Genomic DNA, 51,928 nt, shown 5'->3' on the forward strand with positions numbered 1-51,928 from the left:
AGCCACCGCGACGCGTGGGACGCACTCACCGCCAGAGAACAGGTGACGCAGATTCTGAACCGCGCGGCCGCCTACGACGCGGAGACGGTCGAGGTGCTTGAGTCCATCCCGTCCGACGCCGACCGCTCGCTGGCCGAGTCGCGCTTCGACGAGGCGCTCCGGCGCCGGCGCAACGCCGACGGGTTCCGGAACGCCGTCGCCGACGCCTACGCGTCGGGCCACGTCGACGACGACGCGCTGGTCGGTGCCGTCGAGGACGCGGGGTTCGAGACGGACACGATAGCCGAACGGGAGGAGAAACTGGAACTGGTCGCCGAGAAGCACGGCTTCGAGTTCAGACCCTACGGCGGGACGCTGCTGGACGAGGACCGCTATCAGACCGACTCGTCGGACTCGCCGACCTGGTGACCGTCGCCGCTCGCCGCGTCGCTCTCGACGTCGACCGTCTCGACGTCCTCCTCGGTGTCGAGTTCGCCCGCGAGCAGTCCCGTGAGGCCGGTGACGAGCATCCCGACGCCGGCGATACGCGTCGCCCGGACGTACCAGTCCTTCGGCTGGAGGTCGCCGGGGTTCTCGTAGCCGGCGAGGAGGAACTTCGCGTTCAGTCTGATGGCCTGCCGGGGGAGGAACACCGCGAGCAGTCCCTGGCCGACCATCCACGCGTAACTGAGTGGGAGGAGTCGTCGTATCATCGGTTCGACGTAGGACCCACACCCACGTCAAGCCTCGCCCCCACGAGGAGGGGCCGTTTTGTCCGTCGGCACCGTACACCGACCATGGCCGTCAGCACCGTCGACGACGTCTGGATAGCCGCACCCGTCGCGGAGGTGTTCGCGTTCATGGACGAACCGGCCAACCAGGCCGCCGTGACGCCGAGCCTCCGGACGGCCGACCGTATCGAACGCCGGCCCAACGGCGGCAACCGCGCCCGCTACGTCTACCGGTTGCTCGGGCGCTCGTTCGAGGGCGAGGTGGTGGCGACCACGTACGACCCGGACGAGTGCATCGTATACGAGATGCGCGGCGACCTGACGGGGACGATAACGTTGACCTTCGTGCCCGAGGACGACGGCACCAGACTGACCTACGCCGCCGAGTACGACGTGCCGGGGCCGCTACCCGGGTTCCTCCTCGCGCCCCTGGTCAGGTGGTACAACCGGCGAGAGGTCGCACGACTGCTGGCCGAGGCGCGGCGTCGACTGGAGGGGAACGGGAGCGGCGACCGGCGGGCCGAGCGGGCCTCGCCCTGACTACTCGCCCTCGGTCCAGAGCGCGTCCGAGAGGGTCCGCTGGACGGCCTCCTCGCCGACGGCGCGGGCGAGCGTCTCGAACCCGCCGCGTTCGACCGGGTCGTTCGCGTTGGCGACGAGTCTGGAGACGATGAACTCCGGCGTGGACTTCCCGACGGTGCCGAAGCGCGGCTGGTAGTCCACCAGCAGGTCGAGGTCCTGATTCAGCCCCTCGGCGAAGATGCCGTCGGTGCGGGCCTCCTCGGGCAGCGGTTCGAGGTCCGCCGCGAGGTGGGTGACGAACACGCCGAGCGCGTCCCGGTCGACGGTCAGCGTGACGAGGCCGTGCAGCAGGTCCGCCGCCGACCCCGGTTCCGTGATGGCCTCGAACTCGTCGACGAGCATCAGCGCCCGGTCGCCGCCGGTCAGCGGCGGGACGACCGAGCGGAGCGTCGACTCGAGGACGCCGGCGTTGAACGAGGCGTGCCGGCGGTGGAAGACGACGGTGTCGACCAGTCCGACCTCGGCGGCTTCGGCCGGGACGGGCAGCCCCATCTGCGCGAGCAACTGGACCTGACACAGCGTCTCGAGCAGGGTCGTCTTCCCGCCGGAGTTGGCCCCCGTGAGGACGGCCACTCGGTCGCCGCTCGGTGGGCCGTTCGCGGAGTGGACCTCCAGCGTGTGGTCGCCGACCGCGTAGGTGACCGGTTGGACCTCTGCCGTGTCCGCGAGCGCGAGGTTCCGGGCGTTGCGGACGGCGATGGTCTCGCGGTCGACGAAGGTCGGCCGGGTGAGGTCGTAGGCGATGGCGAACCGGGCCAGCGACACCGACAGCGCGATGTCGCCGACGGCGGTGACCGCGGCGTCGACGTCGGCCCGCGCCGCTTCAAGGTCGTCCTCCAGGCTGTCGGCGACGGCCCGCTCCCGCTCCTCGACGGCGGTCCGGAGCGACGAGCGCAGTTCCCGGAGGGCGGCGTCCACGAAGTCACGCGCGTCGGTCGCTCCGCCGGGCATCGCGTCCCGGACTCGCGTGCCGTCGACGCCCGTCTCGGCGGTGACGTGGCGGACCAGCGCGTCCTGGAACTCGTCCGGGCGACGGGCCCCTTCCTGCACCGCCTCGACCACCTCCGGCGTCGCAGCGGCGAGGTCCTCAATCTGACCGAGCTGGGTCCGCAGGCGGTCGAGTTGCTCGTCCGCGCCGTCGCCCACGCGGTCGCCCTCGCCCGCGAGGCCGGCGAGTGCCGCCCGGGCGTCGGCGAGCGCGTCCCCGTCGAGGGCAGCGACGGCCTCGAACACGCCCTCGGAGACGCCGGTCTCCCGTAGCGCGAGCGCCGTCTCGACGGCCGCACGCTCGCCGCCGGTCTCGTAGCGCTCGAACGCGTTGAGGACGGCCCGCTGGTCGGCCTCCGAGAGGGCGGCCCACGTGTCGCGGGCCGCCAGTACGTCGTCGAGTCGGTCCGTCATCGCCTCGCGGGTCGGGAGCGGCGTCAGGACGCGGATTCTGTCGGCCGCGTCGGGGGTGACGGCGTACTCTTCGGCGAGGTCCAGCAGCTCCTTGTACACGTCGCGGGTGTCCCGGGTGGCAAGCAGGTCCATCGACTCGGCGCCCGTGGCCCGCCGGAGGATGCGCGTCGCCCGCCCCCTGGAGAGGCCGGCCGCCGTGAGCGCACGCGTGTCCGCCGACTCGATGGCCTCGACGGCCCGTTCGACGCCCAGCTCCTCGCTCAGTAGGTCGGACGTCTTCGGACCGATACCCCAGTACTCCTCCAGTCGCATAGGCGGGCCGACGGACGGCCCGGATTTAGTCGTTTATCATGGCTCTCCGGCCCGTCTTCACCCCTCGGACTCGCCGGACTGGGTCTGGTTCGCCTCGAGGGCCTGCCACTCGACCGTGCCCTGTTCGACGACGTTCGACGGCTGGAGCGCCGGGTCGGTGAGCGTCACGCGAGCGAGACCGACCGGCCCTGCCCGCGGTTCGGCCAGGTTCTCGGGGTTCGACGTCTCGAAGGGCGCCTCGGTCACGTCGCCGACGACGACGCGCAACGCCATGCCGAACCCCTCGTGGGGAGAACACAGCATGTCGTACACGCCCGGCGTCTCGAAGGCCAGGAGCCACGTGTCCGGGACTGGTTCTGGGGGGCCGCCCGCTTCCCCCTCGCCGTCACCGTCACCACTGCCGCCCTCGCCGTCCGCCCCTTCGCCACCCGTCTCGGCCGGTGGCTCTATCTGGTCGTCCCCGATCGAGTCCGGCCGCCACCCGAGCAACGGCGAGGAGTACGCGGTTACGCCGGTTGGTACCCGCCGTCGCATCCCGAACGCGGGGTGGTAGGCGACGACGTTGTGGTCGGGCGCCGCGAAGACGAACTTCACCACGTCGCCGGGTTGCACGTGGAGGCCGGTCGGCTGGTAGAAGAAGTCGACCGGTCGGTCCGGGTTCGTCGGCGGTCCCCGGATGCGCGTCTGGACCTCGTGCACGCGGTTCTGCCCGTCGGCCGCCTGCACACCTCCGTCGTCCTCCTGCCCGTCGTCCGCCTGTGCCGTCGCCGTCCCGCCGATGCCGGACAGCAGCGCACCGCCACCGAGTGCCTTCATCACGTCTCGCCTCGAGGAGTCGGTCGGATACTGTCCCATAGTCGGTCGTCCACACTCCCTGTACTTTGTTACCAAGTCTATCGTGACTGGGGGCCGAGAACAAGGGCGTGTTACCCGTTCTCGTCGGTCCACCGCCGAATTCGAAAGCCGAAATTTGGGGCGGTAGGGGCAGCGTAGCCCGAGCCCAGCCACACCGGCGAGCGGGCTCGCCGACTGCTGTCGTTCGGTACCCGTGCCGGACCACTCAAGCCCCTCCCGTGGTAAGCGACCCGTATGGCCGACCGGTCCCAGGCCGACGACCCGACCTGTCCGGCGTGCGGGGCGACGCTCGAGGCGCCGACCGTCGAGTGTTCGTCCTGCGGCGAGCGCCTGCTCACGGAGGCGCAACTGGCCCGCCTCGACGAGCAGATGGCGGCCGCGTTCGCCCAGGAACGGGACGCGGCACCGGGCTGGGCGGTGGTCCTGACGGGACTGGCGCTCGGCGTCGCCATCGCGCCGCTGGTCGTCTACGCCGCCGTCATCGCGGTGGGCGGCCTCCCGCTCTCCGTCCTCGCCGTGCTCCTGCTCGCAGGCTGGCTCCTGCCCGCCGCCTACCTCGGCCGGTTCCCCTCGCCCAGTGCGGCGCTGGCCCGCGGCCTCTACCTCGTCGTCGCTGGCGTCGGGGCCGTCGTCGTCGCCATCGCCTACGACGCCGCCACCGGCGGGGCCTCGCTCGTCACGGGGCGAACCGGGCTCGTCGCGACACTGCTCGCCGTCCCCGCGGTCGCCGCCGTCCTGCTGGCGCGCCGCGTCGCGGCCCGCGCGGCGAGACAGGCCCGGGGCGAGCCGGGCCCGCTCCACGAGCGCGCCGGCATCGAGGCCGAGAACGAGGACGACCGGGACCGGTGACGGACACGAAGTTTATGCCAGAAGGCGACCCCACAGTCGAACGGCATGAGAGACGTGCTCTCCCGCATCGGAATTGGTTCCGCCCGTGTCGACACAGTCCTCCCTTCCAGTACGGTCCGCGCCGGCGACTCCGTCGACGCCGAGGTCCACGTCGAGGGCGGCTCGACCGACCAGGACGTCGACGCCATCTACTTCGCGCTGGAGACGGCGTACCGCACCGAGGAGGGGTACGCCGACGCCATCGTGGACAAGTGGCAACTCACAGAACCGTTCACCATCGAGTCCGGTGAGGAACGGCGCTTCCAGACGACCATCGACGTCCCGCGGCGGACGCCGGTGACCGTCGGGTCCGTCTCCGTCGAGATAGAGACGGGACTGGACATCTCGATGGCCGTCGACCCCGAGGACGAGGACCGCATCGAGGTACGGCCGACCGAGCGCCTGCAGGCCGTCTTCGACGCGCTGGAGAACCTCGGGTTCACCCTGCGCTCCTCGTCCTGCGAGGCCCGTCCCGGCGGCGTCTTCGCCACCTCGGCGAGCTTCGTCCAGGAGTTCGAGTTCCGCCCGCAGCGCGGCGAGTTCTCGGGCGAGGTGGACGAAGTCGAGCTGATACCGGTGTACGACGAGGGCGGTCTGACGGTCCACGTGGAGGTCGACCGTCGCGGCGGGCTGCTCTCGGAAGCCATGGACATGGACGAACGGCACACCTCCTTCACCGTCCGGAACGCCGACCCGTCGGCCGTCGAACCGTCGCTGACGCAGGCGATTCGGGACCTGAGCTGACCGCCTAGCCCCAGAACGACTGCGTTCTGGCGTACTCCCGTTCCTGCCGGAGGATGTCCCGGTAGAACTCGTCTTCGTCCTCCCGCAGGCGGTTGATGATGCGCGCGGCGTTGTGCGGGCCGACGCCCCGTGCGGCGAGGGCGACGACGGCCTGCTTGCCGTGCGTCTGGACGAGCGACCCGGCCCGATAGGCGCGCTCGGTCATCTGCTCCTGGTCCTCGTCCTTCTCGTCGGCCCGTACCGCGGAGACCACCTCGTCGGCCCATGGGTTCAGCGCGGCGACGCGCGTCGACCCGCACTTCGGGCACTCGGGTTGGTCCCGTACCCGGCCGACCTGCTGTTTCCGGTCCCACTCCTTGCAGTGCAGGCAGACGAGGAGGACCCGGTCGCTCTGGATGCGCTCCCTGACCGTCTGGATGACGCTCGCGTCGGCGTTCTCCGGCGAGAGCAGCTCCCGGCCCGAGGACCGACCGCCGAGGCCGACCGGCGTTCGCTCGGCGACCGTCTCCAGCGCCACCTCGCCGGACTGGAGTCGTTCGAGCAACGTCGCCGTCGCCTCGATGGCGAGGTCCTCGTGGCGCACCTCTCGGAGCGCCTCCTCGTACATCGGGGTGTCCTCCAGCGCGGCCAGCAGGCGGTCCCGGCCGAAGTCCGTCGACCCGCGGCCCCGCCAGCGCTTCAGCGAGCCGAACTTCGTCGCGACCTGCGCGAGCTTGAACTTCAGCGCGTCGGCGTTCTTCAGGCTCAACTCCACCAGCGCGGGGATGTGGTCGGGGTCGGTCTCCTCCAGCACCTCGACGACGTCGCCGGCGGTGATGCGCCGCGGCACCTCCAGTTCGATGCGGTAGGGGTCGACCTCCATCGCGACGGAGGACCCGGCCCGCTGTCCCAGTAGTGCAGAGAGTATCCGACCCAGCGTCTCGTTGACCGTGTGGCCGTGACACGAGTTGACGACGACTTCGCGGCCGTGGAACTCCACGAGGACGGTCTCGTCGTCGGGAATCGGCCCCTCGTGACCGTCCAGTTGCGAGAGGCCGTCGGCGACCGTCTCGTGGTCGGCGTCGTAGCGGGCGGCGACGTGTCCGGCGACGGAATCGACCGGCGCGCCGTCCTGCAGCTGGCGCCCGGCCACGCGGCGCAACTCGCCGACCTCCTGTGCGACGGCCTGTGGCACCGGAATCTCGGAGCCGGTCCACGACGGCACCTCGCCGGCGGGGTCCTCGATGGGCGAGACGGTCACGACCTCCTCTTCCTCGTCGATGTTGGTGATGCGCCACATCTCGCCGCGCTGGACGAACACCTCGCCGGGGGTCGCGAAGTTGACGACGAACCGCTCGTCCAGGGTCCCGACCTGCTTGCCGGAGGCCACGTCCTCCACCTCGTAGGTGGCCTCGTCGGGAATCATCGAGAGGTTCTGGTAGAAGTACTGCCAGGTCCCGCGGCGCTTCTCCAGCGTGTCGCGCTCCTCGTCCAGCCAGACGACGTTGTTTTCGGCCAGTTCCCGCACGACTTCCTTGAACTCGCCCTCCCCGAGGTCGCGGAACGGGTACGCGCGGGTGAGGACGTGGTAGGCCTCCATCGCGCGCACCTCACCGGTGTCCATCACGAGGCCGGCGATCTGGTTGGCGACGGTGTCGAGGCTCCCGTCGTGAATCTGTGCGGGTTCGACGTCGCCGTCCTGCGCCTGCCGGGCGATGGCCAGCGCCTCCAGCGTGTCGTCGGCGTGGGTCGTGACGACGGTGCCCGAGGACACCTCGTCCCGGCGGTGGCCGGCGCGGCCGACCCGTTGGACCAGTCGGGACACCTGCCGCGGGCTCCCGTACTGGACGACGTGGTCGACGTGGCCCACGTCGATACCCAGCTCCATCGAGGAGGTACACAGCAGGGCGTCGAGTTCGCCGGCCTTGAACCGGTCCTCGACGTCGATGCGGGCCTCCTTCGACAGGGACCCGTGGTGGACGCCGAGGTTCGTCCCGAGTTCCTTGAACCGCGACCCGAGCGCCTCGGCGGTCTGTCGCGTGTTGACGAACAGGAGCACTGACTCTTTCTGGGCTATCAGGTCGTCGATGTAGCGGACGTGGCTGGCCGTCTCGGCGTCGGTGACGAGTTCGCTGGAGAGGCGCTCGTCGCGGTCGGTCACCTGCGGGCGGACCACCTCGACGTCGAGGCGACTGCCGATGTCGACTTCGACGACGCTACAGGGACCGCCGCCCGTGAGGAACCGGCCGACTTCTCCGGGGTCGCCCACCGTCGCCGACAGCCCGATGCGCTGGAACCGCCCGGCGACCTCGCGCAGGCGCTCCATGCCGATAGTCAACTGCGCGCCGCGTTTGGCGGCGGCGAGTTCGTGGACCTCGTCGACGACGACGTGGTCGACGTCCTCCAGCGCGACGCGGAGCTTCGACCCGGTGAGCATCGCCTGCAGCGTCTCGGGGGTCGTCACCAGCACGTCCGGCGGGTCGTTCGCCTGCTTCTGCCGCTGGTAGTCGGTGGTGTCGCCGTGGCGCACGTCGACGTCGAGGCCGAGCGTCTCGCCCCACCACTCCAGCCGTTCGCGCATGTCTCGGTTCAGCGCCCGCAGCGGCGTGATGTACAGCGCGCCGATGCCGAACCGCTCCTCCTCGCCGACGAGTGCGTCGAGCACCGGGAGCATCGCCGTCTCCGTCTTCCCGGTGCCGGTAGGGGCGACGACGAGGGCGTCGTCGCCGCGGGCGAGCGTCGGGATGGCCTTCCGCTGTGGCTCCGTCGGCGTCGCGAACCCGCGCTCGGAGAGGGCGGCCCGAACGGCGTCGCCCAGCGCCGTGAACGCGTCCCGACCCTGTGTCGCCCCGTCGGTCATCGAGGCCGTCTAGCGACTACATCGGGTTAAACACGTTGTGACACGCACTGTCGCACACGTTGAAGACTCCGGGGCACGGACTACCGCGTATGTATCTCGCCGACGAGGCGTGGCCGGACCTCGAATCGTACTTCGAGTCGGAGTCGCTGGCGCTGGTGCCGCTGGGGTCGACCGAACAGCACGGGCCGCACCTGCCCGAGGCGACGGACCACCTCATCGCCGAGTCGTTCGCGCGGGCCGCCGCCGAGGACACCGGCTACCTCTGTACGCCGACCGTCAACGTCGGTGTCAGTCCGCACCACCGGCAGTTCCACGGGACGATGTGGGCCGACGCCCCCGCGTTCCGGGACTACGTCGAGAGCATCACCAGAAACCTCGCGTACCACGGCATCGACCGCGTCGTCTTCGTCAACGCCCACGGCGGGAACGTCGAACACCTCCGGGAGGTCGGGCGCCGACTGCGCGACGACGGCACGATGTACGCCATCGAGTGGATGTGGGACGAGAGCATCACCGACCGCATAGAGGCGGTGTTCGAGACGCCGGGGCCCCACGGCGGCCCGAAGGAGACGTCGCTCGTCCAGTACCTCGCGCCCGACCTGGTCCACGAGGACCGCATCGAGGACGCCCGGGACGGCGGCCTCCGGGAGTTCGACGAGTCGACCGGCCGCGTCCACGGCGCGCGCACCTTCTACGACGCCATCGACAACACCGAGAACGGCGTGCTCGGCGACCAGACCGACGCCTCCGCCGAGGTGGGCGAGGACCTGTTCGAGGCGGCCCTCTCGAACCTCTGTGGGCTCTGCGAGTGGCTCGACGACCAGCCCTTCGAGGACCTGTTACCGAGAGACCACGTGTAGGCTTATGTCGCTGCCGCGACGACGTAGAGACATGCCTATCGAACCCGCAGAGCGAGCGAAGGTGGCGAAATGAACACGCTCGACGCCATCGAGCGCGCGGTCAAGGACACGGCCCACTACGTCAGCAGCAACCTCGCGAACTACGCCGGGCGGTCCGGGACGGAGAACCCAAGCGGCGAGCAACAGATCGGGGGCGACGTCTGGGCCGACGACCTGTTCTTCGACGCCCTCTCGTACGTCGACGGTGTCGGCGGCTACGCCAGCGAGGAACGCGCGGACGTGGTCGACTGCGGCGAGGGGTACACCGTCGCTATCGACCCACTCGACGGCTCTGCGAACCTCGCGTCGAACAACTCCGTCGGGACCATCGTCGGCGTCTACGACGGCCCGCTCCCCGCGAGCGGCCGGGACATGGTCGCCTCGACGATGGTGCTGTACGGCCCGTACACGACGATGACCGTCGCTCGCGAGGACCGCGACGTCGTCCAGGAGTACCTCCTCCGGGACGGTCACAGCGAGCGCTGGGGCACCTTCACCCTGCCCGACGAGCCCGAGGTGGTCGGCATCGCCGGGAAGTACGACGAACGAAGCGGCCCGATGAACGCGTTCGCCCAGCAGCTCTCGCGAGAGCTCAAACTCCGGTACGGCGGCGCGACCGTCGCCGACCTCGCCCAGGTGCTGGAGTACGGCGGGCTGTTCGGCTACCCCGCGACGGAGAGCTACCCCGGCGGGAAGCTCCGCGTCCACTTCGAGGCCGCGCCGCTCGCGTACCTGGTCGAAGCGGCCGGTGGCGGGTCCACGGACGGCGAGCAGTCCTTACTCGACGTCGACCCCGACGGCCTCCACGCCCGGACGCCGACGTTCCTCGGGAACACGGGACTCATCGACCGGACGGAGGCGGCGCTCGGCGAGTAGGCCGCCTCAGACGCGGCGGTACCGCCCGAGCCGGGTCCCGTCGAGCAGGAACGCCTCCGTGTCGGTCATCCCCGCCGGGAGGAACGGTGCGAGGAAGGCCTGCCCCTCGACGTTGACCCACGTCCCGCCCGAGCGGTCGTTGAACGCCGGGAAGACCACGAGGTCCGCGCTCGTCTCGACGGCGACGCCGTAGTGGTCGGCGAACGGGTCGGCGACGAGCGACCCGCGGAGCCACGCCCGCTCCTTGCGAGCGCCGCCGACCTCGTCCTCCAACCGGACGACCGGGTGTTCGTGGCCCATACAGACCACCGCGGCGTTCAGCACGTCCGGCGCGGGCCAGGTGTGCCCGTGGACGAACCCCACGTCGCCGATGCGGGTGCCGTGGCCCGGGGTCACCTCGACGCCGGGGGCGACGTCGTCGAGGACGCCTTCGAGGTCGCCGTCGTGGTTCCCCTTCACGAGCGTCACGGGGACGTCGACCGCGTCGAACAGCGCCGCGAGTTCGTCGCGTTCGTCGTCGAACGGCGACCCGATGGCGTGGCCGAGGTCGCCGAGGACGACGAGGCGGTCCGCGCCAGAGCGGTCGAGCAGCGAGAGCAGGCGCTCGCGCCTGCTCGCGGCGGCCGACTGGAGTTCGACGCCGTCGTACCGGAGACCGGCCTCGATGCCGGCGTGGTAGTCGGCGACCGCCAGCAGTCGCTCCCCGTCGGTGTCGACGGTCGCTGCGGGGGCGTCCGGGAGCGGTTCGACGCGCATCGCTGTCGGGTTGGCGACGACGGGAGAAAAGCGGCCCGCCTTCCCGACCGGGTCAGATGGGAGTCAGCTTGCCGTCGTCGGGCTCGTAACAGCGCCCGCCCATCAGGGCGTCCTGGATGGCGTCCTCGACGGCGTCGGGGTCGGCGCCGTACCGCTCGGCGACGGTCGAGCGGACCGTCTCGCGGTCGGCGCCGCTCCCGTCGTTCAGTTCCGTCATCACGTCCATGACGGCGTCCTCGAGGTCGACGTCCTCGGCGTCGGCCGTCTCCGACGCGCCGGACGCGTCGGGGGTCGTCTCGTCGGCGCCCGCGTCAGTCGCCGTCTCGGCCGTCTCGACGGGCGCGTCGCCGGTGGCCGCGTCGGCGTCGGGGTCCACGGCCTCGTCGCCCGCCGGCGCACCGGCAGAGTCGGGTGCCGCCTCGGCGTCGGCGGCCCCGGCCGGAGCGCCCGCCTCGGCGGCGTCGGCCAGCTCCTCGGGGTCGGGCGTCTCGATGTCGGCCTCGCCGGCGTCGTCGACCTCCGTCCCGCTCTGGAAGTCGGTGCCGTACTCCTGTTCTATCTCCTCGCGCTCGTCCTCGTCCAGTTCGAACTCGGTGTCGAAGTCGCCGACCTCGTCGTCGGCGTCCACGTCGTCGGCCGCCGTCTCCGTCGGCGCCGTCTCCGAGGCAGCCTCGGTCGGTTCCACCGTCTCGCCCGCGTCGGCCGTCGCGTCGGCGGTGCCGACGCTCCCGGTGTCGGTCTCGAAGTCGCCGAGTTCGTCGTCCGCGCTCGCGTCGGCCGACGTCTCGGTACCGCTGGCGGTCGCCTCGACTGGCTCACTGGACGGCTCGGTGTCGGTACTCGACGGTTCGCTGGTCTGAGTCGTCGCCTCTGTTTCGGCCTCGGTGGTCGCCTCCGTCGAGTCGGTCTCCTCGCCGGCGGCCCCGTCGCTCGCCTCGGACGTCGCGTCGGCGCTCGTCTCCGGGGCGACGCTGGCGGCCTCCAGGTCCGTTTCCGCCAGCACCGGAATCGGGTCGTCGGTGCCGTCGCCGGGCGACAGCGACAGCGCCGCCGCCTCGTCGAGTTCGCCGGCGACGACCCGGGCCGCGTCCAGCGAGAGGTCCCGGACCGCCTCGAGGTAGTCGCCGGTCGTCCCGTAGTGGTCCAGCGCGAGCGTGATGCCGGCGGCCAGGCTCTCGTCGACGCCCGACTCGACCAGCGAGGCGTGGAGGTCGTCCCCCGAGCGCCCGGACCGCTTCGCGCTCGCCGTCGTCGCCACGCGGTCGATGGTCTGTTCGGCGGCCTGGACGACCCATCGGTCCCGCGTGTCCGCGTCCACCTCGCTGATGGACTCGGGCCGGATGGAGGTGAACACGCGGTCGCCGTCCTCCGGTTCGAACGTTCTGGCCTTCCCGGTGACGGCGACGAACATCGGCGGGGTCGCCGACTCGAGGAATGCCAGCGCGTCCGGCTGGTACTGGCCGGCGTAGACCACGAACGGGCCGGTCGGGTCGACGACGCGGGCGCGCAGGACCTCCTCGTTGACCTGCTCTATCTCGGTGAGGACGCCGACGACGAACAGGCGGTTGACCCGCGCGCCGGTCGGCGTGACGACGTAGTTCGGCGCGCGCTCCTCGTCGGACTCGGAGTACGAGAAGTCCGAATCGTCGAACTCCGCGGCGAACAGGCGGTGGGCCACCTCGCGGCGTCCGGGGCCACCGTCCTCGGACTCGCTCATGCCTCCACCTCCCTGAGGAGGGCGCTCGCACGCTCGGCGGGGTCGTCCTCGGACTCGGCGAACTCGCTGGCGTTGAGGTTGGCGCCGTACTCGTCGACCGAGAGCGAGCCACGGACGACGTACTCGAGGCCGACGACGCGGTCGGCGATGCGGTCCGCGACGACCTCCTTGTCCATCGCGTCGCGTGCGTGTTCCCGGGCGTCCTCCAGGTCACCGCCGTAGATTCTGGCGGTGAGTTCGTCGTCGAGGATGACGGTCACCGTGGCGGTGCCGTCGTCGAGTATCGCTTTGGTCCGGAGGTCGTCCTCGCCCTCGACGGCGCCGTGGGAGCGACACTGGCCGTTCTGGATGACGCGGCCACACTCCGGACAGCGCTCGATGAGGCCGGACCCGTCGCGTATCTCGATGACGTTGCCCGCGAGTTCGACGTCGAACTGGCCGCCGCTCTCGACGGCCTCGCGAATCGACATCCGCGGGGCGTCGTCGGCGACTGCGACCGGCTCGGACAGGGGCGTCACGGTCGAGAACTCGGAGACGTTGACCGACGGCGCGCCGCGGAACTCCCTGACGAACGTCTCCTCGATGCGGACCGACGCCCCTTCCTCGATGGCGTCGTGTGGCTCCCAGTCCGTGAAGGGGAGCCGGCCGGTCTCGTCGCCCAGCACGCCGCTGAGGATGGTCGTCTCGCCGTCGCGGCCGTCGATGACCTTCTCCTCGCACTCGAGGACCCGCACCTCGACGGTGATGCCGCGGTCGCCGGGTTCGAGCTCCCTGAGCGACGCCTCGCCGCCGACCTCGGCGTCGACGTCGAGCTGCTCGTCGACGACGCTCGTCTGCGTGCTGTCGCCGAGGTTGAGTTCGGGCTTGCCGTCCCACTCGCGGACGCCGGCGTTCCCGAACTGCATGGTCTGGCCGGGTTCGAGGTCGGCGTCGAAGCCGTCCCACGCCGTGTAGGAGATGGTGCCCGACTCGTCGGCGAGTTCGCCCTCGCGGATGACGTGCTGTTCGCCGTTGTACTGGATGGACCGGCGACCCGAGGTGAGCACCACGGCGGTGACCGTCACGTTCGAGTCGTCGGTGGAGACCTCGTTGATGGCCTTGCTCGACGGCGTGCCGTCGCTTCCGCCGCCACCGCCGTCACCGTACTTCCGTCGGAGGCTCTGCTTGGCCTCGTCCATCGGCACGGAGTACTCCACGAGGTTCTCCAGGTCGCGTTTGACCTCCTCTTTGTCGACGCCGAGGTCGGAGGCGAGTTCCTCGGCATGGTCTTCGAGAGACATCGAACGAGGGTTCGGCGGGGCCGTTGAAAAGGGTTTGTGGGCCGGCGCGGCCGTGCCAGTCGTGTCGGGCAGAAATCAGGTCGGCCGTTATTTTTATTGCTGATAATGCTCACCTCCTCGTGTATGTCTCGTATATGCCGCCTGCGTGGGCTGAAAGGCCACTCTACACGGTCTCCGTCCCAGTCGGCGGCGCCTATCGTCGAACGTGCGACCGCCGCTCGGGGGGTCCGTAGCGTGGGTGGTATCTTCGGGTCGAAGCCGTCCGACGCGCACGTGGTCTGGCGGAGCGGCCGGGACGACGACGGGACGAAACGGTTCGACTTCGAGTATCTGGAACTGTGGGCGGCCCACTTCGGCGTCGACTACGAGGAGTGGGAGCGGGTCGACCACGACCGCGGCGACGAGCCGCGGAAACAGCACGCCTGCGTGTTCCGCTGGGCCGAGAGCGGCGGACAGGAGGTCTCGCTGGGCGGGGAGACGTGGACGATGGGCGCCGCCGAGCGCCCGCGGACGTTCATCGAGATCGACGAGGCGGGGATGGTCCGTCTGAAGGGGTGGACGAGCGAGACCACCGTCGACGTCGACGAACTCGTCCTCGACGGGACGACGCTCCGACTGCGGACCGCGGACGGCGACCGGAAGGCCCTCGACGTCGAGAAACTGGCCACCAGACCCGACGCGAACACGACCTGACCCCTCGGGAACCGAAACCCGTTTCCTCTCTACACGTCTCCCGTGTCGTATGCACGTGGTCGTCAACGCCGCCATGAGCGCCGACGGGAAGCTTTCGACGCGGCGCCGGGAACAGATAGCCATCTCGGGCCCGGACGACTTCGACCGGGTCGACCAGCTCCGGGCCGACAGCGACGCGGTCATGGTCGGCGTCGGGACGGTTCTGGCCGACGACCCCTCGCTGACCGTCGACGACCCGGCCCGCCGCGAGGCCCGCACGGAGCGGGGCGACTCCCCGAACCCCGCTCGCGTCGTCGCCGACTCGCGCGTCCGCACCCCGCCGGACGCGAAGGTGCTCGACGGTGCGGCGGAGACGTACCTGCTCGTCAGCGAGGCCGCGCCGACGGACTTCGTCGAGGAGATGGAGGCGGCGGGAGCCTACGTCGTCGCCACCGGCGAGGACCGCGTGGACCTGACGACGGCGCTCGCGAAACTGGAGGGCGAGGGCGTCGACCAGCTGATGGTCGAGGGCGGCGGCGAGCTCATCTTCGGTCTGTTCGAGGAGGGGCTGGTCGACGAGCTCTCGGTCTTCGTCGGCCCGACGGTGCTCGGCGGACGGGACGCCCCGACGCTCGCAGACGGCGACGGGTTCGTCGAGCGGTTCCCGGAACTGGCTCTCACGGGCGTCGAACGGCTCGACGACGGCGTGCTGTTGACCTGGTCGGTCGACGGCCGCACCGAGTAGCCCGAGTCAGTGGTCGTGGCCGGTCATCTCGGCGAAGGAGGCGCCGAACCGCTCCTCGAAGAGGTCGAGGGTGAGCTCCTCCAGCGCGGCGATCTCCTCGTCGGGCTCGCCCTGACTGTGGTGGACGGCGCCGTGGATACGCTGAGCGAGGCCGAACATCGCGATGTCGCCGACGACCTCGGAGTCCGTCTCGTCGGCCTCCTCGCGGAGGAGGTCGAGGAGTCCGCTCGGGACGGTCAGTTCGTCGCTCGCGTCCTCGCCTTCGATAGTCAGCGTGACAGTGTCGGTTGCCATACCGTCGCGTTCGCCCACCCGACGGAAGGGTCTGTCGGGTTCGTGCCCGTCGGATGTCAGGCCGCGACGGGTCCCGTGTCGTCACCGGCGGGAGACGGCGAGGTGACGCCGGATTCGACGCGGCTCTTCAACGCCTCGTTCATCGCCTCGAAGCCAGCGCGGACGTCTGCCTCGTCGAGGAGGAGCCCGACGAGCAGGCCGGAGAAGGACTCGCTGTGGTGGAGGCGGGTGCGGCCGCCGTCGAGGGCCTCCAGCCGGAACTCGTGGCGGCCGTCGAAGAGGCCACGGACGCCCAGTCTGCCGAGCCACGCGAGGCGCTCGCCCGGAACGGCGGCCGTGACGCGGGGCCTGAAGCCCATGCCGCGGCCCTCTGGGGGGTCGATGCGGACGCTGAGTCGCTCACCCTCCGCGACGGTGCCCTCGATAGCTGTGACGAAGGGGTTCCACTCCGGGTAGGCGTCGAAATCGGTCAGCGTCGCCCACACGCGTTCGGGACTGGCGTCGACGTCGATGGTGGTCGTGACGGTCTTCATGCGCGGAGAGACGCCCGCTGAGGGAATAAAGACAGAGTGAGGCGTGTCTGCACGTACCCCGGCTGGAGAACTGGAGAGCGACGTCGGTCGGGGAGCGGTACGCCTCAGTCGTCCGCCGCCTCGGCGGCGGCCTCGGCCTCGCTCTCCGCGTCGGGCAGGTCCTCGAGGTAGTCGTCTGCGTCGATGGCGGCCTTACACCCCATCCCGGCGGCGGTGACGGCCTGCTGGTAGTGGTAGTCGACGACGTCGCCGGCCCCGAACAGACCGTCGACGTCGGTCGCGGTCTGGTTGCCGCCCTTCCCGCCCTGGGTCTGGATGTAGCCGGTCTCGTCGAGTTCGACGCCGGTGTCCTCGAGGTACTCCGTGTTCGGCGTGTGACCGATGGCGACGAAGACGGCGCCGACGTCGAAGTCGAACACCTCCGTCTCCTCGTCGTCCACCTTCTCGGAGGGGTAGCCCGACTCGTTGCGGGCGAGCGTGACGTGGTCGACGCCCGCCTCGGGGCTGCCGTGCATCTCCAGCACCTCGGTGTTGCGCATGATCTCGATCTCGCCCGCGTCGACCTTCTTCTGGACCTTGTCTATCCAGTAGTCCTCCGCGCGGAACTCCTCGCGGCGGTGGGCGATGTACACCTTGTTGGCGAACTTCGTGAGGAAGTGGGCCTCCTCCATGGCGGCGTCGCCGCCGCCGACGACCAGCATGTCCTCGCCCCGGAAGAACGCGCCGTCGCAGGTGGCACACGTCGAGACGCCGTAGCCCATCAGGTCGTCCTCGCCGGGGATACCCAGCGTGCGGGCGCTGGCCCCCGACGCGGCGATGAACGCGTCGCAGGTGTAGACGTCGCCGTTGGTGAGTTCGACGCGGAACGGGCGCTCGCTGTCGTCGACGCTCTCGACGACGCCGTGTCTCAGTTCGGAGCCGAACTGCTCGGCCTGTTCTTTCATCTCGTTGATGAGGTCCGGGCCGGAGATGCCCTCGGGGAAGCCGGGGTAGTTCTCGACCTCGCTCGTGAGCGTCAGCTGGCCGCCCGGTTCGTCCCCTTCGAGGACCAGGGGGTCGTTGTTGCTGCGGGCGGCGTAGATTGCTGCCGTCAGGCCGGCGATGCCGGTCCCGGCGACGACGAGTCGGCGGTGTTCCTCGGTGTCTGTCATTACCCGTGTTACTCCGTTGGACCGTATTTACCTTGCGCTGTCGTGGCGGGCGCGCACAGTCACGGCGACAGGCTTACACGCCCGCCGTCGCTCGCTCCGGCTATGGCCGCCGACATCGAGGAGAAGACCGACCGCTACGAGGGACTGCTCGCAGAGGCGCTCGACGCCGCCGAGATTGCACCGCCCGAGGGGACGCCGATGCACGACGCCGCGCTGGACTGCGAGGAGATGGCGTCGGCGTATCTCGACGACGGCAGGCACTTCCGCTCGGAGGACGACCTCGTGAACGCCCTGGCGTCGTTCTCCTACGGGCACGCGTGGCTGGACGCGGGCGCCCGCATCGGCCTGTTCGACGTGCCGACCGAGGGCCATCTTTTCACGCAGTGACCGGCCGGAAATGAAATTGGGTGAGTTTCTGGAAAGTATTTACCACGTATCAGACCTCCGACCCTGACTGGGTCACAGTATGAGGCCAACACGACGCCACGTCCTGCGGAGTATCGCGGCCGGAACTGCTGCAGTAGCGGTCGGTACTGGGGTCGCAGTTGCGGACGACGACGAGGCGGCAGACGGCGACGCGAAGGTGCGGGTCGCCCACGCGTCGCCGGACGCCCCGAACGTCGACGTGTTCGTGGGCGAGAACAAGGTCCTCGCCGACGTCCCGTTCACGGCCGTCAGCGGCTACCTCGAACTGCCGGCGGGCTCCTACGAGGTCACTATCGCGGCCGCCAGCGACGCCGAGGCACCCGACGAGGCCGAGACGGTGGCCTTCCGGGGCGAAGTCACTCTCGAAGGCGACGACTACACCGTCGCCGCCATCGGCGAACTGACGCCGGACGTGAGCAGCGAGTCGTTCCGCCCGGCCATTTTCGAAGACAAACTTGGTGTACTGGACGAGGGAGACGGTCGCGTCAGAATCGTCCACGCGTCGCCCGACGCACCCGCCGTCGACGTTCGAGTCGTCGACGACGACGGCAACACGGTGCTGACGCTGGCAGACGGCATCGAGTTCGGCGAGGCAAGTGCGAACGTCGAGGCACCGGCCGGAACCTACTCCGTCGCGGTGTTCCCCGCTGGCGCCGACGAGACCCTCGACAGCGCCGTCTACGGCCCCGTCGACGTCGAGGTGCGTGCTGGCGAGGTCCTGACGGTGTTCGCAGAGGGCTTCCTGACGGCCGACCCCGGATTCCAACCGGTGCTGGCCTACGAAGACGCGGCCCCGTTCGGTGGCGGACCGGGTGGCGACGGCGAAGCGGACGACGATGAAGAAGACGAAGACGAGGATGGCGACGACGACGAGGAGGAAGAAGATGAAGCGGACGACGAAGACGAGGTGGAAGACGAGGACGGCGAAAACGACGAGCAGGAAGCGGACGACGCCGGACGCGGGAAACCGGCCGATACCGGACGCGGGTACGGTCGGGACGACGACTGACCAGCCATCGGGAACTGCCAGAGCCCCCTCACACCGCTGGCGGTGACGTGACCGGCGTTTCTGCCCTTCACGGGCCGGTGGTTATACGTAGGCCCCAAGAGTTAGACCCGACGATGGAGGCCGTGTTGTGGTACGTCTTGACGAGTACGCGGGGCGGAGCGAACCGTATCCGCATCCTCCGCGCGCTCGACGAGCGGCCTCGGAACGCGAACAGGCTGGCAGAGACGCTCGACCTCGACTACAAGACGGTCCGGCACCACCTCGACGTTCTGGAGGAGAACGACATCGTCACCGACAGTGGCGACGACTACGGCGCGGTGTATCTGCCGACCGACCGCACACGCAAGTACTGGGACACGGTCGAGGAGATAATGGAGACCGCAGAGTGACTATGGCTGAAATTGGGAAAGAGTATATCAGCGGCAATCTGGAAGGGTGGAGCAATGGTCGGTTGGATTGACGTCGCACGCGTCGCGGTGGCCGTCAACATGCTGTTACTGGCGGGACTCGTCTACGTCTGGGGGCGCAACTACTACGAGCTCCGTTCGAAGCACACGCTCGGCCCCCTCGTTTTCGCCCTGTTCCTCCTCGGAGAGAACGCCTTCGCGCTGTACTTCTACCTGCTCGACCCGCTTCTGGCGGAGTGGTTCAGTACGGCGGTTCCCGACCCGGCGTGGCAGGCGATGGTGGTCCTACACGTACTGGAGGCCGTCGGACTCGCGGTGCTCACGTGGACGACCTGGGACTGAGAACCGAGCGGCCGCCGTCCTTTTATAAGCCAGTCCACCTACCCTATCTTCGACAGCGTGCAGCGTCGAGCCGGAAAAACGCCTCACGTGGGCGGGAGTGGGGTGCAAATTGGGTGACAGTCCGGTCGCAGTTAGGAAAATCCCTTTTTATACATCTCCGGTCTGACCGGGTATGCGGCAACGCATCCTGACCGCGCTGATAGCGCTCACCGTCCTGACGTCCGGTATCGCCGGGGTCGCGGCGGGCGAGACTGGCACCGATTCCGAACTGGCACAGGCCGCCAACGGGGCGAGCGTCACGTTCGCGAACCAGACGAGCGGCGGCGACACGGTCACCGTCGACTCGGTGACGCTACCCGAGGGCGGGTACGTCACCGTCCACGACGCCTCGCTGAACGACGGGGCGGTCCTCGGGAGCGTCGCCGGCACGTCGACGTACCTCGGCCCGGGCACGCACGAGAACGTCACCGTGGCGCTCACCGACGACGTGAGCGACGGGTCGTACGTCGCGATGGCCCACGAGGAGACCGACGGCGACCGGACCTACGAGTTCGTCGCCTCGAACGGCCAGACCGACGGGCCCTACACGACGGACGGCGACATCGTGCTGGACGGCGCGGACGTGACCGTCTCGGCCAGCGTCTCGATGAGCGACCAGCCGACGACCGGCGACAGCGTCGTCGTCGACCGGGTCGTCCTCTCCGACGGCGGGTTCGTGACGGTCCACGACGCGTCGGTCACGGAGGGCGCGGTGTTCGAGAGCATCCGCGGCACCTCGGCGTATCTGGAGCCGGGCGTCCACGAGGACGTTCGCGTCCGACTGGACGACCCGCTGACCGAGAACGCGACGCTGGTCCCGATGGCGCACATGGACACGAACGGCGACGAGACCTACACCTTCGAGGAGAGCGACGGGGAGGCAGACGGCCCCTACGCGACCGCTGACGGGAGCGCGGTCGTCGACACCGCGGCCGCGACGGTCACCGACACCGCGCGGACCACTCTCGACGCCCAGGCTACCGGCGGCCACGCCGTCGTCGTCGAGAGCGTCTTCGTCCCCGACGGTGGGTTCGTGACGATTCACGACGGCACCGTCGCGGAGGGCGCGGTGTTCGACAGCGTCCGCGGGACGTCGACGTACCTCGAACCGGGCTACCACACCGACGTGGTCGTCTCGCTCGACACGCCGGTCGAGAACGACACGACGCTGGTGGCGATGCCCCACCGAGACACCGACGACGACGAGACGTACGACTTCGTCGAGACGAGCGGCGAGGACGACGGACCCTACACGGACATGGGGAGTGCCGTCACCGACACCGGTGAGGTCACTGTCGCCGCGGCCGTGACGATAGCCGACCAGTCGAGCGACGGTACCACCGTCGTCGTCGACCGCGTCGACGTCTCGGCGGGTGGCTTCGTCGCCGTCCACGACGCGACGCTGTTCGACGGGGCCGTCTTCGACAGCGTCGTCGGCCACTCCGAGTACCTCGAGCCGGGCGTCCACGAGAACGTCACCGTGACGCTGGACGAACGACTCGCCAGCGGCCAGACGCTCGTCGCCATGCCCCACCGCGACAGCGACGGCGACGAGGCCTACACCTTCGTCGAGAGCGAGGGCGACGCGGACGGCCCGTACACCGCCGGCGGTGACGCCGTCGTGGACACGGCCGAGACGACCATCGAGGCCAGCCTCGCGTTCGAGTCCCAGACCACCGGCGGTGAGACGGTCACTGTCGACGCCGTGACGCTGCAGGACGGGGGCTTCGTGACGGTCCACGACGCGTCGGTCACGGAGGGCGCGGTGTTCGAGAGCATCCGCGGCACCTCGGCGTACCTCGGTCCGGGCACGCACGAGAACGTCACCGTGACGCTCTCGGACCCCGTCACCGAGAACGCGACGCTGGTCCCGATGGCCCACCGCGACACCGACGGCGACGAGGCCTACACCTTCGCCGAGAGCGAGGGGAGCACCGACGGGCCCTACGTCGCCGCCGGCAGTGCCGTCGTGGCCGTTGGCGACCTCTCGGTCGAGTCGGCGACGATGACCGAGGCGTCGACCACGGAGGACGCGATGACCGAGGCGTCGACGGAGACGGAGATGGAGGCGATGACCGAGATGGACGAGGCGTCCACGACCGGCGGGTCCGGCCCCGGGTTCACCGTCGCCGCTGCACTGGTGGCGCTGGTCGCGGCAGCGTTCGTCGCACGCCGGCAGAGTTAAGTACACGAACGCGCGGCCGTGACACGTGCTGCCACGCCGCTTTCGTGCGGTTAGGTGCCACGAGCGGCGAAAGGTTTTTATATCTGTCGAACTAACTATTGGTAAGAGAAACCCGGCAAGGGTTCTTCAGCATTACGCACCCGGCAGTCAGGGACATCCCAATCATGAGCGAAACAACGATACGAAATTCGACGGAGGAACAGGTACAGGAGCGAGAGTTCGAGGAGGAGACCACGGAGGCACAGGACGTCTGTCCCGAGTGTGGCGGGAACGTCACGACGGACACGGAACACGGCGAGACGGTCTGTCAGGACTGCGGCCTCGTCGTCGAGGAGGACAGCATCGACCGCGGCCCCGAGTGGCGCGCGTTCGACTCCTCGGAGCGGGACTCGAAGTCCCGCGTGGGCGCCCCGACGACGAACATGATGCACGACAAGGGCCTCTCGACCAACATCGGCTGGCAGAACAAGGACGCGTACGGCCGGTCGCTGTCGTCCAGCCAGCGCCAGAAGATGCAGCGGCTCCGCACGTGGAACGAGCGGTTCCGCACCCGCGACTCCAAGGAGCGCAACCTCAAGCAGGCGCTGGGCGAGATAGACCGGATGGCCTCCGCGCTCGGCCTCCCGCAGAACGTCCGGGAGACGGCGAGCGTCATCTACCGCCGCGCGCTGGACGAGGACCTCCTGCCCGGCCGCTCCATCGAGGGCGTCGCGACAGCGGCCCTGTACGCGTCGGCCCGCATGGCCGGGAGCCCCCGGTCGCTCGACGAGATGGCGGTCGTCTCCCGGGTCGACAAGATGGAGCTGACCCGGACCTACCGATACATCGTCCGCGAGCTCAACCTCGAGGTCCAGCCCGCCGACCCCGAGCAGTACCTCCCGCGGTTCGTCTCGGACCTCGACCTGAGTGACGAGACCGAGCGGCAGGCACGCGAACTCATCGAGCGCGCGCGCAACGCGGGCCTGCTCTCCGGGAAGTCGCCGGTCGGCCTCGCGGCCGCCGCCGTCTACGCCGCCGCGCTGCTGACCAACGAGAAGGTCACCCAGAGCGAGGTCGGTGACGTCGCGAACATCTCCGAGGTCACCATCCGCAACCGCTACAAGGAGCTGCTCGAAGCCGAGAGCGTCCCGGCGTAGACGGTCCGAGCGCGGGACCCTCGGTAGACCGAGCGAGGCCGAGGCAGAGGAGCGGGGAGACGCCAACCTTTTTCCACCCACAGCGTGTGTCAATACCACACATGGAGGAAGCGTACGTCCGGCTGCTCTGTCCCGAGTGTACGAAAGACTGGGAGTCGACGCCGAGCGAGTTGCCGACACACGACACGCTGTTTCACTGCCCGAACTGTCACGCGAGCCGGCGGCTCGCCGAATTCACACGGACCGACCGCGACCTGCAGACGCTGAAAGGCCTCCAGTAGTCAGCCGCTGGTGGCCGAGCGCGCACCGCACGCCTCACAACGCAACAGCAGCGCGTCCCCCTCCCGTTCGAGTCGCGTGTCCGGCAGGCCACACTCCGAACAGCGGACGAACTCCTCGACGTACTCGTCGACGGCCGTCCCCAGCCGGTCGGCGTCGAACGAGCCGGTGAGTCGCGCCCGGCCGCTCTCGTCGATGTGTGCGCTCGTCCCCACCTCCGTCTGGAGGAACTGCAGGACGTGGTCCGGGTCCCGTCCGAGCCGGTCACACAGCGACTGGAAGTTCTCCACGACGGAGGCGTTCCCCTCCTGTCGGACCTCCGGGGCAGGCACCTCGAACCGTTCTGACGACCCCTCTATGTCGGGCGTCTCGGACATCGCCCGGTCGAGCATATCGTCGTAGTCCATACGTCACAGTGGACGACCCGGCGTCAAAAATCTTTCAAACCCGCCGACTCCGGTACCGGGACGCCGCGATCCGGGACGGAGATTCGGCCGTCTGAGGGCCGTACCCTCACGTTTTATCATGGCGGGGTGGTGTGTTAACCCGAGTCAGAGTAGTACTATAACCCTCCGGTTTCTAGCAACGGGTGACCATGAAGAAGCAGGAGCTCATTCACCTTCACGGCCTGCTTGCACAAGTACAGAACCACTACGAACAGGACACCGGCTCGACGGTCGAACACGACGAGTACGCCGAACTCGGCGTGAAGCCGACATCGATCCACAAGTCGAAGACGGACCACAAGGCCGCCGTCTTCGCCATCGCCGACGGAATCACCTCGGAGATGACCTCCGAGGAGAAAGAGCCCGTTTCTGCCGCCGCCGACTGAATCTCCTACTTCCCCTCCAGCGACGCCCCTACTCGGTAGTCACATCGCTCGAAAGCGGACTGCGTAGGGCCCCGTCTACTCGTCGATGAGTTCCTCGAACTCGGGCAGTATCTCGTCGTCGTCCGTCTCCTCGTCCGCCTCTGTCTGCTCAGCGGCCTCGGTGTCGTCGTCCTCGTCCGGAATCTCCTCTATCTCGACGACGTCCAGTGGGATGTTCTCCAGTCGCTGACCGATCTCCTTGCGCGCGATGCGGGCGGCGTGTTCGTCCCGCTCGACGTTGAACACGGTCATCTCCAGTTCGAGCGCGACGAGGCTCTCGTCGGCGGCGATGAACGCGGGGTCCATCTCCTCGCCGCAGTGAGGACAGCTCCGCTCGCCCATGTTTATCTCGACGTAGTTGAGGTCCGGGTTGAGCATCTCGCCAGTCTTCGAGATGGCGATGCGGACCGCTTCGTCGGCTGTGGCCACGTCGTAGACGGGGACGGCTGCCTCAACGACAACTCTGCAGTCCATACAGGTATGTTTGCTAGCCTATATAATGAAGGTTAGCCCGGGTCTCTCAGTCGGACTCGAACCCGGTCGCATCCTCGCCGACACCGAGGGCGTCGGTCGAGACGGAGGCGTCCCGCGAGAGTCCGGTACCGAGTGCCGGCAGGGAGAGGGACTCGCTCCCCAGCACGACGAAGCCGGCGAAGACCGTCAGGAACCCGACGACGGTGAACTCGGAGATGGACTCGCCCAGCAGCGCCCACCCACCCAGCGTGGAGACGACGGGAACGACGTAGAACACGAGGTTCGCGTGGGTCGCCCCCGCGCTGTCGAGCAGGCCGAAGTAGGCCACGTAGGCGATGGCACCGGCGAAGACGCCGACGTAGAGGAGCGCGACGAGCGCCGCGGGCCCCCAGCTGACGGCGGCGACGGACTCGCCGGTCCCCCAGCTGAGGGTGTGACACAGACCCGCCGCGACGGGCAGGGCCCACGCCGTCCGGACGGTGCTGGAGAGGTCGCTGTCGCTCCAGCGGACGAGGACGCTCCCGAGCGCCCCGCTGACCGCGCCGCCGAACAGGAACAGCTTGCCGGCGCCGCCACCGAACAGCATCGCGGGGTCGGGGTTGACCACCAGCGCGACGCCGAGCAGGCCGATGAGCAGGCCGGTCGCCCCGCGCTTCGAGAGGCGCTCGTCGGCGAGCAGGAGCGCCGCGAACACGGGCGTCAGGATGGGGTTGAGGCTGAACACGATCGCGCCGACGGCGCTCGTGGCGTCCTGCTGGCCGACGAACAGGAACGCGTTCGTGAGTCCGAGTGCGAGCAGCCCCGTCGAGAGGACGCCCAGCGCGTCACCGCGGCTCGTCGGGAGGAGGTCGCCCCGAGAGCGGGTGAGCGTCACGTAGCCGAGCAGCGCCACGGCGGCGACGTCGAACCGGAGCGCGACGAACAGGAGCGGCGGGAAGTGGTCGAGGCCGGCCTTCGCCGCGACGAAGGTGCCGCCGAAGAGGACGCTGGCGGCCACGCCCAGGGCGAGGGTACGTCGTGACACCACGGTTACACCACCACCTCGACGACTGAACGACCAGGGGCCGAGACACGCAGAAGAATCGCACCGAGCGGCTGTATCATCTTACTATCGGGTACGAGAGGGAGGGTTATAGTCTCGTTCAGAAAATCTTACACGACGGGAAAACCGCCACGCGTCGTGGCGCTCTTTCACGGGTTGCAATCTTTTCACGTCGCGAAACCGATATCAGTGCGGCCAGGCAAACGCGGGTATGGACGCCACGCTCTCCGAGATCGAGTTCCTCGCGCTCTCGCCGAACCGGGTCGCGGTGCTGGAGCTCCTCGCCGACGACTGGCACACCCGGTCGGACCTCGCCGCCGAGACCGGCGCGTCACAGGCGACGCTGGGCCGCATCCTCGGTGACTTCGAGGACCGCAGGTGGGTCCGCCGGAGCGAGGGCGGTTACGAGGCGACGGCCACGGGCCGCCTCGTCGCCGAGGGGTTCCGGGACCTGCTGGACATCCTCGAGACGGAGCGGGACCTGCGGGACATCGTCGACTACCTGCCGACAGACGCGATGGACTTCGACCTGCGGCACCTCGCGGACGCCACGATAACGACGCCGACCCAGACGCGGCCGAATGCGCCGCTCCAGCGCCTCCTCTCGCTCATGCGCGGGGCGGACGCGGTGACCGCGTTCTCCCACGCGTTCAACGACCAGAGCCTCGCCGTCGCGGCCGACCGGGCGGGCGACCAGCAGTTCCGAGCCGTCCTGTCGCGCGACGCCGTCGACGCGCTCACCGGCGACGAGACGCTCCGCGACCGCCTCCGCGCCCTCCTCGAGACGGAGACGGCCTCAATCGGCGTCTACGACGGCGAGATACCGCTCGCGGTGACGATAGTCGACGACGTGGTGCACCTCCTCGTCCGGGACGAACGCGGGGTGTTGCAGGCGGCCGTCGACACCGACCATCCGGCGGTCCACTCGTGGGCCGAGGCCCGCTTCGAGTCGTACCGCGAGGCGTCGACGCCGCTCGCGTCGACCGACGTCTGACCCGCTCAGCGGACGCGCCAGACCTCGTCTCCTGGGAGGAACCGCCCGAGTTCAGCCTCCTGCCGGTAGTCGGTCGCCAGGAGGGCCCTGAGCGCGGCGACGAGTGCGCCCTCGTCCTCGTCGGTCCACTCGACGGGGTCCTTGATGGGGTAGACGAGCCACCCGCTCCCGCGAACCTCCGTCGCGTGGAGCGCCTCCATGTCCACCTCGTCGGCCGACTCGGCGGTCATGTTCGCGAAGACGTGCTTCGTCGCGCGTTCGCCGACCGGGAGCAGGACGTGGGAGGTGATGGCCCGGACCTCCGTATCGAACATCGGTTCGTGGTCCGCGTAGTCGTCCTCGTCCGGGACCCGGTCGCCACAGAGGAACAGGTACGAGAGGTACGTCTTGTCGACGGTCGGCGGCGTCCCGGCTTCCGTCAGGAGGCCCCCGTCGACGAGCGCACGCTGGAGTCGCTCGGCGGCTGGGGTCCCGGTGAAGGGGATGCCCGACTCGCTGCCGCCGTGGACGCCCGGGTGGTCGCCGATGACGTGGAAGTCCGCGTTCGCGTCGCCGTACCCCGGCACGAACGGCTCACACGGCGGCCGGAAGCCAAACGGGTTGTGCTGCGTTGCCGTGATGTTCTTCACGAGGGGTGGGACGTGGCAGGTCGGCAAAACTCCGACGGTCTCGGGCGGGCAACGCTTTTTTCCGATGCCCTCCACGGGACGGGTATGCTCAGGTCCGGGAGCCGTGATGTCGCGTGAGCCACGACGACCGCGTCGAGGACCTCCGCGAACGGAAGGCGGAGGCCGAACGTGGCGGTGGCGAAGAGCGCATCGAGGCCCAACACGAGAAGGGGAAACTCACCGCCCGCGAGCGCATCGACTACTTCCTCGACGACGACACCTTCGTCGAGATAGACGCCCTGCGGGAGCACCGCTCGACCAACTTCGACATGGACGAGAAGCACGTCCCCGGCGACGGCGTCGTCGTCGGCTACGGCGAGGTCAACGGCGAGCGCGTCTACGTCTTCGCCCACGACTTCACCGTCTTCGGCGGGTCGCTCGGCGAGGCGTTCGCCCAGAAGGTTTGTAAGGTGATGGACAAGGCCATCGAGAACGGCGCGCCAATCATCGGGCTGAACGACTCGGCGGGCGCGCGCATCCAGGAGGGTATCGACTCGCTGGCCGGCTACGCCGACATCTTCCATCGCAACCAGCAGGCCAGCGGCGTCGTCCCGCAGATTTCGGCCATCATGGGGCCGTGTGCCGGCGGCGCCGTCTACTCCCCGGCCATCACGGACTTCGTCTACATGGTCGAGGAGACGAGCCACATGTTCATCACCGGGCCGGACGTCATCGAGACGGTCACCGGCGAGGAGGTGGGGTTCGACGAACTGGGGGGCGCGAAGACCCACGCCACCGAGTCGGGTGTCGCCCACTTCACGGCCGCCGACGAGAAGGCGGCGATGGACGACATCCGCTACCTGCTCTCGTACCTGCCCCAGAACAACGTCGCGGACCCGCCGCGGGTCGACCCGTGGGACGACCCGGAGCGCCGCGACGAGACCCTCGTCGAGACGGTGCCCGACGAGCCACAGAAGCCCTACGACATGGTGGACGTGATAGACGGCGTCCTGGACGAGGGCTCCTTCTTCGAGGTGGCGGAGGGGTTCGCCCGCAACATCGTCACCGGGTTCGCCCGGCTCGACGGCCACTCGGTCGGCGTCGTCGGCAACCAACCCCGCGTGAACGCCGGGACGCTGGACATCGACGCCTCGCGGAAGGGCGCGCGGTTCGTCCGCTTTTGTGACGCCTTCAACATCCCCATCCTCACGTTCGTCGACGTGCCGGGGTTCATGCCCGGCAAGGACCAGGAGCGCAACGCCATCATCAACCACGGCGCGAAACTGCTGTACGCGTACAGCGAGGCGACGGTGCCCCTGCTGACGGTCATCACCCGGAAGGCCTACGGCGGCGCCTACGACGTGATGGCCTCGAAGCACATCGGCGCCGACGCCAACTACGCGTGGCCGACGGCCGAGATCGCCGTGATGGGGCCACAGGGCGCGGTGAACGTCCTCTACGACGACGAACTCGCCGACGCCGACGACGTGGAGGCCCGCCGGCAGGAGCTCATCGACGAGTACCGCGACGCCTTCGCGAACCCGTACACTGCGGCCGAGCGCGGCTTCGTCGACGACGTGCTGGAACCGCAGGACACGCGGCCCCGACTCGTCGAGGACCTCGACCTGCTCCGGGGCAAGCGCAGCGACCAACCGGACCGCAAACACGGGAACATCCCACTGTGACCATGGCTACCGACACCGCAGATACCGTCGACGGCGCGCTGGTGGCAGAGATAGCGGCTCAACTCCCTGACGCCTCGGTGGACGAGGCGGCGGCCATCGCCGTCGCCGTCGGGGCTCACCTCACCGACCGTCAGCGGGCCGCCGCCGCTGCTGCGGCCGCGGCCGCAGCCAGTGACGGTGAATCCTGGGACGGTGAGCAGTGGGCCTTCTCCGAACGCGTCGAGGGCACGCAGAAACGACACGTCAGAGTCCGCGACGAGGCGCCGACGGACCCGTGGAGCGCCGCCGGTCGCACCGACCGGATGTGACGGCGCTCACCCGCCCACTCTCGTCGGAGCGGTGACCGTTCCGGGGACTGTTCGCCCACACCGACGTGTCCGAGCGCCGCTCCGAAACGGGTCGGCGGCCGATTCGCCGCTCCGCATAGTTTTATGGGGCAACTCTCGGTATGGAGGATTATGTTCGACAAAGTACTCGTCGCCAACCGCGGGGAAATCGCGGTCCGGGTAATGCGTGCGTGCGAGGAGTTGGGCATCGGTACTGTTGCAGTCTACTCTGAGGCCGACAAGCACTCCGGCCACGTCCGCTACGCCGACGAGGCGTACAACGTCGGGCCGGCCCGGGCGGCCGACTCGTATCTGGACCAGGAGGCCATCGTGGACGCCGCCAAGCAGTCCGGCGCCGACGCCATCCACCCGGGCTACGGCTTCCTCGCCGAGAACGCCGACTTCGCACGCAAGGTCGAACAGACCGAGGGGGTGAAGTGGATCGGTCCGGCCGGCGACGCGATGGAGAAACTGGGCGAGAAGACGAAGGCCCGGAAGATAATGCAGTCCGCGGACGTGCCCATCGTCCCGGGGACGACCGACCCCGTCGACGACCCCGAGGAGGTCGCCGAGTTCGGGGAGGAACACGGCTTCCCGGTCGCCATCAAGGCGGAGGGCGGCGGTGGTGGCCGCGGGATGAAGATCGTCCGCGACCCCGACGAGATAGAGGAGCAGCTCGAGTCCGCCAAACGCGAGGGGGAGGCGTACTTCTCGAACGACTCCGTCTACCTCGAGCGGTTCCTCGAGAACCCCCGCCACATCGAGATCCAGATCATCGCGGACCACGAGGGGAACGTCCGCCACCTCGGCGAGCGTGACTGCTCGCTCCAGCGCCGCCACCAGAAGGTCATCGAGGAGGGGCCGTCGCCGGCGCTGTCCGACGAACTCCGCGAGAAGATCGGCGAGTCCGCCCGCCGCGGCGTCCGCGAAGCGGACTACTACAACGCCGGGACCGTCGAGTTCCTCGTCGAGGAGGACACCGACCGCGAACCCGGCGAGGTGCTGGGGCCCGACACGAACTTCTACTTCCTCGAAGTCAACACCCGGATTCAGGTCGAACACTGCGTCACCGAGGAGATAACGGGCATCGACATCGTCAAGTGGCAGATTCGGGTCGCACAGGACGAGGCACTCTCCTTCGAGCAGGACGACGTCGACATCGACGGCCACGCGATGGAGTTCCGCATCAACGCCGAGAACGCCGCGAAGGACTTCGCGCCCGCCAACAGCGGGTCGCTGGAGACGTACGACCCGCCAGGCGGCATCGGCGTCCGGATGGACGACGCGCTCCGGCAGGGCGACGACCTCGTCACCGACTACGACTCGATGATCGCGAAGCTCATCGTCTACGCGTCCGACCGGGACGAGGTCATCGAGCGCGGCAAGCGCGCGCTCGCCGAGTACGACATCGAGGGGTTCCCGACGGTCATCCCGTTCCACCGCCTGATGCTCACCGACGAGGAGTTCGTCGGCGGCACACACACGACGAAGTACCTCGACGAGACGCTGGAGAAGTCCCGCATCGAGGAGGCCCAGGAGCGCTGGGGCGGCGAGACCGAGGCCGCGGCCGACGAAGACGAGGAGGTCGTCGAGCGCGAGTTCACCGTCGAGGTCAACGGGAAGCGCTTCGAGGTCGACCTCGAGGAGCGCGGCGCGCCGCCCATCAACGTCGGCGACGTCGACGCCGCCGGGGGCGACGACCGACCACAGCGCCCGGGTGGCGGCGGCGACTCCGGCGGCGGTGGCGGCGGGTCCAGCGCCGAGGGACAGGAGGTGACCGCCGAGATGCAGGGGACCATCCTCGAGGTGACCGTCGACGAGGGCGACGAGGTGGAGTCGGGCGACGTGCTCTGCGTGCTGGAGGCGATGAAGATGGAGAACGACATCGTCGCCGAACGCGGCGGCGTCATCAACGACGTCGCCATCGGCGAGGGCGACTCCGTCGACATGGGCGACCTCCTGTTCGTCATCGGGTCCGAGTAACCGCACTCGTCGGCCCGTCGGCGACCCGCCCGAGTGACGCCTTTTTCTCGGTCGCCGTCGAAGCGACTGCATGAACGAGACACGACACCGGGTCCTCGACGCGCTCTCGGCGGGTCCCGTCTCGGGACCGGCGGTGGCCGAGGACCTCGGCATCTCGCGGTCCGCGGTGTGGAAACACGTCGAGGCGCTCCGGGAGGCGGGGTTCACGATCGACAGCGGCGACGCCGGGTACGAACTCGTCGAGATCCCCGAGTTCGGCGGGCCGGCCGTCGAGTACGGACTGGACGCCCCCTTCGACGTCGAGTACCACGACAGCATCCCGAGCACGAACGCTCGGGCGCGTGACCTCGCCGCCGACGGCGCTTCGGACGTGGTCGTCCTCGCCGACGAACAGACCGGTGGCCGTGGCCGGCTGGACCGGGAGTGGGCCTCGCCGAGCGGCGGTATCTGGCTCTCGCTCCTCTTCAGACCCGACGTCCCGATGGCCCACGCGCCGGTGTACACGCTGGCCGCCGCCGTCGCCGTGGCCCGCGCCGCACGGGAGGCCGGCGTCGAGGCGGGCATCAAGTGGCCCAACGACGTGCTCGTGGCGGTCGACGGCGAGGAGCGGAAACTCGTCGGCATCCTCACCGAGATGGAGGGCGAGGCCGACCGCGTCTCGTGGGTCGTCGTCGGCATCGGCGTCAACGCGAACGTCGACCCCGAGACGCTGCCGAGCGAGGCGACCCCGACGAGTCTGCAGGCGGTCCGCGGGGCGCCGGTCGACAGGCGCGTGTTCACCCAGCGACTCGTCGAGACGTTCGAGGAGTTGCGCAGGGACCGCGAGTCCGTACTGGACGCGTGGCGCGAGTACGCGACGACGCTCGGAAAGCGGGTCCGCATCGAGACGCCGGACGGCGTCGTCGAGGGGGAGGCCGTCGACGTCGAGTTCCCGGGGCGGCTGGTGGTCGAGACCGACGACGGGCGAGCGACGGTCTCCGCGGGCGACTGCGACCACCTCCGACCGGTGTAGGTGTCGGGGCCGAGGGACGGTCAGTTCGTGGCGCTGGCTTCGGGTTCGGTGTCGGCGCCGTCGGTGTCGGTGTCGCCGACCGGCACGGTCACCACCGGCACCGGCGACGACCGGACGACGCGCTCGGCGACGCTGCCGAGCAGGAGGCGGTCGAGGCCCCCGCGGCCGTGGGTCCCCATCACGACGGTGTCGCAGTCGTTCTCGCGGGCGTACTCGACGATGCGCTCGCTCGGGGCTCCCTCGTCGGTGGCCGTCACCACCTCGAGGTCGCCGGTCATGGCCTCGAGCGAGTCGAGCGCGAGTTCGCCCTCCTCCCGGAGCATCTCGGTGACGCCGTCCCACGTCGTCTCGACGGGGAGCGTGGCGTAGCTCCCCGTGTCGATGACGTAGAGGCCGTGTACCTCCGCCCCGTGGAACCGGGCCAGTTCGACCGCGTGGTCGACGACCCGGGACATCCCCTCGGACCCGTCTGTCGGTACCAGTATCCGGTCGTACATGCCCGGAGATACGGTAGCTGTGCGTTTAGTTATTTGCCAACTGGTACCACACGACACGTCAGTTCGGCTCGGACTCGCGCTCTGGGTCGCCGGCGGTGTCGTCGGTCGTCTCGTCCATCACCCGTTCGAGTTCGCGCTCCAGCTCCGCCTCGGTGAGCGCGCCGTCCCGGTACTCCTCTGTCAGTCGATCGACGGCGTCCTCGTCGGTAGTGATGCCGTACTCCGAGGTCTCGACCGACGCCGTCGTCTCCTCGCCGCCGAGGAGACTCGACCCGGCCCGGTAGAGCGCGTAGCCGACACCGACGACGAGGAGGGCAGTCACCAGCAGGGACAGGAGCGCCGCGAGCAGGTTCTGGAGGACGGCGAGCACTGCGGCGGCGACGCTGAGGGCGAACAGCAGCGCCACGCCGCCGAGCAGCACCCGACCGAGCGTCCCGAGGGCGCGGTCAGTTGTGGGGGACATCACCTCGCCCTTGCAGTCCGTGGCCGATAAACGTGGTCACGAGCCGGGGAGGACGACCTGCTCGACGTCGGCCGTCCCGGCGCGGCGGACGACCGCCCGGACGGGGTTCCGTGCCCCCGCGAGGTTGTCCGAGTCGCCGTCGAGGACGAGGAGGCTGGCCGGTCGGCCCGCCTCGACGAGCCCGCAGTCGAGACCGGCCAGCTCGGCCCCGTTGACCGTCGCCATCCGCAGGACGTCGCGCGCGGAGACGTCGTACAGCTTCGCGGTGAACTCCATCTCCCGGAACATCGACGGGCTGTTGAGGAAGACGTTGTCCGTCCCCAGCGCCACCGTCGTCCGCTCGGCCAGTTCCTCGACCGGCGGTTTGCCGACGCCGGTGACGAGGTTCGACCGGGGGCAGACGGCGACCGGGATCTCGCTGTCGGCGACGCGTTCGAGGTGGAGGCGCTTCGCGTGGACCATGTGGACGAGGAAGTCGGGGTCCAGGTCCAGCGCCGGGTTGATGTCCGAACTGTCCACCTCGCCGGCGTGGATGCCGAACAGCTTCCCGGCCTCGCGGGTCGCCCGGCGCTCCGACCCGAACTCTGCGTCGTTGGCACCGCTGGCACCGAACCCGTCGGCCATCTCCATCGCCTCGACCGTCTCCCGACCGAGGACGACGCTCCGGAGCGGCGAGTCGGCGAGCGCGGCGCGGATGGCCCGCACGCCCTCGACGCCGCCCTCGCGGAACTCGACGAACGCGCCGGTCCCGGACCCGTACATGTACGACAGCGACCGGACCATCCCCTCGACGAGCTCGGACCGGTCGGCCTGTCGGAGGAGGCGGTGTTTCAGGCCGTCCGGCGGCGCGACCAGTTCCTCGAGCGAGAGGCCCTCGCCCGCCTCCTTCGCGATGGAGTCCCCGATGTGGGTGTGGGCGTTGACGAACGCCGGGCAGACGATGGCGTCGCTGTCGACGCTTTCCTCCTCGAGAGCGGTTATCTCGCCGTCCTCGACGACGACCCGCCCCTCGACGGGTTCGAACGCGCGGCCGCGGAGAATCGTTCCTTCGATAATCATGGCTTACCCTCCACTCGACGCTCAGTTAAATTCGTCGAGGGTCGCGTGGATGCCGGGCCGGACGTCCCGCACCCGCGCCCCGTCCAGGTCGAGGCCGAGTTCCCGGATAGCGACGTCGCCGACGCGCTCGCTGTCGGACTCGGGCGCGTACACCCCCAGCCGCCACTGGTCTCGCTGGGCGGCCCGGATGGCGTTGACCAGCGTCGACTGCTCGCCGAGGCGGCGCACCTCGCCGTTGACGAGGACGCGGCTGCTCGACTCGGTCATCGACGGCTCGTCGGGGACGTCGAGGACCACCGAGTCGGGGTCGACGGCCGCGCTGTCGGCGATGGCGTGTTCCCACGCCCGGACGTCGCGGTGGTCGGCCCCGACCAGCTCGTCGGGGACGGCGGTCCGTTCGGCCCACACCGACCGCTTGTACAGGTCGCGCTCGCTCAGCCGACGGGCGTACTCGGCCGTCTCGTCGCACTGGCGCAGGCGGACGAGCAGGTCTGCGTCGTCCCAGCGACGCAGGTCCGAGGCCGTCACGTTGGTCGCGGTCAGGAGCCGTTCGGCTCCGCGGCGGAGCATCGACTTCGCGATGCGGGCGACGTGGTGGGCGTAGACGGTCGGGTTCATCAGGGCGCGGGCGAGCAACAGCGACTCGGCCGTCTGGACGTTCCCCTCGTCGAGGACGAGTTCGCCGTCGACGAAGCGCAACTCGCGGACCAGTCGCTCGTGGTCGATGGTGCCGTAGGGGACGCCGGTGTGGTGGGCGTCCCGGACGAGGTAGTCCATCCGGTCGACGTCGAGTTCCCCCGAGACCAGCTGGCCCAGTTCGCCGTCGCCGGCGACGAGGTCGGCCACGCGGTCCGGATTGAGTCCGTGGTCGGTGAGGACCCGGGCCACCTCGCCGCGGTCCAGCAGGTCGTGGACGTCGTCGTGGTACTTCCCCGTCTTGCGGTGGATGACCGACTCGACGTTGTGGCTGAACGGGGAGTGGCCAACGTCGTGGAGGAGGGCGGCGGCACGGACCCGCTCGGCCTGCTGGCCCTCGATACCGAGGTGCGAGAGCGCGCGGTCGGCCAGATGGTAGACGCCCAGCGAGTGCTCGAAGCGGGTGTGGTTGGCCGACGGGTAGACCAGCGTCACGGTCCCGAGCTGTTTGACGCCGCGGAGGCGCTGGACGGGCGGGGTCTCCAGCAGGTCGGCGGCGACGCCCTCGACCGCGATGTGGTCGTGGACGCTGTCCTTGATGGTGGTCATCGCTTGCGGGTTCGGGAGCCGCCGGCAAAACGGTACTGCCGGGGTCCGAGTGCGGTTCGCCCCGCAGAGCGGGTCAGCGTCGAGCGACCGACCCGAGCAGTTCGAGGAGCTCGTCCTCGGTGGCGTCGCCGTTTTCGACGGCGTCCATCGGGTCCCGACCCATCTGCTGGACCGTCTCGATGGCCCGTCTCGGCCCGTAGTCACGGTTGTAGACGAGCCACGCGGCCAGTACCTGTCCCGTCCGACCGATACCGGCGAGACAGTGGACGACGGTGCGGGCCTCGACGTCGATGGACTCCGCCAGGAACGGGATGACCTCCTCGTGGAGGGCGTCCGTCCCGACGAGTTGCTGGTCGGGGACGGGGACGTGGAGGACGTTCGACTCGCCGAACTCCCGGACGTACCGCGCGACGTTCGACCCGGGTTCGTCCAGTTGGTGCCCGGCGAGGAGACAGCAGACCCGTTCCACCTGGCAGTCACGGACCGACTGTATCCAGTCGGAGAGGGCCGCGTCGTGGCCGGCCGCACTGTGCCAACCGGGGGCGCAGGCACCGAAGACGTACTCCTCGTCGGGGGCAGCGGGGGCGAACCTGTGGGCGTGAAGCTTACGCATGACTGCAGTTGTCAGCCACCTCTCCGGCCACGAACTTCAGTGTCCCCCCTCGGTTCTCACGACTGATTCTCAGTCGGTTGATACGACTGGTCGGGTCGTCCGCCGCGCGCTCTCCGGGGCAGGGCCACGTTTATAGGCTCCCTCACCCCTACGTCGCCGTATGGTGACGTTCCTTGCCGGCGGGACGGGGACGCCGAAACTCCTCGCCGGCGCCGACGACGTGTTCGAACCTGCGGCCACGACGGTCGTCGCCAACACGGGCGACGACGTGGAGCTGGGCGGGCACCTCGTCTGCCCGGACCTCGACACGGTGCTCTTCCTCGACGGCGGCGAACTCGACCGGGAGACGTGGTGGGGCATCGCCGACGACACCGCCGAGACACACGACGAACTCCACCGTCTGGCCGAGGCCGCCGACCTCCCGACTGGGCCGCAGTACCTCCCCGCCGACGCACAGACGGCGGGCCGCGACGTCGCTCGCTGGCGCCGGTTCTCCGGCGTCGCGGAGTTCATGCACATCGGCGACCGGGACCGGGCGGTCCACGTCACGCGGACCTCGCTGCTGGACGCGGGCCACTCGCTGACGGAGGCGACGCGCGTCCTCGCCGACGCGTTCGGGCTCGACCGGACGCTCCTGCCGATGAGCGACGACCCGGTGGCGACCATCGTCCACACGCCGGGCGGCCCGATGCACTTCCAGGAGTGGTGGGTCGGGCGGAACGGCGAGCCGGGCGTCGAGGACGTGGAGTTCCGCGGCGGCGAGACGGCGACGGCCACCGACGCCGTCCTGACGGCGCTTTCGGAGCCGGTGGTGGTCGGGCCCTCGAACCCCGTGACCTCGCTCGGACCGATGCTCGCCGTCGACGGCATCCGTGAGGCACTCGCCGAGACGCCGGTGGTCGCCGTCTCGCCGTTCGTCGAGGACGAGGTGTTCTCCGGCCCCGCCGGGGACCTCATGGCAGGCGTCGGCCGCGACCCGAGTACGGCCGGCGTCGCCGAGAGCTACCCCTTCGCCGACGCGTTCGTCCTCGACACGGAGGACGGCACCGCCCTCGACAGGCCGGTGGTCCGTACGGACACGACCCTCGACGGCCCCGGCGACGCCGACCGGGTCGCCCGCGCCGTCGCGGACGCCCTCGCGGAGGTTCCCTGATGTTCCGACCGCGGGTCGCGCTGGCGAGTCTCAGCGGCGAGGCCGACGCCCCGTGGGCGCGCGCGGTGGAAGACATCGTCGGCTGTGCCTTCCTCGGCGGCATCGCGCTCGACCGACCCACCCGGGCGGCCGCCCGCGAGATGGTCGACCGGGACCGTTCCGAGTTCCTGCCGGACGACCCGATTGCGTTCGTCGACGCGCAACTCGCGGCGCTCTCTGACGCGCCGCTCCGCCCGGCGTTCAACGTCCGGAGTGCGTCGCCCAGCCCGATAGCGCGTGCGGCCCGCGTCTGCCGGACCCACGACGCCGTGCTCGAACTGAACGCTCACTGCCGACAGGACGAGATGTGTGCGACCGGTGCCGGCGAGTCGCTCCTCCGCGACATCGACCGACTCGCCGAACAGGTCGCCGCCGCCAGCGAGACGGGGGCCGCCGTCTCCGTGAAGGTCAGGACGGAGGTCGAGGGGGTCGACCTCGCCGAGGTGGCTCGCCGCGTCGAGGACGCAGGCGCAGACGCCGTCCACGTGGACGCGATGGACTCTGAGTCGGTCGTCGCCGAGGTGGCCGAGGCCACCGACTGCTTCGTCGTCGCGAACAACGGCGTCCGCGACCGCGCGACGGCCACGGAGTACTTCGAGTACGGGGCCGACGCCGTCAGCGTCGGGCGGGCGAGCGACGACCCAGCGGTGCTTCGCGACGTCCGTGGGGCGGCAACAGAGTGGTTCGGCCGCGAGGTGGTCCGATGAGCGAACGCTCGACGGCCCAGAACGCCGAGCTGGCGCTCCTGCTGGAGGTCAGCGGGACGCCGAAACCCGGCAACGTCGACCGGGAGCGGGAGTACGACGACCTGCGGTTCGAGCACTTCCTGGCCGGCGCGGTGGGCGCGCGGCCGGGCCTCGACCTCGCGGCCGACGGCGAGCGCGTGGGCCGCGCATTCGAGCGGGCGGTCGACGGGATGGCCGGCCAGTCGGGCGGGAACACCCAGTTCGGCGCACTGCTGGTGCTGACGCCGTTGGTCGCGGCCGCGAGCGAGGGCGCCCTGGCGCCGGCGGGGGTCGAGGGGGTGGTCCGTGACACGACAGTCGCCGACGCCGCCGACTTCTACCGTGCCTTCGAACACGTCGACGTGGCCGTCGACGACCCGCCGGCGGGGCTGGAACCGCTGGACGTACGACGCGGGAGCGACGCGATACCGACCCTCGAGGAGCGGGGCCTGGCGCTGTCGGACGTGATGGCCGAGAGCGCGGACGTCGACGGCGTCGCCGCCGAGTGGACGGACGGGTTCCCGCGGGTGTTCGAGGCCGCGGAGTGGATACTGACCGACACGGGGCCGGTGGCCGACCGGGCGTCGCGGGCCTTCCTCCGACTGCTCGCGGCGGAACCGGACACCTTCGTCATCACCCGGAACGACCGCGAGACGGCGGCGGAGGTCCAGCGGCGAGCGCGGGCGGTGCTGGACGGCGAGGAGGACGCGACGGAGCTGGCCGAGGAGTTCGTCGCCCGCGACGTGAACCCGGGGACGACGGCCGACCTCGTCGCCGGCGCCCTGTTCGTCGCGCTGGAACGGGGGGTGGCCGTCTGATGGGCGCGATGGACTGGCCGGTCGCCCTCGCCGGGGTCACCGAGAGCGTCGTGACGACGCTGGGACCGAACGACCTGTGGAACGTCGCGGCGCTCGGACTCCACGCACCCGACGGCGACGGCCCGGTGACGGCGACGACGTGGGGCCGGACCCGGACGTGGCGGAACCTCCGGGAGCGCGGCGAGGGGTACGTCCAGTTCACGCGGGACCCGGTCGACTTCGCGGAGGCGGCCCTGTCGGTCCGCGAGGAGGACGACCCGGTTCTGGCGAGTGCCGACGCGTGGGTCCGGGTCAGCGTCGAGCGTCTCGACGGGGGCGAAGACGGTGGCACGCAGTGGGTCGAGTGGGCGCTCCGCCCCGAGGAGAGCGGCGTCGAGCGACGTGTCGTCCCGACGACGAACCGGGGCCACGCCGCGGTGGTCGAGGCGACCGTCGCCGCCTCGCGACTGAACGTCCCGGCCTACGACCGGGCGACGTTGCTCGACAGGCTGGCGTACTTCGAGTCCGTCGTCGAGACGGCCGGGAGCGAGCGCGAGCGCCTCGCGTTCGAGCGGGTCCGGGCCCTCGTCGACGCCGAGTGGTAGCGAGCAGGCGACACGGTGACTGCGGCGGGCTCCCGACGGCCGAGCGGTGGCGTGGTGTGTCGCACTATCGCGGACACGCCACCACGATGGTCAGCGCACGGGCCGTCTGGCCCCGTGCCGGGTGATAAGGGTTCGCGTCCCGGCGTGGAAGTCGAACCCTTTTTGAACGCCACCTAGCAAGAAACGCGCATGGCAATCAAACCCGCCTACGTCAAGAAGACCGGGACACTACTGATGGAGCGATACCCCGACGCGTTCGGTGCCGACTTCGAGCACAACAAGGACGTCGTCGAGGAAGTCACGAACATCGAGTCGAAGGGCGTGCGCAACCGCATCGCCGGCTACGTCACGCGCAAGTACAACAACCCCGTCGAAGCGTAACACGGTCTTTCTCTCTACTGCCCGGTCGGACAGCGGCAGCGCTCTCCTACCGTTCCGGTTCTGCCTCGGCGGCCCGTGAGTCGGCCTGCCGCTTGCGGTGGATGATGCCCTGCATGTTCGCCGTGCGGGCGGCGATGTCGCGGAAGGCCTCGCCCGTCTCGTCGTCCTCGTCCAGCACGAGCGGTTGCCCGCTGTCGCCGCCCTCACGCACGTCGGGGTCCAGCGGTATCTCGCCGAGGAACGGCATCTCGTTCTCGTCGGCGAACCGCCGGCCGCCGCCGCTCCCGAAGATGTCGTGTTCGCCGCCGCAGTCCGGGCAGACGAACGACGACATGTTCTCGACGATGCCGAGCACCGGCGTCTCGTGGCGGCCGAACATCCGCAGGCCCTTGCGGGCGTCGTCGAGCGCGACTTCCTGTGGCGTGGTGACGATGACGGCCCCGGAGACGGGGACCCGCTGGAGCATCGTCAGCTGCGTGTCGCCGGTCCCCGGCGGCAGGTCCACGACCATGTAGTCGAGCGAGCCCCACAGGACGTCGTCCCACAGCTGGGTGAGCACGTTGTCGACCATCGGTCCGCGGAAGATGACCGGGTCGTCCTTCCCGACGAGGAAGTCCATGCTCATCAGCTTCAGGCCGTGCTTCTCGACGGGGATTATCTCCTCGTCCTCGGTGGCACGGGGCGACTCGTCGGCGTTCAGCATCCGCGGGACGTTCGGCCCGTAGATGTCGGCGTCGAACAGGCCCACCTGCGCACCGAGCCGGGAGAGGCCCGCCGCGAGGTTGACGGCGACGGTCGACTTCCCGACCCCGCCCTTCCCCGAGGCGACGGCGATGACGTTCTTGACCTCGGGGAGCGGGTCCTCGGCCTCGGGCACGCCCCGGTCGACGCTGGCCGAGAGCGCCACCTCGCGGTCGACGTCCGAGAGCGCCTCCCGGACCTCGTTGGCGATGCTCGTCTCCGTCGGGGAGTACGGCGCCCCGAGCGCGAGGTCGATGCGAACCTCGTCGTCTGTGACCGCGATGCTGTTGATGAGACCCAGCGACACGATGTCGTCGCCGAGGTCCGGGTCCTGGACAGTCCGGAGCCGCTCACGGACGTCGTCTTCGTTCATGCCTCCGGGTAGGCCCCCGAGGTGCGATAAGGATTGTGACAGACTCGCCGCTCGACGACGGTCAGGGTCGGCGGAACGTGTACGCCACGGCGGCCTCGCCGTCACCCCGCTCGACGTGCAGTTCGCCGGCGTCGTGGTCGAAGACGAGGCGGTCGGCCGGTGCGTCGAAGGCGTGCAGGGGCATCCCGGTGGCGACGTGGCCGTCCGTCCCGACCGAGACGTACGTCGACCGGCTGAACTCGGCAGTCAGGCGCCCGTCGTCGCGCTCGGCGACGTTCTCCGGGCCGGCGAACCGCTCGAGGTGACGCCGGAGGGCCTCGCGGTCGGTCGGGTCGACAGTGGTCCCGCCGTCCGCGCGCGTGGTGTCCATGTGGCCTCGTACGCACGCCAGTTGGGAAGCCGTTACGCCACCGTTCCGTGCGGGCGAATCACGTGTGCGGCGCCGTCACGGGGCCAGAGCCTTCCGTTGCGTTTAAATACAACCCCGGAATAGTCACGGACAGACTCGTGTAGGGGGACCGGCCCCCGAGTCCGCGATGCCGCGGGCGCGAGTATCAGCAAGCACGTGTCGTGGTAGCCAAGCCTGGCCCAAGGCGCAGGGTTGCTAACTCTGTGGCGTACAGCCTCCTGGGTTCGAATCCCAGCCACGACGCTCACCCAACCGATTACCCATATATGAGTGCAGAAGACCCCAACGCGGGCGACGACGCGGATGCCGAAGAAGAGGAGGACATCCGCTACTTCGTCCGTATCGGACAGACCGACCTCGACGGTACCAAGTCCGTCGAGCGAGCACTGACAGAACTGAACGGCATCGGCCACCGCGCCGCCCGCATCATCGCCCAGCAGGCTGGTGTGGACCGCCGCGCGGTGTTCGGGAAGCTCGACGACGACGTCATCGACTCCGTCGTCGACGCCGTCGAGAACTACGCCGACGAGGTCCCCGAGTGGATGACCAACCACCAGAAGGACTACTTCTCCGGTGAGACCACCCACGAGACCGGGAACGACCTCCAGCTCACCCGCCGGCAGGACATCAACCGCATGAAGATGATCGACTCCTACCGCGGTGTCCGTCACAAGCGCGGCCAGAAGGTCCGCGGCCAGCGCACGAAGTCCACCGGTCGTACCGAGGGGACCATCGGCGTCAACGTCGAGGCCATCAAAGAGGAGCAGGCCGAAGGCGGCGAGGAGGGTGACGAATAATGGCGCTCGGCTCCAACACGAAGTTCTACGAGACGCCGAACCACCCGTTCCAGGGCGAGCGCATCGCCGACGAGAGCAACCTCCTGGGCCGCTACGGCCTGAAGAACAAGGAGGAGCTCTGGCGCGCACAGTCCGAGCTCCGTGGCTACCGCCGCGAGGCCCGGAAGCTACTCGGCCAGACGGTCGAGACGGACGAGGCCGACGAGTTCCTCGCCCGCCTGAAGCGCTACGGCATCCTCAGCGAACAGGACACGCTGGACGACGTCCTGTCGCTCGACGTCACCGACGTCCTCGAACGCCGGCTCCAGACGGTCGTCTACCGCAAGGGCTACGCGAACACGCCCGAACAGGCCCGTCAGTTCATCGTCCACGGCCACATCGTGCTGGGCGGCCAGCGCGTCACGCGCCCGTCGATGAAGGTGGAGGTCGCCGTCGAGGACACGGTCGGCTTCGACGAGAACAGCTCGCTTGCCGACGAACTGCACCCTGAGCGCGCGGAGGCCCAAGAATGAGCGAAGCAGACAACGACGGCATCTGGGGCGTCGCACACGTCCACGCATCGTTCAACAACACCATCATCACCATCACCGACCAGACCGGCGCGGAGACGCTCGCGAAGAGCTCCGGCGGGACGGTCGTCAAGCAGAACCGCGACGAGGCGTCGCCGTACGCCGCCATGCAGATGGCCGAGGTCGTCGCCGAGAAGGCCCTCGACCGCGGCGTCGAAGGCGTCGACGTCCGCGTCCGCGGCCCCGGCGGGAACCAGCAGACCTCCCCCGGACCCGGCGCGCAGGCGACCATCCGAGCGCTGGCCCGTGCCGGCCTCGAGATCGGTCGCATCGAGGACGTCACGCCGACGCCGCACGACGGCACTCGCGCACCGAAAAACTCCGGATTCTAACCAATGACACAGGACTACGAGGTGGAGTTCGTCGAACGCGGCGAGCGGGAGTCGCTCGTGCTGATTCGGGGCATCACGCCGGCGTTCGCCAACGGCATCCGCCGGGCGATGATCGCCGACGTGCCCACGTTCAGCATCGACACGGTCCGCGTCATCGAGAACACCAGCGTGATGTTCAACGAGCAGATCGGCCTCCGACTGGGGCTGGTCCCGCTCACGACCGACCTCGACGACTTCGAGGTCGGCGACGAGGTCACGCTGTCGCTCTCGGTGGACGGGCCGGCGACGGCCTACTCCAGCGACCTCGTCTCCAGTGACGGCCTCGTCGAACCGGCCGACGACAACGTCCCCATCATCGACCTGAAGGAGGGCCAGCGCCTCGAAGTCGAGGCCGACGCCGTCCTCGATACGGGGAAGGAACACGCCAAACACCAGGGCGGCGTGGCCGTCGGCTACCGACACCTCCAGCGCACGGAGGTCGTCGGCGAGAAGGGCGAGTTCGAGGACGAGGAGCCGAACATCCTCCGCGGCGTCATCGAGGAGGGTGCGGCCGAACACGCCGCCGTCGACGCGACGGACGGCGACCTCGTGCCGACCGACGACTTCGGCAACGACCTCTCCCAGCGCTACCCGGGCAAGGAGGTCGAGGTCACCGACGTCGAGAACGCCTTCGTGTTCCACGTCGAGACCGACGGCTCGTTCACCACCGACGAACTGGTCCTGCGCGCGGTCGAGACGCTGCGTGACCGCGCGACCGAACTGAAAGACGCAGTCCAACTGTAACGCCACATGCTCCGAGACACCCCTTCGACGCCGATGACCGCCCGCCCCCCGAGCGCGAGGACCGAAGGGGTTTTTACGGGGCACGCGAAACGCAACAATGCGAGCAGGGATAGCCAAGTCTGGCCAACGGCGCAGCGTTCAGGGCGCTGTCCCGTAGGGGTCCGCAGGTTCAAATCCTGCTCCCTGCACTTTTCCTACAAAGGAGGAACTCTATGAGCAAGACGAACCCGAGACTCAGTAGTCTCATCGCCGACCTGAAGTCGGCCGCCCGCAACGCGGGCGGCAACGTCTGGGGCGACGTCGCCGAGCGCCTGGAGAAGCCACGGCGCACACACGCGGAAGTCAACCTCGGGCGTATCGAACGGTACGCACAGGAAGACGAGACCGTCGTCGTGCCGGGCAAGGTGCTCGGCTCCGGTGTCCTGCAGAAGGACATCACCGTCGCCGCAGTCGACTTCTCCGGAACCGCCGAGAAGAAGATCGACCAGGTCGGAGAGGCTGTATCACTCGAACAGGCAATCGAAAACAATCCGGAAGGCTCCCACGTGCGGGTGATCCGATGAGCCTCGCAGAGTTCGACGCCGACGTCGTCGTCGACGCCCGTGACTGTATCATGGGCCGCGTGGCATCCGAGGTGGCCGAGAAGGCGCTCGACGGGCAGTCCGTCGCCGTCGTCAACGCCGAACGCGCGGTCATCACCGGCCGCGAAGAGCAGATCACCGAGAAGTACAAGAAGCGCGTCGACATCGGCGCCGACAACTCGTACTTCTACCCGAAGCGCCCGGACGGTATCTTCAAGCGCGCCATCCGTGGCATGCTGCCCCACAAGAAGCAGCGCGGCCGCGAGGCGTTCGAGAACGTCCGCGTGTACGTCGGGAACCCACACGACGAGGACGGCGACGTCCTCGAGGGGACCTCGCTGGACCGACTGTCGAACATCAAGTTCGTCTCGCTCGGCGACGTGAGCGAGGCACTCGGAGCGAACAAGACATGGTAACGAACACGTCTGGCAAGAAGAAGACTGCCGTCGCCCGCGCGACCATCCGCGAGGGCGAGGGCCGCGTGCGTATCGACTCCCAGCCGGTCGAACTCGTCGACCCGGAGCTGGCCCAGCTGAAGATGCTGGAGCCGTTCCGCATCGCGGAGGACGACCTCCGTGACGACGTCGACGTCGAGGTGTCCGTCGAGGGTGGCGGTGTCATGGGGCAGGCCGACGCCGCCCGAACCGCCATCGCTCGCGGCCTCGTCGACTTCACGAACGACGCGGAGCTCCGCGACGCGTTCATGGAGTTCGACCGCTCGCTGCTGGTCAACGACGTCCGCCAGTCCGAACCCAAGAAGTGGGGCGGCCCCGGCGCTCGGGCCCGCTACCAGAAGTCCTACCGTTGAGGTGATTCACGTATGATGGTACCGGTCCGGTGTTTCACCTGTGGTAACGTCGTCGGCGAGCACTGGGAGGAGTTCAAGGCCCGCACCCGCGAGGCCGAGGAGCCCGAGGACCCGGAGAAGGTCCTCGACGAACTCGGCGTCGAGCGGCACTGCTGTCGCCGGATGCTCGTCTCGCACAAGGACCTCGTCGACATCGTCGCTCCCTACCAATGAACGCACAGGAAAGCCGATACGAGAAGGCCCGCAAACTCGGCGCGCGAGCGCTGCAGTTAGCCCACGGCGCACCCGTGCTCATCGAGACGGAGCACACCCAGCCCATCCTCATCGCGGCCGAGGAGTACGACGCTGGCGTGCTTCCGTTCACCGTCAAGCGAGGTGACCACAAATGACGCTAATCACCGACGTACGACTCCGCCGCGTCCTCGACTCGCGTGGGAACGCGACCGTGGAAGCCGACGTCCTCACGGAGAGTGGGGGCTTCGGTCGTGGCAAGGCACCGAGCGGCGCAAGCACCGGCGAGTACGAGGCTATCGAACTGCCGGCTCAGGAGGCCATCGCGAACGCTCGCGACGACGCCATCCCGCGCCTCGTCGGTGAGGTCCACGCCGGGAACCAGCGTGACGTCGACGCGGCGCTCCACGCCGCCGACGGCACGGACGACTTCTCGGGCATCGGGGCCAACAGCGCCGTCGCCATCTCGATGGCGGCCGCGAAGGCCGGTGCCGACGTGCTGGGCGCGCCACTCTTCCAGCACCTCGGTGGCACCTTCCGGGGCAACGAGTACCCGACGCCGCTGGGTAACATCATCGGCGGCGGCGAACACGCCGCGGACGCCACCAACATCCAGGAGTTCCTCGCGGCGCCGGTCGGCGCACCGAGCGTCGAGGAGGCCGTCTTCGCCAACGCCGCGGTCCACCAGGAGGTCCACGACATCCTGGCCGACCGCGACCTGCCCGCGGGCAAGGGCGACGAGGGCGCGTGGGCGCCGTCGGTCTCGGACGACGAGGCCTTCGACATCATGGACGAGGCCGTCGAGACGGTCGCCGACGACTTCGGCTTCGCCATCGCCTTCGGCCTCGACGTCGCCGGCGCCGAGCTGTACGACGAGGACGAGGACGGCTACGTCTACGACGACGGCGTGAAGTCCACCGAGGAGCAGATCGAGTACATCGCCGAGAAGGTCGAGGAGTACGACCTCGTCTACGTCGAGGACCCCCTCGACGAGAACGACTACGAGGCCTTCGCCGACCTCACCGACCGCGTCGGCGACCAGACGCTCGTCTGCGGCGACGACCTGTTCGTCACGAACGTCGAGCGGCTGGAGGCCGGCATCAGCGCCGGCGCCGGCAACTCCATCCTCATCAAGCCCAACCAGATCGGGACGCTCACCGACGCGGTGGACGCCATCGAACTGGCGACCCGGAACGGCTACGAATCCGTGGTCTCTCACCGGAGCGGCGAGACCGAGGACACCACTATCGCACACCTCGCCGTGGCGACCGACGCGCCGTTCATCAAGACGGGCGCGGTCGGCGGCGAGCGCACAGCCAAGCTGAACGAACTCATCCGTATCGAGGACAACGCAGTATGAGCGGCAACGAAAAAGAGGGTCTCGACGCGTCCGAGTCCGACTTCGACCCGTCCGAGGAGGACGACGAAGCGGCCGACGCAGAGGCCGAGACGGCAGCAGAACAGCCCGCCGACGCCGCGGAGGCCGAGGCAGAGACAACCGAGGACGAGGACGCCGGGCCCCAGCTCGACGAGGACGTCATGCCCGACGAGCAGTCCGAGGCCGACCTCCTCATCCCAGTCGAGGACTACCTCGGCGCCGGTGTCCACATCGGGACCCAGCAGAAGACCCAGGACATGGAGCGGTTCATCCACCGCGTCCGCGACGACGGGCTCTACGTGCTGGACGTCTCGATGACGGACTCCCGCATCCGCACCGCCGCGGACTTCCTGGCCAACTACGACCCCGAGCAGATCCTCGTGGCGTCGTCGCGCCAGTACGGCCGGTTCCCGGCCGAGAAGTTCGCCGACGCCGTCGGCGCCCGTGCCCGCACGGGCCGGTTCATCCCCGGCACGCTGACGAACCCGGACTACGACGGCTACATCGAACCGGACGTCGTGGTCGTCACCGACCCCATCGGTGACTCCCAGGCCGTCAAGGAGGCCATCACCGTCGGCATCCCGGTCATCGCGATGTGTGACTCCAACAACACCACGTCGAACGTCGACCTCGTGGTGCCCACGAACAACAAGGGTCGCAAGGCCCTGTCGGTCGTCTACTGGCTGCTGGCCAACGAGACGCTCGACCGCCGCGGCGCCGAACCGTCCTACGGGCTCGAGGACTTCGAGTCCGAACTCTGACGCGGGCGTTCGATTCTCACTTTCCCGCCGGCCCGCTCGCCAGTGGCGACGCTGCCCTCGGCCGAGGGCACAAGACATAGGGTAGCCCCCGGTGTACCGGTTGCCGATGGCAGAACGAGACACCCTCCTCAACGCGGTCATCGGGGCCGTCGCGACGGCCGTCCTGAGTGGTTTCGTCCCCTTCGCACCGGTGTTCGGCGGCGCGCTCGCCGGTTATCTCGAAGGCGGTGACAGAGACAATGGCCTCCGTGTGGGCGCCATATCCGGCGTCATCGGGCTCGTGTTCACGCTGCTGGTGTTCGCCCTCGTGGGCATGGTGTTCCTCGGCTTCCTGCTCGGGGGGATGCCGATGCGGATGGGCGCGTTCGGCGTCGTCTTCTTCGTCCTGGCGGCGGTGTTCGCCGCCGTCTACGTCGTCGGCCTGAGCGCGCTCGGCGGCTGGCTGGGCAACTACGTGAAGTACGACACCGACCTGGGGAACTGACCGACGACGACGCACCCACCTATATATCGCCGGCTGCCGACAGCAGCAGACGAGATGCGCGAGACACTGCGGGACGCCGGGTGGGGGGCGCTTGTCACCGTGGCCCTCTCGTTCGTCCCCTTCTCGTCGCTGGCCGGCGGAGCCGTCGCCGCCCACCGACACGGGGGCGGGTACGCCAGCGGCCTGTGGCTCGGGCTGTTGGCCGGCGTCGGCGCGGCGGTGCCGCTGTTGGCGCTGTTCCTCCCGGCGCTGTACCTCGCCGGGACCCTCGGCTTCGGAATCGGGCCGGCCTCGCCGGCTTACGGGTTCTTCCTCGGGCTCGTGTTCGCGTTCTTCCTCGCGTACACCGTCGGATTGAGCGCCGTGGGCGGTCTCGGCGGGACGTGGGCGGCCCGGCACACGGCGTGGGACCTCGACCCAAGCCGGTGGCTCTGACGCCGCTACCGGCCGGTTTGGCATGCGATTCAAACGTGTCCGGCCCCAACGAGGAACGATGGCAGAGACGCCGCCCGGACCGAAAGGCGAACCGCTGTTCGGCAGTAGCAGGACGTACGCGGACGACCCGTTCCGGTTCATCTCGACGCTGGAGAGCGCCTACGGCGACGTCGCCCGCTTCGACATGGGACCGATGGACACCGTCATGCTGTGCGACCCGACGGCCATCGAGCGCGTGCTGGTCTCGGAGAGCGACCGGTTCCGCAAGCCGGACTTCCAGGGAGACGCGCTCGGGGACCTGCTGGGTGACGGGCTCCTGCTGAGCGAGGGCGAGACGTGGGAGCGACAGCGACGGCTGGCCAACCCCGCGTTCTCGATGGCGCGGCTCTCGGGGATGGCCGACCGCATCACCGGCCACGCCGAGGACCGAATCGCAGACTGGACGGGGGGCGACGTCGTCGACATCGAGCAGGCGATGACGCGGACGACGCTGGACGTCATCCTCGACCTGATGATGGGGGTCGAACTGTCGGAACAGCGCGTACAGACCATCGAGGAGCAACTGGTGCCGCTGGGCCAGCGCTTCGAACCCGACCCGCTGCGGTTCGCCGCGCCGGAGTGGATGCCGATGCCCGACGACGCGGCGTTCGACAGCGCCGTCGCGACGCTCGACGAGGTGTTGGACGACATCATCGAGGTCCGCGAAGAGACGGTGGGGACGGACGAGGACGGGCCGATGGACTTCCTGTCGGTCCTCCTCCGGGCCCGCGACGACGGCGAGCAGTCGCCCGAGCAGCTGCGCGACGAGATGATGACGATGCTGCTGGCGGGCCACGACACGACGGCGCTGACGCTCACCTACACGTGGTTCCTCCTCTCGGAGCACCCGGAGGCCGAGCGCAAGGTCCACGAGGAGCTCGAGGCGGTGGTCGGCGACGACCGACCGGGGATGGACCACGTCCGCGAACTCGACTACCTCGAGTGGGTCATCCAGGAGGCGATGCGGCTGTACCCACCGGTGTACACGATATTCCGGGAGCCGACCGAGGACGTGGAACTGTCGGCGTACCCCGTCGAGGCCGGGACGACGCTGATGCTGCCACAGTGGGGAGTCCACCGCTCCGAGCGGTTCTACGACGACCCGGAGACGTTCGACCCCGAGCGCTGGCGACCCGAGCGCGCGACCGAACGGCCGCGGTTCGCGTACTTCCCGTTCGGCGGCGGCCCGCGCCACTGCATCGGCAAGCACCTCGCGATGCTCGAGGCCCAACTCATCCTCGCGACGACGGCCCAGCGCTACCGACTGGAGTTCCTCGGCGAGACGCCGCTCGAACTCATGCCCTCGCTCACCGCGCACCCGCGACAGGAGATGTCGATGCGGGTCCGCGAGCGGAGTTAGGCCGACGTCGAGGCGTCCCGGACCTGCACCACGCGCTCGGCGGTGACGTGGCCCTCGACGGTCAGCGTGACAGGGCCGTCCTCCATGACCGTGTGCACCGTGTCGATGTCGAGCGACGCCGACACCTGCTCGCCGGCGCCGACCGACCGGTCGACGACGTGGGACTCGTCGTCGTCGGCGATGCCCTCGGTCGGCCAGTAGAGAGCCACGAGGAAGCGGCCGTCCGTCTCCGAGACGTTCGTCGCCGTCAGCGAGACGGACAGCTGCTCGCCCTGCGAGACGCCGTCCGGGACGGTCAGCTCGTCGAGTTCGAACCGCGGTGCCGGCGCAGCGAGCGTCTCGCGTGCGCTCTCGGACAGCAGCCACGATTTCCCGTCCTCCGCACGGCGAATCCGGGGGTTCGACGCCGACAACGGGCTTGGCACCGCGAAGGCGACGTACGGTCGCCCGCGTCCGGCGACGGTGTGGTTCCGCGCGCCCACCGTCTCGGGGAGCCCCTGCGCCCACGAGCCGTCGTCCGTCTCGAAGGTGAACGTCGCGTCACTGGCGTCGTCCGGCCCTCGAACCGCGCCCACCACGTACTGTCTGTCGTCGCCGGTCAGGACGCCGCCGGACCCCATCGACGACTCGTAGGTGATGGCCTTCCCGACGACGACGTTTTCGACGGTGGCGGACAGGTCCGTCCGAGACGACGTCCGCGGGTCGGTCTGCTGGTCGTCGGTGACCGTTCCGCCCGGGTTGTCCGGCGTCGACGGCGATTCGGAGAGGCACCCCGCGAGACCGGCGAGGCCGGTCCCGACGGCGGCGAGGACACGTCGGCGGTTCATACGCTCTCTTCCCCGTGCCTCGGAAAGTGCTTTCAGGTGGCTCAAAACCCGCTTGTACCGTTCGTGCGGCGTGTGACACCGGGGCATTCGCGTCGTCGACCCGGGCGCCCGGCTCCGAAAACGCCTAACCCCCTCGCGCCACACGGGCGGGTATGGTCACGTCGAGCGCTCCCGGCAAGGTGTACCTGTTCGGGGAGCACGCAGTCGTCTACGGTGAACCGGCGGTCCCGTGTGCCATCGAGCGCCGGGCCCGCGTGACGGCCACGGAGATAGACGAGGGGCTCCGCATCCACTCCGAGGACCTCCAGCTCGACGGCTTCACGGTCGAGTACGACGGGGACGGGGCGGGCCGGCCCGACGTCGACGCGTCGGAGCCGCTCCTCGAGGCGGCGATGGGGTACGTCAACGAGGCGGTGGCACAGGTCCGGGACGCGGCCGACGCGCCCGAGGCGGGGTTCGAGATCCGCATCGAGAGCGACATCCCGCTGGGCGCGGGGCTGGGGTCGTCGGCGGCCGTCGTCGTCGCCGCCATCGACGCCGCCACGAGGGAACTGGGCGTCGAGCTCTCCCCGGAGGCCATCGCCGAGCGGGCCTACCAGGTGGAGGCGGCCGTACAGGACGGCGAGGCATCCCGCGCCGACACGTTCTGTTCGGCAGTCGGCGGGGCCGTCCGCGTCGAGGGGGACGACTGCCGCACCGTCGACGGGGTCGGGAACCTCCCGTTCGTCATCGGTTACGACGGGGGAGCCGGCGACACAGGGGCGCTGGTCGCGGGGGTCAGGAGTCTTCGAGAGGAGTACGACTTCGCCGCCGACACGGTCCGAGCCATCGGCGACGTCGTCCGCGAGGGCGAGTCGGTCCTCGGGACCGACGACTACGAGACGCTCGGCGACCTGATGGACTTCAACCACGGCCTGCTGTCGGCGCTGGGCGTCTCCTCCCGGTCGCTCGACTCGATGGTCTGGGCCGCCCGCGACGCCGGGGCGATGGGCGCGAAGCTCACCGGGGCCGGCGGCGGGGGCTGTATCGTCGCGCTGGACGACACCGAGGACGCGCTCACCGCGCTGAAGTACACGCCGGGCTGTGAGTCGGTCTTCCGTGCCGAACTGGACACCGACGGGGTCCGGCAGGAATGACCGTCGTCCTCAAACTCGGGGGGAGCGTCGTCACCGAGAAGGACACGCCCGAGACGGTCGACGAGGACGCGCTCGCCGCCGCGGCCGAGGCCGTCGCGGCCGGGGACGACGACCTCGTCGTGGTCCACGGCGGCGGGAGCTTCGGCCACCACCACGCCGCCGAGTACGGGGTCAGTACGACCGCGGGCACCCACGACGTGGCCGGCGTACAGGCCATCCACGGTGCGATGACGCG

At 69.4% G+C, this 51,928-nt stretch carries 64 protein-coding genes and 2 tRNA genes (2 of these 66 only partly in view); 44 read left to right on the forward strand and 22 right to left on the reverse strand.

From position 1 onward, the window contains the following. Positions 1 to 408, forward strand: the 3' portion of a protein-coding gene (locus ACV7GQ_RS05500; protein ID WP_470312534.1) for a hypothetical protein. It extends 147 nt beyond the left edge of the window; the window shows 408 of its 555 coding nt (coding positions 148-555); the start codon falls outside the window, past its left edge; the stop codon is at positions 406 to 408. Here ACV7GQ_RS05500 and ACV7GQ_RS05505 read toward each other — a convergent pair. Continuing rightward, positions 375 to 692 carry a DUF6199 family natural product biosynthesis protein gene (locus ACV7GQ_RS05505; RefSeq protein WP_470312535.1) on the reverse strand — a complete coding sequence of 106 codons (318 nt, stop codon included), beginning with the start codon at positions 690 to 692 and terminating at the stop codon, positions 375 to 377. The two genes, ACV7GQ_RS05500 and ACV7GQ_RS05505, sit on opposite strands and share 34 nt — an antisense overlap. Before the next feature lie 84 nt (positions 693 to 776). Here ACV7GQ_RS05505 and ACV7GQ_RS05510 point away from each other — a divergent pair, with 84 nt between their 5' ends. Beyond that, complete coding sequence (locus ACV7GQ_RS05510; protein ID WP_470312536.1) at positions 777 to 1,250, forward strand: SRPBCC family protein; 474 nt, start codon at positions 777 to 779, stop codon at positions 1,248 to 1,250. On the opposite strand, the gene ACV7GQ_RS05515 is transcribed toward ACV7GQ_RS05510, so the two are convergent. Further along, positions 1,251 to 3,005: a MutS-related protein gene (locus ACV7GQ_RS05515; protein ID WP_470312537.1), complete on the reverse strand. Its 1,755-nt coding sequence runs from the start codon at positions 3,003 to 3,005 to the stop codon at positions 1,251 to 1,253. 57 nt (positions 3,006 to 3,062) lie between these two features. Beyond that, positions 3,063 to 3,860: a cupredoxin domain-containing protein gene (locus tag ACV7GQ_RS05520; RefSeq protein ID WP_470312538.1), complete on the reverse strand. Its 798-nt coding sequence runs from the start codon at positions 3,858 to 3,860 to the stop codon at positions 3,063 to 3,065. Between the two features lie 234 nt (positions 3,861 to 4,094). On the opposite strand from ACV7GQ_RS05520, the gene ACV7GQ_RS05525 reads away from it, so the two are divergent. Both ACV7GQ_RS05525 and ACV7GQ_RS05530 read left to right on the forward strand, forming a co-directional pair. After that, entirely contained in the window at positions 4,095 to 4,709 is a 615-nt protein-coding gene (locus ACV7GQ_RS05525; RefSeq protein ID WP_470312539.1) for a zinc ribbon domain-containing protein, read from the forward strand. Positions 4,710 to 4,754: 45 nt separating this feature from the next. Further along, positions 4,755 to 5,492 carry a sporulation protein gene (locus ACV7GQ_RS05530; protein ID WP_470312540.1) on the forward strand — a complete coding sequence of 246 codons (738 nt, stop codon included), beginning with the start codon at positions 4,755 to 4,757 and terminating at the stop codon, positions 5,490 to 5,492. A gap of 4 nt (positions 5,493 to 5,496) precedes the next feature. Here ACV7GQ_RS05530 and ACV7GQ_RS05535 read toward each other — a convergent pair whose 3' ends face one another. After that, complete coding sequence (locus ACV7GQ_RS05535; RefSeq protein WP_470312541.1) at positions 5,497 to 8,331, reverse strand: DEAD/DEAH box helicase; 2,835 nt, start codon at positions 8,329 to 8,331, stop codon at positions 5,497 to 5,499. A gap of 89 nt (positions 8,332 to 8,420) precedes the next feature. Here ACV7GQ_RS05535 and ACV7GQ_RS05540 point away from each other — a divergent pair, with 89 nt between their 5' ends. Together ACV7GQ_RS05540 and ACV7GQ_RS05545 are read left to right on the forward strand one after the other, a co-directional pair. Then, complete coding sequence (locus tag ACV7GQ_RS05540; protein WP_470312542.1) at positions 8,421 to 9,191, forward strand: creatininase family protein; 771 nt, start codon at positions 8,421 to 8,423, stop codon at positions 9,189 to 9,191. A 69-nt stretch (positions 9,192 to 9,260) separates the two neighbouring features. Beyond that, on the forward strand, positions 9,261 to 10,106 hold the full coding sequence (locus tag ACV7GQ_RS05545; RefSeq protein WP_470312543.1) for a class 1 fructose-bisphosphatase: 846 nt from the start codon (positions 9,261 to 9,263) through the stop codon (positions 10,104 to 10,106). A gap of 6 nt (positions 10,107 to 10,112) precedes the next feature. Here the strand turns inward: ACV7GQ_RS05545 and ACV7GQ_RS05550 are convergent, their stop codons facing one another. Genes ACV7GQ_RS05550 through ACV7GQ_RS05560 form a run of 3 tightly spaced genes read right to left on the reverse strand, consistent with a single transcriptional unit; the run spans position 10,113 to position 13,859 of the window. Next, positions 10,113 to 10,862, reverse strand: a complete 750-nt coding sequence (locus tag ACV7GQ_RS05550; RefSeq protein ID WP_470312544.1) for a metallophosphoesterase — start codon at positions 10,860 to 10,862, stop codon at positions 10,113 to 10,115. Positions 10,863 to 10,914: 52 nt separating this feature from the next. Beyond that, a complete protein-coding gene (locus ACV7GQ_RS05555) occupies positions 10,915 to 12,579 on the reverse strand; it encodes an RPA family protein (protein WP_470312545.1) in 1,665 nt (554 codons plus the stop codon). Next, positions 12,576 to 13,859 (reverse strand): Single-stranded DNA binding protein, encoded by a 1,284-nt coding sequence (locus tag ACV7GQ_RS05560; protein WP_470312546.1) that lies wholly within the window; start codon positions 13,857 to 13,859, stop codon positions 12,576 to 12,578. Before ACV7GQ_RS05560 ends, ACV7GQ_RS05555 begins: the two co-directional genes overlap by 4 nt. 234 nt (positions 13,860 to 14,093) lie before the next feature. Between ACV7GQ_RS05560 and ACV7GQ_RS05565 the strand changes: the two genes are divergently transcribed. Then, positions 14,094 to 14,552: a hypothetical protein gene (locus ACV7GQ_RS05565; RefSeq protein WP_470312547.1), complete on the forward strand. Its 459-nt coding sequence runs from the start codon at positions 14,094 to 14,096 to the stop codon at positions 14,550 to 14,552. A gap of 49 nt (positions 14,553 to 14,601) precedes the next feature. After that, the gene (locus tag ACV7GQ_RS05570) at positions 14,602 to 15,276 is read left to right on the forward strand and encodes a 2,5-diamino-6-(ribosylamino)-4(3H)-pyrimidinone 5'-phosphate reductase (protein WP_470312548.1); all 675 of its coding nucleotides are present in this window, start codon (positions 14,602 to 14,604) and stop codon (positions 15,274 to 15,276) included. Between the two features lie 6 nt (positions 15,277 to 15,282). Here ACV7GQ_RS05570 and ACV7GQ_RS05575 read toward each other — a convergent pair whose 3' ends face one another. From ACV7GQ_RS05575 to ACV7GQ_RS05585, 3 genes are all read right to left on the reverse strand, one after another. Next, positions 15,283 to 15,570, reverse strand: coding sequence for a DUF7545 family protein (locus tag ACV7GQ_RS05575; protein ID WP_470312549.1), 288 nt, complete (start codon positions 15,568 to 15,570; stop codon positions 15,283 to 15,285). Between the two features lie 56 nt (positions 15,571 to 15,626). Then, positions 15,627 to 16,103 (reverse strand): SRPBCC family protein, encoded by a 477-nt coding sequence (locus tag ACV7GQ_RS05580; RefSeq protein ID WP_470312550.1) that lies wholly within the window; start codon positions 16,101 to 16,103, stop codon positions 15,627 to 15,629. Between the two features lie 104 nt (positions 16,104 to 16,207). After that, positions 16,208 to 17,254 (reverse strand): NAD(P)/FAD-dependent oxidoreductase, encoded by a 1,047-nt coding sequence (locus tag ACV7GQ_RS05585; protein ID WP_470312551.1) that lies wholly within the window; start codon positions 17,252 to 17,254, stop codon positions 16,208 to 16,210. Between the two features lie 102 nt (positions 17,255 to 17,356). On the opposite strand from ACV7GQ_RS05585, the gene ACV7GQ_RS05590 reads away from it, so the two are divergent. The 7 genes from ACV7GQ_RS05590 to ACV7GQ_RS05620 all read left to right on the forward strand — a co-directional run bounded on the left by ACV7GQ_RS05590 (position 17,357) and on the right by ACV7GQ_RS05620 (position 23,079). Beyond that, on the forward strand, positions 17,357 to 17,641 hold the full coding sequence (locus tag ACV7GQ_RS05590; RefSeq protein ID WP_470312552.1) for a DUF357 domain-containing protein: 285 nt from the start codon (positions 17,357 to 17,359) through the stop codon (positions 17,639 to 17,641). 79 nt (positions 17,642 to 17,720) lie between these two features. After that, entirely contained in the window at positions 17,721 to 18,689 is a 969-nt protein-coding gene (locus tag ACV7GQ_RS05595) for a DUF4397 domain-containing protein (RefSeq protein WP_470312553.1), read from the forward strand. Between the two features lie 113 nt (positions 18,690 to 18,802). After that, on the forward strand, positions 18,803 to 19,078 hold the full coding sequence (locus tag ACV7GQ_RS05600; RefSeq protein ID WP_470312554.1) for an ArsR/SmtB family transcription factor: 276 nt from the start codon (positions 18,803 to 18,805) through the stop codon (positions 19,076 to 19,078). A 54-nt stretch (positions 19,079 to 19,132) separates the two neighbouring features. Next, positions 19,133 to 19,438, forward strand: coding sequence for a DUF8036 family membrane protein (locus ACV7GQ_RS05605; protein ID WP_470312555.1), 306 nt, complete (start codon positions 19,133 to 19,135; stop codon positions 19,436 to 19,438). Positions 19,439 to 19,637: 199 nt separating this feature from the next. Further along, entirely contained in the window at positions 19,638 to 21,662 is a 2,025-nt protein-coding gene (locus ACV7GQ_RS05610) for a DUF7282 domain-containing protein (RefSeq protein ID WP_470313140.1), read from the forward strand. Positions 21,663 to 21,826: 164 nt separating this feature from the next. Next, positions 21,827 to 22,798 (forward strand): transcription initiation factor IIB, encoded by a 972-nt coding sequence (locus ACV7GQ_RS05615; RefSeq protein WP_470312556.1) that lies wholly within the window; start codon positions 21,827 to 21,829, stop codon positions 22,796 to 22,798. Between the two features lie 101 nt (positions 22,799 to 22,899). Then, a complete protein-coding gene (locus ACV7GQ_RS05620; protein WP_220618593.1) occupies positions 22,900 to 23,079 on the forward strand; it encodes a DUF7836 family putative zinc-binding protein in 180 nt (59 codons plus the stop codon). On the opposite strand, the gene ACV7GQ_RS05625 is transcribed toward ACV7GQ_RS05620, so the two are convergent. Continuing rightward, positions 23,080 to 23,484 (reverse strand): translation initiation factor IF-2 subunit beta, encoded by a 405-nt coding sequence (locus tag ACV7GQ_RS05625; protein ID WP_470312557.1) that lies wholly within the window; start codon positions 23,482 to 23,484, stop codon positions 23,080 to 23,082. Positions 23,485 to 23,672: 188 nt separating this feature from the next. Here ACV7GQ_RS05625 and ACV7GQ_RS05630 point away from each other — a divergent pair, with 188 nt between their 5' ends. Beyond that, positions 23,673 to 23,909 carry a UPF0058 family protein gene (locus ACV7GQ_RS05630; protein ID WP_470312558.1) on the forward strand — a complete coding sequence of 79 codons (237 nt, stop codon included), beginning with the start codon at positions 23,673 to 23,675 and terminating at the stop codon, positions 23,907 to 23,909. Between the two features lie 75 nt (positions 23,910 to 23,984). Here the strand turns inward: ACV7GQ_RS05630 and ACV7GQ_RS05635 are convergent, their stop codons facing one another. Both ACV7GQ_RS05635 and ACV7GQ_RS05640 read right to left on the reverse strand, forming a co-directional pair. Next, complete coding sequence (locus tag ACV7GQ_RS05635; RefSeq protein ID WP_470312559.1) at positions 23,985 to 24,422, reverse strand: DUF555 domain-containing protein; 438 nt, start codon at positions 24,420 to 24,422, stop codon at positions 23,985 to 23,987. A 46-nt stretch (positions 24,423 to 24,468) separates the two neighbouring features. Further along, positions 24,469 to 25,449 (reverse strand): DMT family transporter, encoded by a 981-nt coding sequence (locus ACV7GQ_RS05640; protein WP_470312560.1) that lies wholly within the window; start codon positions 25,447 to 25,449, stop codon positions 24,469 to 24,471. A gap of 226 nt (positions 25,450 to 25,675) precedes the next feature. Between ACV7GQ_RS05640 and ACV7GQ_RS05645 the strand changes: the two genes are divergently transcribed. Then, positions 25,676 to 26,458 carry a helix-turn-helix transcriptional regulator gene (locus tag ACV7GQ_RS05645; RefSeq protein WP_470312561.1) on the forward strand — a complete coding sequence of 261 codons (783 nt, stop codon included), beginning with the start codon at positions 25,676 to 25,678 and terminating at the stop codon, positions 26,456 to 26,458. 5 nt (positions 26,459 to 26,463) lie between these two features. Here ACV7GQ_RS05645 and ACV7GQ_RS05650 read toward each other — a convergent pair whose 3' ends face one another. After that, entirely contained in the window at positions 26,464 to 27,087 is a 624-nt protein-coding gene (locus ACV7GQ_RS05650) for a uracil-DNA glycosylase family protein (protein WP_470312562.1), read from the reverse strand. Between the two features lie 113 nt (positions 27,088 to 27,200). On the opposite strand from ACV7GQ_RS05650, the gene ACV7GQ_RS05655 reads away from it, so the two are divergent. The 4 genes from ACV7GQ_RS05655 to ACV7GQ_RS05670 all read left to right on the forward strand — a co-directional run bounded on the left by ACV7GQ_RS05655 (position 27,201) and on the right by ACV7GQ_RS05670 (position 32,072). Continuing rightward, the gene (locus ACV7GQ_RS05655) at positions 27,201 to 28,751 is read left to right on the forward strand and encodes an acyl-CoA carboxylase subunit beta (protein WP_470312563.1); all 1,551 of its coding nucleotides are present in this window, start codon (positions 27,201 to 27,203) and stop codon (positions 28,749 to 28,751) included. A gap of 2 nt (positions 28,752 to 28,753) precedes the next feature. Beyond that, a complete protein-coding gene (locus tag ACV7GQ_RS05660; RefSeq protein WP_470312564.1) occupies positions 28,754 to 29,059 on the forward strand; it encodes a DUF8022 family protein in 306 nt (101 codons plus the stop codon). Positions 29,060 to 29,209: 150 nt separating this feature from the next. Then, complete coding sequence (locus ACV7GQ_RS05665; protein ID WP_470312565.1) at positions 29,210 to 31,060, forward strand: acetyl-CoA carboxylase biotin carboxylase subunit; 1,851 nt, start codon at positions 29,210 to 29,212, stop codon at positions 31,058 to 31,060. A gap of 70 nt (positions 31,061 to 31,130) precedes the next feature. After that, positions 31,131 to 32,072, forward strand: a complete 942-nt coding sequence (locus tag ACV7GQ_RS05670) for a biotin--[acetyl-CoA-carboxylase] ligase (protein ID WP_470312566.1) — start codon at positions 31,131 to 31,133, stop codon at positions 32,070 to 32,072. A gap of 20 nt (positions 32,073 to 32,092) precedes the next feature. On the opposite strand, the gene ACV7GQ_RS05675 is transcribed toward ACV7GQ_RS05670, so the two are convergent. From ACV7GQ_RS05675 to ACV7GQ_RS05695, 5 genes are all read right to left on the reverse strand, one after another. Further along, the gene (locus ACV7GQ_RS05675; RefSeq protein WP_470312567.1) at positions 32,093 to 32,569 is read right to left on the reverse strand and encodes a universal stress protein; all 477 of its coding nucleotides are present in this window, start codon (positions 32,567 to 32,569) and stop codon (positions 32,093 to 32,095) included. Positions 32,570 to 32,627: 58 nt separating this feature from the next. Next, positions 32,628 to 33,032 carry a hypothetical protein gene (locus ACV7GQ_RS05680; RefSeq protein WP_470312568.1) on the reverse strand — a complete coding sequence of 135 codons (405 nt, stop codon included), beginning with the start codon at positions 33,030 to 33,032 and terminating at the stop codon, positions 32,628 to 32,630. A 36-nt stretch (positions 33,033 to 33,068) separates the two neighbouring features. Then, a complete protein-coding gene (locus ACV7GQ_RS05685) occupies positions 33,069 to 34,091 on the reverse strand; it encodes an amidohydrolase family protein (protein ID WP_470312569.1) in 1,023 nt (340 codons plus the stop codon). A gap of 21 nt (positions 34,092 to 34,112) precedes the next feature. After that, positions 34,113 to 35,336, reverse strand: a complete 1,224-nt coding sequence (locus ACV7GQ_RS05690) for an HD domain-containing protein (RefSeq protein ID WP_470312570.1) — start codon at positions 35,334 to 35,336, stop codon at positions 34,113 to 34,115. Positions 35,337 to 35,409: 73 nt separating this feature from the next. Continuing rightward, the gene (locus ACV7GQ_RS05695; RefSeq protein WP_470312571.1) at positions 35,410 to 35,949 is read right to left on the reverse strand and encodes a protein-tyrosine phosphatase family protein; all 540 of its coding nucleotides are present in this window, start codon (positions 35,947 to 35,949) and stop codon (positions 35,410 to 35,412) included. Between the two features lie 160 nt (positions 35,950 to 36,109). Between ACV7GQ_RS05695 and cofD the strand changes: the two genes are divergently transcribed. The 5 genes from cofD to ACV7GQ_RS05720 all read left to right on the forward strand — a co-directional run bounded on the left by cofD (position 36,110) and on the right by ACV7GQ_RS05720 (position 39,649). Continuing rightward, a complete protein-coding gene (gene cofD, locus ACV7GQ_RS05700) occupies positions 36,110 to 37,102 on the forward strand; it encodes a 2-phospho-L-lactate transferase (RefSeq protein ID WP_470312572.1) in 993 nt (330 codons plus the stop codon). Then, on the forward strand, positions 37,102 to 37,848 hold the full coding sequence (locus ACV7GQ_RS05705; RefSeq protein ID WP_470312573.1) for a tRNA-dihydrouridine synthase: 747 nt from the start codon (positions 37,102 to 37,104) through the stop codon (positions 37,846 to 37,848). Before cofD ends, ACV7GQ_RS05705 begins: the two co-directional genes overlap by 1 nt. Next, positions 37,845 to 38,684 (forward strand): triphosphoribosyl-dephospho-CoA synthase, encoded by an 840-nt coding sequence (locus ACV7GQ_RS05710; RefSeq protein ID WP_470312574.1) that lies wholly within the window; start codon positions 37,845 to 37,847, stop codon positions 38,682 to 38,684. The genes ACV7GQ_RS05705 and ACV7GQ_RS05710 overlap by 4 nt, the downstream gene beginning before the upstream one ends. Continuing rightward, entirely contained in the window at positions 38,684 to 39,268 is a 585-nt protein-coding gene (locus tag ACV7GQ_RS05715) for a DUF447 domain-containing protein (RefSeq protein WP_470312575.1), read from the forward strand. Before ACV7GQ_RS05710 ends, ACV7GQ_RS05715 begins: the two co-directional genes overlap by 1 nt. Before the next feature lie 189 nt (positions 39,269 to 39,457). Then, complete coding sequence (locus ACV7GQ_RS05720; protein ID WP_166970859.1) at positions 39,458 to 39,649, forward strand: 30S ribosomal protein S17e; 192 nt, start codon at positions 39,458 to 39,460, stop codon at positions 39,647 to 39,649. A 46-nt stretch (positions 39,650 to 39,695) separates the two neighbouring features. Here the strand turns inward: ACV7GQ_RS05720 and ACV7GQ_RS05725 are convergent, their stop codons facing one another. Together ACV7GQ_RS05725 and ACV7GQ_RS05730 are read right to left on the reverse strand one after the other, a co-directional pair. After that, the gene (locus ACV7GQ_RS05725; protein WP_470312576.1) at positions 39,696 to 40,763 is read right to left on the reverse strand and encodes an Mrp/NBP35 family ATP-binding protein; all 1,068 of its coding nucleotides are present in this window, start codon (positions 40,761 to 40,763) and stop codon (positions 39,696 to 39,698) included. A 61-nt stretch (positions 40,764 to 40,824) separates the two neighbouring features. After that, a complete protein-coding gene (locus ACV7GQ_RS05730) occupies positions 40,825 to 41,133 on the reverse strand; it encodes a hypothetical protein (protein ID WP_470312577.1) in 309 nt (102 codons plus the stop codon). A gap of 197 nt (positions 41,134 to 41,330) precedes the next feature. Between ACV7GQ_RS05730 and ACV7GQ_RS05735 the strand changes: the two genes are divergently transcribed. The 16 genes from ACV7GQ_RS05735 to ACV7GQ_RS05810 all read left to right on the forward strand — a co-directional run bounded on the left by ACV7GQ_RS05735 (position 41,331) and on the right by ACV7GQ_RS05810 (position 49,730). Beyond that, a tRNA-Ser gene (locus ACV7GQ_RS05735) sits at positions 41,331 to 41,415 on the forward strand. A gap of 23 nt (positions 41,416 to 41,438) precedes the next feature. Beyond that, positions 41,439 to 41,969 (forward strand): 30S ribosomal protein S13, encoded by a 531-nt coding sequence (locus ACV7GQ_RS05740; RefSeq protein ID WP_470312578.1) that lies wholly within the window; start codon positions 41,439 to 41,441, stop codon positions 41,967 to 41,969. After that, positions 41,969 to 42,481, forward strand: coding sequence for a 30S ribosomal protein S4 (locus ACV7GQ_RS05745; protein ID WP_220618569.1), 513 nt, complete (start codon positions 41,969 to 41,971; stop codon positions 42,479 to 42,481). Before ACV7GQ_RS05740 ends, ACV7GQ_RS05745 begins: the two co-directional genes overlap by 1 nt. After that, positions 42,478 to 42,870, forward strand: a complete 393-nt coding sequence (locus tag ACV7GQ_RS05750) for a 30S ribosomal protein S11 (protein WP_470312579.1) — start codon at positions 42,478 to 42,480, stop codon at positions 42,868 to 42,870. The genes ACV7GQ_RS05745 and ACV7GQ_RS05750 overlap by 4 nt, the downstream gene beginning before the upstream one ends. 3 nt (positions 42,871 to 42,873) lie before the next feature. Further along, a complete protein-coding gene (locus ACV7GQ_RS05755; RefSeq protein WP_470312580.1) occupies positions 42,874 to 43,653 on the forward strand; it encodes a DNA-directed RNA polymerase subunit D in 780 nt (259 codons plus the stop codon). Between the two features lie 103 nt (positions 43,654 to 43,756). Continuing rightward, positions 43,757 to 43,841 (forward strand) — tRNA-Leu (locus tag ACV7GQ_RS05760). 24 nt (positions 43,842 to 43,865) lie between these two features. Continuing rightward, positions 43,866 to 44,216 carry a 50S ribosomal protein L18e gene (locus tag ACV7GQ_RS05765; RefSeq protein WP_220618567.1) on the forward strand — a complete coding sequence of 117 codons (351 nt, stop codon included), beginning with the start codon at positions 43,866 to 43,868 and terminating at the stop codon, positions 44,214 to 44,216. After that, on the forward strand, positions 44,213 to 44,650 hold the full coding sequence (locus ACV7GQ_RS05770) for a 50S ribosomal protein L13 (RefSeq protein WP_220618566.1): 438 nt from the start codon (positions 44,213 to 44,215) through the stop codon (positions 44,648 to 44,650). The genes ACV7GQ_RS05765 and ACV7GQ_RS05770 overlap by 4 nt, the downstream gene beginning before the upstream one ends. Further along, entirely contained in the window at positions 44,644 to 45,042 is a 399-nt protein-coding gene (locus tag ACV7GQ_RS05775; RefSeq protein WP_166970843.1) for a 30S ribosomal protein S9, read from the forward strand. Before ACV7GQ_RS05770 ends, ACV7GQ_RS05775 begins: the two co-directional genes overlap by 7 nt. Before the next feature lie 12 nt (positions 45,043 to 45,054). Then, positions 45,055 to 45,255 carry a DNA-directed RNA polymerase subunit N gene (locus ACV7GQ_RS05780; protein ID WP_159901306.1) on the forward strand — a complete coding sequence of 67 codons (201 nt, stop codon included), beginning with the start codon at positions 45,055 to 45,057 and terminating at the stop codon, positions 45,253 to 45,255. Continuing rightward, positions 45,252 to 45,431: a DNA-directed RNA polymerase subunit K gene (locus ACV7GQ_RS05785; RefSeq protein ID WP_135303168.1), complete on the forward strand. Its 180-nt coding sequence runs from the start codon at positions 45,252 to 45,254 to the stop codon at positions 45,429 to 45,431. Before ACV7GQ_RS05780 ends, ACV7GQ_RS05785 begins: the two co-directional genes overlap by 4 nt. After that, a complete protein-coding gene (gene eno, locus ACV7GQ_RS05790; protein WP_470312581.1) occupies positions 45,428 to 46,633 on the forward strand; it encodes a phosphopyruvate hydratase in 1,206 nt (401 codons plus the stop codon). The genes ACV7GQ_RS05785 and eno overlap by 4 nt, the downstream gene beginning before the upstream one ends. Further along, on the forward strand, positions 46,630 to 47,412 hold the full coding sequence (rpsB, locus tag ACV7GQ_RS05795) for a 30S ribosomal protein S2 (protein ID WP_470312582.1): 783 nt from the start codon (positions 46,630 to 46,632) through the stop codon (positions 47,410 to 47,412). The genes eno and rpsB overlap by 4 nt, the downstream gene beginning before the upstream one ends. A 106-nt stretch (positions 47,413 to 47,518) precedes the next feature. Beyond that, a complete protein-coding gene (locus ACV7GQ_RS05800; RefSeq protein ID WP_470312583.1) occupies positions 47,519 to 47,896 on the forward strand; it encodes a DUF5518 domain-containing protein in 378 nt (125 codons plus the stop codon). Positions 47,897 to 47,950: 54 nt separating this feature from the next. Next, complete coding sequence (locus ACV7GQ_RS05805; RefSeq protein ID WP_470312584.1) at positions 47,951 to 48,331, forward strand: DUF5518 domain-containing protein; 381 nt, start codon at positions 47,951 to 47,953, stop codon at positions 48,329 to 48,331. Positions 48,332 to 48,389: 58 nt separating this feature from the next. Continuing rightward, a complete protein-coding gene (locus ACV7GQ_RS05810) occupies positions 48,390 to 49,730 on the forward strand; it encodes a cytochrome P450 (RefSeq protein ID WP_470312585.1) in 1,341 nt (446 codons plus the stop codon). On the opposite strand, the gene ACV7GQ_RS05815 is transcribed toward ACV7GQ_RS05810, so the two are convergent. Further along, positions 49,727 to 50,557 (reverse strand): hypothetical protein, encoded by an 831-nt coding sequence (locus ACV7GQ_RS05815; RefSeq protein WP_470312586.1) that lies wholly within the window; start codon positions 50,555 to 50,557, stop codon positions 49,727 to 49,729. The two genes, ACV7GQ_RS05810 and ACV7GQ_RS05815, sit on opposite strands and share 4 nt — an antisense overlap. Before the next feature lie 152 nt (positions 50,558 to 50,709). Here ACV7GQ_RS05815 and mvk point away from each other — a divergent pair, with 152 nt between their 5' ends. Beyond that, the gene (gene mvk / locus ACV7GQ_RS05820; RefSeq protein ID WP_470312587.1) at positions 50,710 to 51,693 is read left to right on the forward strand and encodes a mevalonate kinase; all 984 of its coding nucleotides are present in this window, start codon (positions 50,710 to 50,712) and stop codon (positions 51,691 to 51,693) included. Next, on the forward strand, positions 51,690 to 51,928 hold the beginning of the coding sequence (locus ACV7GQ_RS05825) for an isopentenyl phosphate kinase (RefSeq protein WP_470312588.1). Its footprint extends 502 nt past the window's final position; 239 of the gene's 741 nt are visible here — the first part of the coding sequence; the start codon lies at positions 51,690 to 51,692; its stop codon lies beyond the right edge, outside the window. The genes mvk and ACV7GQ_RS05825 overlap by 4 nt, the downstream gene beginning before the upstream one ends.

This window comes from Haloarcula sp. MBLA0163 (assembly GCF_055632435.1).

What these genes read in the sequence shown, in the direction of transcription:
- ACV7GQ_RS05585 (WP_470312551.1), bottom strand. Translation starts at nt 17,254, where the DNA reads ATGACAGACACCGAGGAACACCGCCGACTCGTCGTCGCCGGGACCGGC.
- cofD (WP_470312572.1), top strand. Translation starts at nt 36,110, where the DNA reads ATGGTGACGTTCCTTGCCGGCGGGACGGGGACGCCGAAACTCCTCGCC.
- ACV7GQ_RS05710 (WP_470312574.1), top strand. Translation starts at nt 37,845, where the DNA reads ATGAGCGAACGCTCGACGGCCCAGAACGCCGAGCTGGCGCTCCTGCTG.
- ACV7GQ_RS05800 (WP_470312583.1), top strand. Translation starts at nt 47,519, where the DNA reads ATGGCAGAACGAGACACCCTCCTCAACGCGGTCATCGGGGCCGTCGCG.
- ACV7GQ_RS05510 (WP_470312536.1), top strand. Translation starts at nt 777, where the DNA reads ATGGCCGTCAGCACCGTCGACGACGTCTGGATAGCCGCACCCGTCGCG.
- ACV7GQ_RS05645 (WP_470312561.1), top strand. Translation starts at nt 25,676, where the DNA reads ATGGACGCCACGCTCTCCGAGATCGAGTTCCTCGCGCTCTCGCCGAAC.
- ACV7GQ_RS05805 (WP_470312584.1), top strand. Translation starts at nt 47,951, where the DNA reads ATGCGCGAGACACTGCGGGACGCCGGGTGGGGGGCGCTTGTCACCGTG.
- ACV7GQ_RS05715 (WP_470312575.1), top strand. Translation starts at nt 38,684, where the DNA reads ATGGGCGCGATGGACTGGCCGGTCGCCCTCGCCGGGGTCACCGAGAGC.
- ACV7GQ_RS05555 (WP_470312545.1), bottom strand. Translation starts at nt 12,579, where the DNA reads ATGAGCGAGTCCGAGGACGGTGGCCCCGGACGCCGCGAGGTGGCCCAC.
- ACV7GQ_RS05675 (WP_470312567.1), bottom strand. Translation starts at nt 32,569, where the DNA reads ATGTACGACCGGATACTGGTACCGACAGACGGGTCCGAGGGGATGTCC.
- ACV7GQ_RS05755 (WP_470312580.1), top strand. Translation starts at nt 42,874, where the DNA reads ATGACACAGGACTACGAGGTGGAGTTCGTCGAACGCGGCGAGCGGGAG.
- ACV7GQ_RS05680 (WP_470312568.1), bottom strand. Translation starts at nt 33,032, where the DNA reads ATGTCCCCCACAACTGACCGCGCCCTCGGGACGCTCGGTCGGGTGCTG.
- ACV7GQ_RS05520 (WP_470312538.1), bottom strand. Translation starts at nt 3,860, where the DNA reads ATGGGACAGTATCCGACCGACTCCTCGAGGCGAGACGTGATGAAGGCA.
- ACV7GQ_RS05515 (WP_470312537.1), bottom strand. Translation starts at nt 3,005, where the DNA reads ATGCGACTGGAGGAGTACTGGGGTATCGGTCCGAAGACGTCCGACCTA.
- ACV7GQ_RS05590 (WP_470312552.1), top strand. Translation starts at nt 17,357, where the DNA reads ATGGCCGCCGACATCGAGGAGAAGACCGACCGCTACGAGGGACTGCTC.
- ACV7GQ_RS05730 (WP_470312577.1), bottom strand. Translation starts at nt 41,133, where the DNA reads ATGGACACCACGCGCGCGGACGGCGGGACCACTGTCGACCCGACCGAC.
- ACV7GQ_RS05530 (WP_470312540.1), top strand. Translation starts at nt 4,755, where the DNA reads ATGAGAGACGTGCTCTCCCGCATCGGAATTGGTTCCGCCCGTGTCGAC.
- ACV7GQ_RS05750 (WP_470312579.1), top strand. Translation starts at nt 42,478, where the DNA reads ATGAGCGAAGCAGACAACGACGGCATCTGGGGCGTCGCACACGTCCAC.
- mvk (WP_470312587.1), top strand. Translation starts at nt 50,710, where the DNA reads ATGGTCACGTCGAGCGCTCCCGGCAAGGTGTACCTGTTCGGGGAGCAC.
- ACV7GQ_RS05550 (WP_470312544.1), bottom strand. Translation starts at nt 10,862, where the DNA reads ATGCGCGTCGAACCGCTCCCGGACGCCCCCGCAGCGACCGTCGACACC.
- ACV7GQ_RS05540 (WP_470312542.1), top strand. Translation starts at nt 8,421, where the DNA reads ATGTATCTCGCCGACGAGGCGTGGCCGGACCTCGAATCGTACTTCGAG.
- ACV7GQ_RS05670 (WP_470312566.1), top strand. Translation starts at nt 31,131, where the DNA reads ATGAACGAGACACGACACCGGGTCCTCGACGCGCTCTCGGCGGGTCCC.
- rpsB (WP_470312582.1), top strand. Translation starts at nt 46,630, where the DNA reads ATGAGCGGCAACGAAAAAGAGGGTCTCGACGCGTCCGAGTCCGACTTC.
- ACV7GQ_RS05770 (WP_220618566.1), top strand. Translation starts at nt 44,213, where the DNA reads ATGAGCCTCGCAGAGTTCGACGCCGACGTCGTCGTCGACGCCCGTGAC.
- ACV7GQ_RS05620 (WP_220618593.1), top strand. Translation starts at nt 22,900, where the DNA reads ATGGAGGAAGCGTACGTCCGGCTGCTCTGTCCCGAGTGTACGAAAGAC.
- ACV7GQ_RS05685 (WP_470312569.1), bottom strand. Translation starts at nt 34,091, where the DNA reads ATGATTATCGAAGGAACGATTCTCCGCGGCCGCGCGTTCGAACCCGTC.
- ACV7GQ_RS05695 (WP_470312571.1), bottom strand. Translation starts at nt 35,949, where the DNA reads ATGCGTAAGCTTCACGCCCACAGGTTCGCCCCCGCTGCCCCCGACGAG.
- ACV7GQ_RS05600 (WP_470312554.1), top strand. Translation starts at nt 18,803, where the DNA reads ATGGAGGCCGTGTTGTGGTACGTCTTGACGAGTACGCGGGGCGGAGCG.
- ACV7GQ_RS05635 (WP_470312559.1), bottom strand. Translation starts at nt 24,422, where the DNA reads ATGGACTGCAGAGTTGTCGTTGAGGCAGCCGTCCCCGTCTACGACGTG.
- ACV7GQ_RS05615 (WP_470312556.1), top strand. Translation starts at nt 21,827, where the DNA reads ATGAGCGAAACAACGATACGAAATTCGACGGAGGAACAGGTACAGGAG.
- ACV7GQ_RS05525 (WP_470312539.1), top strand. Translation starts at nt 4,095, where the DNA reads ATGGCCGACCGGTCCCAGGCCGACGACCCGACCTGTCCGGCGTGCGGG.
- ACV7GQ_RS05560 (WP_470312546.1), bottom strand. Translation starts at nt 13,859, where the DNA reads ATGTCTCTCGAAGACCATGCCGAGGAACTCGCCTCCGACCTCGGCGTC.
- ACV7GQ_RS05810 (WP_470312585.1), top strand. Translation starts at nt 48,390, where the DNA reads ATGGCAGAGACGCCGCCCGGACCGAAAGGCGAACCGCTGTTCGGCAGT.
- ACV7GQ_RS05780 (WP_159901306.1), top strand. Translation starts at nt 45,055, where the DNA reads ATGATGGTACCGGTCCGGTGTTTCACCTGTGGTAACGTCGTCGGCGAG.
- ACV7GQ_RS05690 (WP_470312570.1), bottom strand. Translation starts at nt 35,336, where the DNA reads ATGACCACCATCAAGGACAGCGTCCACGACCACATCGCGGTCGAGGGC.
- ACV7GQ_RS05630 (WP_470312558.1), top strand. Translation starts at nt 23,673, where the DNA reads ATGAAGAAGCAGGAGCTCATTCACCTTCACGGCCTGCTTGCACAAGTA.
- ACV7GQ_RS05740 (WP_470312578.1), top strand. Translation starts at nt 41,439, where the DNA reads ATGAGTGCAGAAGACCCCAACGCGGGCGACGACGCGGATGCCGAAGAA.
- ACV7GQ_RS05505 (WP_470312535.1), bottom strand. Translation starts at nt 692, where the DNA reads ATGATACGACGACTCCTCCCACTCAGTTACGCGTGGATGGTCGGCCAG.
- ACV7GQ_RS05665 (WP_470312565.1), top strand. Translation starts at nt 29,210, where the DNA reads ATGTTCGACAAAGTACTCGTCGCCAACCGCGGGGAAATCGCGGTCCGG.
- ACV7GQ_RS05625 (WP_470312557.1), bottom strand. Translation starts at nt 23,484, where the DNA reads ATGGACTACGACGATATGCTCGACCGGGCGATGTCCGAGACGCCCGAC.
- ACV7GQ_RS05595 (WP_470312553.1), top strand. Translation starts at nt 17,721, where the DNA reads ATGAGGCCAACACGACGCCACGTCCTGCGGAGTATCGCGGCCGGAACT.
- ACV7GQ_RS05535 (WP_470312541.1), bottom strand. Translation starts at nt 8,331, where the DNA reads ATGACCGACGGGGCGACACAGGGTCGGGACGCGTTCACGGCGCTGGGC.
- ACV7GQ_RS05660 (WP_470312564.1), top strand. Translation starts at nt 28,754, where the DNA reads ATGGCTACCGACACCGCAGATACCGTCGACGGCGCGCTGGTGGCAGAG.
- ACV7GQ_RS05765 (WP_220618567.1), top strand. Translation starts at nt 43,866, where the DNA reads ATGAGCAAGACGAACCCGAGACTCAGTAGTCTCATCGCCGACCTGAAG.
- ACV7GQ_RS05705 (WP_470312573.1), top strand. Translation starts at nt 37,102, where the DNA reads ATGTTCCGACCGCGGGTCGCGCTGGCGAGTCTCAGCGGCGAGGCCGAC.
- ACV7GQ_RS05580 (WP_470312550.1), bottom strand. Translation starts at nt 16,103, where the DNA reads ATGAAGACCGTCACGACCACCATCGACGTCGACGCCAGTCCCGAACGC.
- ACV7GQ_RS05725 (WP_470312576.1), bottom strand. Translation starts at nt 40,763, where the DNA reads ATGAACGAAGACGACGTCCGTGAGCGGCTCCGGACTGTCCAGGACCCG.
- ACV7GQ_RS05775 (WP_166970843.1), top strand. Translation starts at nt 44,644, where the DNA reads ATGGTAACGAACACGTCTGGCAAGAAGAAGACTGCCGTCGCCCGCGCG.
- ACV7GQ_RS05745 (WP_220618569.1), top strand. Translation starts at nt 41,969, where the DNA reads ATGGCGCTCGGCTCCAACACGAAGTTCTACGAGACGCCGAACCACCCG.
- ACV7GQ_RS05570 (WP_470312548.1), top strand. Translation starts at nt 14,602, where the DNA reads ATGCACGTGGTCGTCAACGCCGCCATGAGCGCCGACGGGAAGCTTTCG.
- ACV7GQ_RS05575 (WP_470312549.1), bottom strand. Translation starts at nt 15,570, where the DNA reads ATGGCAACCGACACTGTCACGCTGACTATCGAAGGCGAGGACGCGAGC.
- eno (WP_470312581.1), top strand. Translation starts at nt 45,428, where the DNA reads ATGACGCTAATCACCGACGTACGACTCCGCCGCGTCCTCGACTCGCGT.
- ACV7GQ_RS05720 (WP_166970859.1), top strand. Translation starts at nt 39,458, where the DNA reads ATGGCAATCAAACCCGCCTACGTCAAGAAGACCGGGACACTACTGATG.
- ACV7GQ_RS05605 (WP_470312555.1), top strand. Translation starts at nt 19,133, where the DNA reads ATGGTCGGTTGGATTGACGTCGCACGCGTCGCGGTGGCCGTCAACATG.
- ACV7GQ_RS05545 (WP_470312543.1), top strand. Translation starts at nt 9,261, where the DNA reads ATGAACACGCTCGACGCCATCGAGCGCGCGGTCAAGGACACGGCCCAC.
- ACV7GQ_RS05815 (WP_470312586.1), bottom strand. Translation starts at nt 50,557, where the DNA reads ATGAACCGCCGACGTGTCCTCGCCGCCGTCGGGACCGGCCTCGCCGGT.
- ACV7GQ_RS05785 (WP_135303168.1), top strand. Translation starts at nt 45,252, where the DNA reads ATGAACGCACAGGAAAGCCGATACGAGAAGGCCCGCAAACTCGGCGCG.